Genomic DNA, 57,671 nt, shown 5'->3' on the forward strand with positions numbered 1-57,671 from the left:
GATTTTATTTGTAAATATGTAAATTAATTATAATTTAGCATCTATTTAAATAAACTTTCGGCATTCAATAATTTCTAGAAACAGAACGAATTTAAACTTAATCGCTTTCCTTCAAGTTCTATGTTTTTCTCAGCATATGAAAAAAAGTTGTAAGAAAACAAATGTTTTCTTACAACTTTTTATTATCTTCTTAGCTGTTAATCTTCGCAAGGATCGCATTCCAGGCTTCATCTTTTCCCTTTTTTGTTTCAGAAGAGAAAAGGATTAATTCATCTGATGGGTCGATGTCGAGTGTCTGTTTGACGACTTTCGCATGCTTTTCCCATTTGCCTTTTGGAATTTTATCGGCCTTTGTCGCAATAATGATCACAGGAACTCCATAGTATTTAAGGAATTCATACATGTTCACATCATCTGCGGATGGCTTATGACGCAGATCCACAATTTGGACGACTGCTTTTAACTCTTCACGCATTGTAATATACGTTTCGATCATTCTCCCCCATGCTTCGCGCTCTGTTTTTGATACTTTTGCAAAGCCATAACCTGGGACGTCCACAAAATGGAGCATATCATTAATAATGTAAAAATTAAGCGTCTGGGTCTTTCCTGGTTTAGAAGACGTACGCGCTAAATTTTTCCGATTAATCAATGAGTTAATGAACGAGGACTTTCCAACATTTGATCGTCCAGCAAGTGCGATCTCAGGCAGTCCCCCGCTCGGGTACTGCTCTGGTTTCACCGCACTAATGACGATATCTGATTTTGTTACTTTCATCTTCCCTCTCCTACTAACGCTTTCTCAAGCACCTCATCTAAATGTGAAACCGGAATAAAAGTTAATCCTTCTCTCACACTTTCAGGAATATCATCAATATCCTTCTCATTGTCCTTTGGAAGAATAATCGTTTTCAGTCCTGCACGATGTGCGCCTAATGCTTTTTCTTTTAATCCGCCAATCGGAAGCACTCTTCCTCTTAACGTAATTTCTCCTGTCATGCCAACCTCTTTTGAAACAGGACGTCCTGTGAGTGCTGATACAAGAGCCGTCGCAATGGTAATACCAGCTGATGGCCCGTCCTTTGGAACCGCACCCTCTGGAACATGGATGTGAATATCGTGCTTTTCATTAAATTGAGGGTCAATGTTCAGTTCATCTGCTTTTGAACGAACATAACTGAATGCCGCCTGCGCAGATTCTCTCATGACATCACCGAGCTTACCTGTTAGCAAAAGCTTGCCTTTACCCGGTGAGAGTGAGACCTCGATGGACAAGGTGTCTCCGCCAACTGTGGTATATGCAAGGCCTGTGACAACGCCGACCTGATCTGTCGTTTCCGCCTGACCATAACGGTAAAGTCTTTTTCCGAGGAATTCAGATAAATTCTTTTCCGTCACTGTAATGCGTTTGCGGTCTTCAGCCACAATTGCTCTTGCCGCTTTTCGGCAAATCGCCGCAAGCTGACGCTCTAACCCGCGGACTCCTGCTTCTCTCGTGTAATAGCGAATCATATCGTAAATCGCTGCTTCACGAAGCTGCAAGTTCCCTTTCTTTAATCCGTGCTCCTTTAGCTGCTTCGGCAGAAGGTGATCTTTCACAATTTCTGCTTTTTCAACTTCCGTATACCCTGCAATCGTGATAATCTCCATTCTATCACGAAGTGGACCTGGAATGGTTGCTAAATTGTTGGCAGTTGCGATAAATAAGACTTGAGATAAATCAAATGTCTCTTCAATATAATGATCGCTAAAGTTATGATTTTGCTCTGGATCTAACACTTCAAGCATCGCAGAAGACGGATCTCCCCTAAAGTCAGAAGACATTTTATCAATTTCATCTAAAAGAAAGACCGGATTCATTGTGCCCGCCTTGCTCATCCCGCGAATGATACGGCCAGGCATCGCACCTACATAAGTTCTTCGATGACCACGGATCTCAGATTCATCACGTACACCGCCAAGAGAGATACGGATAAACTTTCGATCGAGTGATTTGGCAATGGATTTAGCAAGTGACGTCTTCCCTACCCCAGGAGGTCCTGCTAAGCAAAGAATCGGTCCCTTTAATGAATTTGTCAGTTTCTGAACAGCAAGATATTCGAGTACCCGCTCTTTTACTTTTTCAAGCCCGTGGTGCTCGTCATCTAAAATTTCGCTTGCAAGCTTTAAATCTAGACGATCTTCTGTATAAGTGCCCCACGGCAGATTGATCAGCCAATCAATATAATTGCGAATGACAGAACTCTCAGCAGAGCTTGAAGGGATTTTTTCATAACGGTTCAGTTCTTTTAAAGCCGTTTCACGAACGGAATCTGGCATGCCGGACTCTTCAATTTTAGCCATAAGCGTACTGACTTCGCCTGTTTTCCCCTCTTTGTCTCCAAGCTCTTTTTGAATAGCTTTCATTTGTTCGCGCAAATAATATTCTTTTTGCGTTCGCTCCATTGAACGTTTGACACGCTGGCCAATTTTCTTTTCAATCTCTAGCACTTCTTTTTCATTGTGAATGAGACTGATGACCCGATTCAATCGTTTTTTGACATCGACTGTTTCCAGCACTTCTTGCTTGTCTTTTAATTTCAAAGGAAGGTGGGAAGCGACGATATCCGCCATTCTTCCAGGTTCTTCAATATCCGTCACCGTTGCATATGTTTCAGCTGAGATTTTTTTTGAAATTTTTATGTACTGATCAAAGTGATCTAACAAAGTGCGCATGAGTGCTTCTGCTTCTGCGTCCTTTAATTCTTCTTCTGTCAACTCTTTAATATCGACTGACGTATAGTCTTCTAGCTCCATGTAGGATTCGATCTGCGCTCGATTTAAGCCTTCGACGAGCACACGGATCGTTCCATTTGGCAGCTTCAGCATTTGTTTAATTTTTGTGTAGGTGCCGACTTTGAAAATTTCCTCTTCACCTGGTTCATCTATTGAAATTTCCCGCTGTGTTGCTAGAAAAATCATATGATCGTTCATCATGGCCTGTTCTAATGCTTGAACAGACTTTTCGCGCCCAACGTCCAAATGCAAGACCATTGTTGGATAAACAAGCAAGCCTCGCAATGGAAGGAGCGGAACATTCTTTTTGATTTCATCTGCCATGTTGATAGACACCTCCGTCACTAGTATGAATCATTATAATATACCTGTTTCAGTCTTGTACAATGTAAAAGACTTGAGAAATGATGATCTTACCGTAGTATACCCTTTCTTTTTATCTTGAAAAAGAAAAAAAGATCTATTTCACTAAAAAATCCCCATATGAGATGGGGATTAAACAGATTTCCTTTTCATTTCTTCTTCTAGTCCATCTTTCTTCTCATCTGGCGGATTGACCAAACACTGATCCAGCACTTCTTGGAAATGCTTCACAGGCACAATCGTAACCCCTTCAATCTCTTTTAAGATCGACTGCTGATTGTCATAAGGGATGATCACTGTTTTGACACCCGCTTGTTTGGCTGCCTTGATTTTTGGTATGACACCGCCGATCGGCTTCACCTGACCTTGTAATCCAATCTCACCGGTCATCGCCGTTAAATGATCAATCGGAATTTGATGAATGGCTGAGAAAATGGCTGTGGCCATCGCAATTCCAGCAGACGGCCCATCAATCGGGGCACCAGCCGGAAAATTAATGTGGATATCATATTCATTTGTTCGTATGCCTAAGTTTCGAAGCACGGTTAAGACATTTTCAACTGAGCCCTTCGCCATACTTTTCCGTCTGATCGATTTCGACTGATTGCCGATGCTTTCTTCTTCCGCAATACCAGTAATATTGATACTGCCTTTTTCAAGCGCTTTACAAATGTTCACTTCAATTTCAAGCAGAGCCCCGCTGTTCGGTCCATACACGGCAAGACCATTTACTACTCCTACCTTTGGCTTTTCCGGTACTTTTTGTTCATATCTTGGTGTCAGCTGGCTTGAATGAATGACCCATTCTACATCGGCGATCGTAATATCTTTTCGGTTTTCAGTGACAGCCATACCTGCGGCGATCTGTACCATGTTGACCGCTTCACGTCCATTTTTCACATAGGATGTTAACAGGTTCAGTCCTTCGTCACTTAATTCCTTCTGTATTTTCTCGACTGCTTTAGCTGCAACAATTTTCAGCTCATGCTGATCCAAATCCTTGAAGAAAATCTCCAAACATCTTGATCGAATAGCCGGCGGAATTTCGTCCGGTGTTCTTGTCGTGGCGCCAATCAGTCGAAAATCAGCGGGCAACCCATTTTGAAAAATATCATGGATGTGATTCGGGATTTGCGTATTTTCTTCACTGTAATAAGCACTATCTAAAAACACTTTTCGATCTTCTAGCACTTTGAGCATTTTGTTCATTTGAATCGGATGCAGTTCTCCAATTTCATCGATAAAGAGAACGCCGCCATGAGCATGTGTGACGGCTCCTTGTTTCGGCTGCGGAATGCCTGCCTGTCCCATGGCCCCTGCTCCTTGATAAATGGGATCATGTACGGAACCAATCAAGGGGTCTGCGATGCCTCGTTCATCAAATCTTGCCGTTGTGGCATCAAGCTCAACAAATACTGCATCTTTTTTAAATGGTGAATCAGCGTGACGCTTCGCCTCTTCCATCACTAGACGGGCAGCAGCTGTTTTTCCAACACCAGGCGGCCCGTAGACGATGACATGTTGCGGGTTCGGTCCACACAGGGCAGCTTTAAGTGCACGTATACCGTCTTCCTGCCCTACAATATCTTGAAACCCCTTTGGCCGGACTCTCTCTGATAAAGGTTCACTCAGTTTAATGGATCGCATCTTTCTGAGTGCTTCCATTTCTTTCTTCGATTCTTTATCGATCGTCACCTTTTGTGTGCGCTGATTTTTCAGTAAGTTCCAAAAGTACAACCCGATGACGATACCAAAGAACAGTTGTATGAATAATACGATTCCTGTCCAGCTCAATCGGTGCTCCCTCCTTCATCTATCGTTATGTATTGGTTTCTGTCTGCTAGTATTTCCTAGAGCTGGACGGAATAAACACAACTTCCACGATAAATAAAAAACTCCTGAATCAAAAGATTCAGGAGTCATTCAAATGGGCTTATGCTGATGTTTTTGTATCTTTATTCACGACTGTACCGTCTTTTAAGACAAGACGTGGCGGCTCACCATCAGCAACCGTTTCACCAGTAATGACACATTTCTCAATATCATCACGAGATGGAAGATCAAACATCACATCAAGCATGATGCCTTCAATGATGGAGCGAAGACCACGAGCTCCTGTTTTACGCTCAATTGCTTTTTTCGCAATTTCGCTAAGAGCATCTTCTTCAAACTCAAGCTCAACATCATCAAGCTCAAGCATTTTTGTATATTGCTTAACGAGCGCATTTTTAGGCTTCGTCAAGATTTCTACAAGTGCTTTTTCATCTAACGGCTCTAGGCTTGCAATAACCGGAAGACGACCGATGAATTCTGGGATTAAACCGAAGCGAAGTAAGTCTTCTGGCAGAACTTTTGATAGAAGGACTTCTTTTTCAAGATCTTCAATTTTATTTTCCGCACCGAATCCAATGACTTTTTGACCTAGGCGGCGTTTGATGATTTGCTCAATGCCGTCAAAGGCTCCACCACAAATGAAGAGGATATTTGTTGTATCAATTTGAATGAATTCTTGATGAGGATGCTTACGTCCACCTTGAGGCGGTACACTAGCGACTGTTCCTTCAAGAATTTTCAAAAGGGCTTGCTGTACACCTTCCCCAGATACATCACGAGTGATAGAAGGGTTTTCTGATTTTCTTGCTACTTTATCGATCTCATCGATGTAGATAATGCCTTTTTCAGCTTTTTCTACATCATAATCTGCTGCTTGAATCAGCTTTAGTAAAATATTCTCTACGTCTTCCCCAACGTAACCTGCTTCTGTTAAAGACGTCGCATCTGCAATCGCAAATGGAACATTTAAAATACGTGCAAGCGTTTGAGCAAGTAATGTTTTACCACTTCCTGTAGGTCCAATCATAGAAATGTTACTTTTCGAAAGCTCAACATCATCAATCTTACTGTTGGAATTAATCCGCTTGTAATGGTTATAAACCGCTACAGCTAAGGATTTCTTCGCATTCTCTTGTCCGATGACATATTCATCAAGAATTTCCCGGATTTCATGAGGTTTCGGAACATCCTTGAATTCAACTTCTTCCTCAGTACCGAGCTCTTCTTCAACTATTTCCGTGCAAAGCTCGATACATTCATCACATATATATACGCCAGGTCCTGCGACCAGTTTACGCACTTGATCTTGCGTTTTTCCGCAAAACGAGCATTTTAATTGACCTTTTTCCTCGTTGAATTTAAACATTCTTTCACCCCTTATTCTTCTTCACTTGCCTGTAGCTAACAGTCAGCTACCCTTCTGGGTCCAGTATGTATGCATTTTACCATACTTTCCTAAAAGACGGTAATGATGTGTTTGTAACACTGCACATTGAGATATGTATGACAGAAAGATGCGACTTACACTATCGTTTCCAAAAGAAGCGATGATAAGTCAAAAATTGTACAAAACAAGGCACGAGTCACTCGCGCCCTGTTTTATTATTATGCACCATATTAACGGTTTTCTACAAGAAAATCAATTGCTTTACGAACTTTTAAATCTTCTTTCATTGCTTCAGTAGAACCGATCGCTTGTTTGATATTTTCAACTGGCATGTTGTATGCTTCAGCCATTTTTGAAAGTTCTTCTTCCACTTCTTCATCAGACACTTGTAGGTCTTCTGCAGCAGCAATTGCTTCAAGAGTAAGATTAGATTTTACGCGTTTAGCAGCATCTTCTTTCATTTGCTCTTTTAGCGCATCTTCATCTTGTCCAGAGAACTGGAAGTAAAGCTCAAGGTTCATCCCTTGCATTTGAAGACGTTGTTCGAATTCTTTCATCATGCGGTCTAGCTCAGTGTCAACCATCGCTTGAGGAACGTCAACTTCCGCATTTTCAGAAGCTTTTGCTACTAACTCTTCACGAAGTTTGCCTTCTGCTTCGTTTTCTTTTGCTTCTTCAAGACGTTTCTTCGTTTTTTCAGTTAATTCAGCAATCGTTTCAACTTCTTCATCAACATCTTTAGCGAACTCATCGTCAAGTGCTGGAAGTTCTTTTGCTTTGATTTCATGAATTTTCACTTTGAATACAGCTGGTTTACCTGCAAGGTCTTCAGCATGATATTCTTCTGGGAATGTCACTTCAACGTCTTTTTCTGCCCCTGCTTCAAGACCAACCAATTGCTCTTCGAAACCAGGGATGAATGAACCAGAACCTACTTCAAGAGAGTAGTTCTCAGCTTTTCCGCCTTCGAATGCTTCTCCATCAACGAATCCTTCGAAATCTAGAACAACTGTATCGCCGTTTTCGATTGCGCCTTCTTCTTTGACAACAAGCTCAGCTTGACGGTTTTGCATAGCTTTTAACTCTTCTTGGACATCTTCATCAGATACAGATGTGTCGTCTTTTTCTACGTTAAGACCTTTGTAGTCACCAAGTTTTACTTCTGGCTTCACTGTTACTTTTGCAGTGAAGATTAAGCTTTCGCCTTTTTCGATTTTCTCAACATCGATTTCAGGGCGGTCAACCGGCTCGATACCAGCTTCGTCGATTGCTTTCGGATATTCAACTGGAAGAAGAATATCTAGTGCATCTTGATAAAGAGATTCTACTCCAAAACGCTGCTCGAAAAGACCACGTGGTACTTTTCCTTTACGGAATCCAGGGATTGATACTTGCTTAACTACTTTCTTAAATGCATCATCAAGTGCTTTGTTAAATGTTTCAGCGTCAACTTCTACTGTTAAGACACCTTCGTTACCTTCTTGTTTTTCCCATTTTACTGACATGTGTGTTTCCCTCCAAAAATCTATTCAGATTGTGCGTTGTTACATTCTAAAGCATCATAAAGACTTCGTCCAATCAAAAACCACGCACTCCGCTAAAGAAGCGGTCTTATGTATACAACATTTGACTTGATTATACATAACGTCTTTCAACCGTTGGAATCTTACAACCGCACGATATATGCACAAATACAACCATTATATTATAACATAACAAGTCCGTCTTTCAACTAAATCGACAAATTACAAATAAGAAATTTCTTCAATATCTTTCAGCATTGTACAAGCTTCTCTCAGCTCTCGTTCGTTAAAATCATACAATAAATGCAATTCTTCGAGGTCAATCTCGATTCCATGCATTTCATAGCCGACTTTATGAAGTGCCGCAGCCCAAAGATTCGGATCCGTATATTTAGGAAGAAATGGATATAGCACAAATAAGTGCCGGCGCCATAACTCTTCAACTCCTTGGTAAAGGGTTGGGTTCTCATTGCCAAGTGTGTCATCGAGCTTTCGAAGGACTTGCTGAAGCAGTGGCATTTGCTCTGGCTTGACAGCCTCAGAAGGAACAAGCGTTAAAGAATCACCGAACTTCGTCACATGAACCGGCTTTGCCACATCATGATCTGACAGAAGTTGCAGGATCAATGATTTGACCAAAGGGTTTCCATCAGGCTTTTGTAGGATCGTATTTAATAGACCCATATGCGGCGTGATGTTTCGGTCTTTCAGCGAATGGATGAACTGCACCTGCTCTTCTGGCCGCTCGAGCATTTCATCTATATTGATTTCTCCGCTGCCTTCCTCGTCTTCGTCTAAAATCTCTTCTGGTGATTCAATCATCTTTCTGCTAAATTCAAGCAGCTTATAAAAATGCTCCGCGCTTTCTGCTGGAAGGTGATTTTCTTCAAGGACTGCCTCAATTGTTTGTTTGACTTCCTCGTACTCTTTCAGCTGAATTAAGATGGTCATATATACTTGAAGCACAGTGAAATAGTGGCCATATCCTTCATGTAGCATCTTTTCACAGACTCGCTTTGCATCCTGCAGCTCACCAAGCTCTAGAAAACAAATCGCCATACCGAGATGAATATCGGATTCTTCATCGTCATCATACGATTTCGCTTCTGAAAATAAGTGAAGCGCCTCTTGATACTGTTTATCTTTTAATGCTGCCATTCCTTTTTCAATCAGTCTTTCTTTCAGACCAGGAAACAAAATGACATTATCTTTCTTCTTGTCATGTTTCATGCTTACGTTCCTTTCGGGCGCATATTTTTTATCAGTTTACCAACGAAGGTTAGTAAACACAAGTAACGAGAGGTTTTCATGCAAAAAAGAAGCCGTCACACCACGGGGACGGCTTCTCGTTGTTTATGCACGCAGCCAGCTGCTACGTTTTTCTTCAAATGCTTGAATCTCATCTTCTAGTAACAATGTTAATGAAATCTCATCATAGCCATTCAGGAGCATTTCTCTCCAGTGTGGATCTACATCGAAAGGAGTAACATTCCCTTCATGGTCTTGAATCTGTTGTTTTTCCAGATCAACTGTCATTTCATATCCTTTGTTTTCATATGATGCAGCAAACGTTTTCCACACATCATAATCAAGACGAATTGGAAGCATCCCGTTTTTAAAACAGTTTTGATGAAAAATATCGGCGAAAGATGGGGCAATGACAATTTTGAATCCATAATCATCAAGTGCCCAAGGCGCATGTTCCCTTGATGATCCGCAGCCAAAGTTTTCGCCTGCGATCAAAATAGAGGCTCCTTCATAAATCGGCTGATTGAGTTCAAAATCTGGATTCGGACTACCATCTGCCAAATATCGCCAGTCAAAAAAGGCAAATCGGCCATATCCTGTTCGTTCGATTCTTTTCAAAAATTGTTTCGGAATGATTTGATCTGTATCTACATTTATACGGTTAAGCACAGCGGCTTTTCCTTTATGAGTGACTAAAGGCTCCATCTATGACACAACTCCTTACACGACTGTTTTCTCTTGATTAAACTTCCTGACATCGACAAATCGGCCATGTATGGCAGCCATTGCAGCCATTGCCGGGCTGACAAGATGCGTTCTTGCACCCTTCCCTTGACGTCCCTCAAAGTTACGGTTTGATGTAGATGCACAGCGTTCACCTTCTGGCACCACATCGTTATTCATGCTGAGGCACATACTACAGCCAGATTCTCTCCATTCAAATCCTGCTTCTAGGAAAATTTTATGAAGACCTTCTTCTTCTGCTTGCAGTTTGACACTTTGTGAGCCGGGAACCACAATCGCTCTGACATGATCAGCTACTTTTTGTCCTTCAATCATAGAAGCGGCTTGGCGTAAATCAGTCATTCTTGAGTTCGTACATGAGCCAATAAACACATGCTCAATCGTAATATCTTCAATACGCTGATGCGGGTGAACCCCCATGTATTCATAAGCACGTTTTGCTTCTTTTTGGTCATCTTCTTGTGCAAAATCTTCAGGTCCTGGAATTGCTGCATCCACAGGGAGCACCATTCCTGGGTTAATTCCCCACGTGACCATTGGTGAAATATGATTTCCATCTAAAACAATGGTTTTATCATAGGTCGCACCCGGATCTGTTCTTAGTTCTTTCCATTCTTTTATCGCTGCTTCGAAATCTTCACCCTGCGGTGCGTATTTGCGTCCGCGGCAATATTCAAAGGTCACTTCATCAGGTGCGATCAATCCTGCTCTTGCGCCTGCTTCAATTGACATATTACAAACGGTCATCCGCTCATCCATTGACATGTTTCTGAATACTTCCCCAGTGTATTCAATGACATAACCTGAACCGAACTTCACGCCATGTGCGCCAATGACTGCTAAAATGACATCTTTGGCTGTTACCCCTTTTTGAAGCGTTCCGTCTACTCTAATTTCTAGTGTCTTCGGACGCTGCTGCCAAAGTGTTTGTGTGGAAAGCACATGCTCAACCTCACTTGTGCCAATCCCAAAGGCAAGTGCACCAAATGCGCCATGAGTAGATGTATGACTATCTCCACACACGATTGTTTTCCCCGGAAGTGTTAAACCAAGCTCTGGTCCAACGACATGAACGATTCCTTGGTCTACACTGTGAAGGTCAGCTAGACGGACCCCGAATTCAGCACAGTTGCGCTCTAGAGCACTGACTTGCTTCTTCGCAATCTCATCTTTGATCACAAATCGATTCACAGTCGGAATGTTATGATCCATCGTCGCAAATGTGTTTTGTGGTCTTCGCACCTTGCGCCCTTTTTGTCTTAATCCTTCAAATGCTTGAGGTGACGTCACCTCATGCACCAAGTGCAGATCAATATATAAAAGGTCTGGTTTTCCCTCGCCATTTTTGACAACATGCTGATCCCATATTTTTTCGATGATTGTTCGAGGCATAACCCTTTTTCCTCCCTCTACCTAATTCAACAAGATTTCTATTTATACAATGGTTTTCGTACGTTGTTTGAGTGCATCTACAACGGCTTGCGTGATATCATCAGTCGTTTCATACGTTCCCTCTTTTGCTGCTAGGTCCTTTGTTCGTTTGCCAGAGGCAAGAACGGCTTCCACAGCTGCTTCAATTGCAGCCGCTTCTTCTTCTAGAGCAAAGGATGTTCTAAGCAAGCTGGCTGCTGACAATATAGTAGCCAGAGGGTTTGCGACATTTTGCCCCGCAATATCGGGTGCTGAACCATGAATCGGCTCATATAAATGAAGGCCGGTGCTTGATAAACTAGCAGATGGCAGCATGCCGAGTGAGCCAGTAATCATAGATGCTTCGTCACTTAAAATGTCACCAAACATATTCTCTGTCACGATGACATCAAATTGAGCGGGCTTATAAATCAGCTGCATCGCGGCATTATCGACGAGCATGTGCTCATATGCGACATCTGGATACTGGGATGCAACTTCTTCTACCGCATCCCGCCATAGTTTACTCGAAGCGAGAACATTCGCTTTATCCACAGACGTTACTTTTTTCCGTCTCGTTAACGCCATGTCGAACGCTTCTTTTAATACACGAACAATCTCTTCCTTTGTATAAAGAAGTGTATCAACCGCAGCTTCTTTTCCTTCATCATCCGTGTAGCGCTCACTTGGTTCGCCAAAGTAGAGGCCTCCAGTTAATTCACGAACGATGACGAAATCTACTCCGTTAATGTGATCTTGTTTTAACGGTGAAGCCTCACTCAAGCTATCAAATACTTTGACAGGGCGGATGTTCGCAAATAAGTCCAGCTGTTTGCGAATGGAGAGCAAGCCTTTTTCTGGGCGAAGTTCTGGCGGGTTTTGATCCCACTTTGGTCCGCCAACGGCTCCTAATAAAATCGCATCTGCGCTTTTGCACACTTCTACTGTTTCTTTAGGGAGCGGATTGTTTTTTTCATCTATCGCTATACCGCCAATGAGAGCTGTTTCGAATTCAAATTCGTGTTGAAATTGAGCCGCTGTCTCTTTCAGGACAGCGACGGCTGATGTGACGACTTCCGGTCCGATTCCATCGCCGGGCAAAAGTGCAATTTTCTTTTTCATGAGTCCCTTCCTCCTTTCTTATGAGATGGCGTGATGTTTCTCAATTTCTATTAGGTTTGATTTAAAGATTAAATGTCTATTCACTGCATTGACGTAAGCTTTAGCCGATGCTTCCAGCACATCTTGCGCTACACCGCGTCCTGCTGTTTCTTTTCCTTCTATTGAAACAGTGACATATACTTCCGCTAGTGCGTCTCTGCCTTTTCCATTGGATTGAATACGATAATCTAGCAAATGAATTCTTTCCTCCATACAGCGCTCAAGCGTGTTGTACACAGCTTCTACACTGCCTGCACCTGTAGCTGCTTCTTGAATGACTTCCTGCGTTTCTTGATTTTTAAGAGAGACTGTTGCTGTCGGCATTTGCTCTGTCCCATAGTGAACTTGAAGACTTTCAAATTCATAGCCAATTTTACGGTCTGCTACTTTTTCTTCTAATATAATAGAGATTAAATCATCATCTGTGATTTCTTTCTTCTTCTCTGTTAAGTTCTTAAACGTTTCGAAGAACTTATTGATTTCTTCTTCAGTCAATTTAAAGCCGAGTGTTTTTAAGCGGTCTTTAAACGCGTGTCTTCCGGAGTGTTTACCAAGGACAAGCACATCTGTTGTGACGCCTACAAGCTCTGGAGAGATAATTTCATAGGTTGTTTTTTCTTTGAGGAATCCATCTTGGTGAATACCTGATTCATGGGCAAATGCATTGTTTCCAACGACTGCTTTATTACGCGGTACAATCATACCTGAGTATTTGCTCACTACATCACTTGTGCGCTTAATTTCATTCAACTGAATGGTTGATTCGACTTGGTAAAAGTCTTTGCGAATATGAAGGGCAACTGCAATTTCTTCTAAAGCAGCATTTCCTGCGCGCTCTCCAATACCGTTGACAGCTGTTTCAATTTGATCTGCTCCATTTTCAATGGCAGCAAGTGAGTTCGCTACAGCCATTCCTAAATCATCATGACAGTGTGCTGACAATATGACTTGATCGATATTTGGAACGTGTTCCTTCATATATTTAAAGATATTTCCGTACTCTTTTGGTGCTAGGTATCCAACAGTGTCAGGCAAGTTAATGACACTTGCGCCTGCGTCGATCACTTTTTCTACAATTTCTGCTAGGAAAGAAAGATCTGTCCGGCATGCATCTTCTGCTGACCACTGAACAACTGGGAAGCGCTCTTTCGCGTATTTCACCATTGAAACAGCTTGTTCAACCACTTCTTCACGTGTTTTCTTTAGCTTATGCTTGAGGTGAATGTCAGAAGTCGCAATAAAGACGTGTATTCTTGGTTGAGCTCCATCTTTTAATGCGTCCCATGCAGCATCAATGTCACCTTTCACACATCGTGCAAGTCCTGCAACTGAACAGTTCTTAATCGTTCTTGCAATTTCTTGTACGCCTAAGAAATCCCCTCGGGATGAAGCGGGAAAACCCGCTTCAATGATATTAACCCCAAGGCGCTCAAGCTGCTTAGCAATGATTAGCTTTTCTTGTGCATTTAAGTTCACTCCTGGTGATTGCTCTCCATCTCGAAGTGTTGTGTCAAAAAAATTAATTTTTCGCACCGACGCTCACCGCTTCCTTTTTCTTTCCTTGTTTAACGAAAGGCATCATTTCACGAAGCTTTCTTCCGACGATTTCAATTTGGTGCTCATTTTCATTTGCATTGATCGCATTGAAACGTGGACGATTCACTTGGTTTTCAACAATCCATTCTTTCGCGAATGTTCCGTTTTGGATGTCAGTCAAGACTGCTTTCATTGATTCTTTTACTTTTGCATCCACAACGCGTGGTCCTGATACGAAGTCACCCCACTGCGCTGTATCAGAGATGGAATATCTCATACCTTCTAATCCTTCTTCATACATAAGGTCAACGATCAATTTCAGTTCATGCAGACACTCGAAGTATGCAAGCTCCGGCTGATAACCAGCTTCTGTTAATGTTTCAAAACCTGCTTTTACTAATGAAGTAAGACCTCCACAAAGAACTGCCTGCTCACCGAATAGATCCGTTTCTGTTTCTTCTTTAAATGTTGTTTCAAGAACGCCCGCTCTTGCTCCGCCGATTGCTTTTGCATAAGCAAGTGCTTTGTCTTTCGCTTGACCTGATACATCTTGATAGATAGCAAATAGTGCAGGTACACCAGCGCCTTGCTCATATGTTCTTCTTACAAGATGTCCTGGACCTTTTGGAGCCACAAGATACACATCTACGTCACTTGGAGGAACAATTTGATGGAAGTGAACGTTGAATCCGTGTGCGAATACAAGTGAATTCCCTGCTTCTAATTGATCTTTGATTTCTTCATCATATACTTTCTTTTGCTGCTCATCTGGAAGTAATACCATGACGACATCTGCTTGTGCTGCTGCTTCTTTTACTGTGAATACTTGATGACCGTCTTCTTGTGCTTTTGTATAAGATCCGCCTTTTCTTACGCCGACAATGACATCTACGCCGCTCTCTTTTAAGTTCAATGCATGTGCATGACCTTGTGATCCGTAACCAATGATAGCTACCTTTTGACCGTTTAATACGTTTTCTTGAATATCACCGTTATAATATACTTTTACCATTTGACTCTCTCCTTTTGTTTAGACAATTGAAATTGTTTTATTTGTTTGCGGCTTTTGCTGATTATCTCTCGCAAAGGCCGTGGTGCCAGTTCTGGCGACTTCTTTAATGCCGTATGGCTTAAGTAATTCAATGAGTGCTTCAATTTTTGAAGACTCACCTGTCACCTGAATGACGACACTTTCTCTGCTCACATCTACAATAGAAGCCCTAAAAGGTTCAATGACCCCCGTGATCTCCATTCTAGATGCTGGTGCAGATACGACTTTTATCAAAGCCAGCTCTCGCTGAACGATTGATTGGTTTGTAATATCCGTTACTTTGAGGACATCGATTTGTTTGTTCAGCTGTTTTGTCAGCTGTTCGATGTCTTTCTCCTGGTCTACATGGACGACGAACGTGATGCGTGATACATCTTGAATCTCAGAATGGCCGACCGTAATGCTTTCAATATTGTAGTGTCTTTTGGTAAAAAGGCCTGTGATTCTGTTCAGTACGCCTGATCGATTTAATACAGTCAACACAATAATTCTTTTCAAGGTTTCACCCCCACCATCTCATGAAGTCCTTTCCCCGGTGCTACCATCGGGAATACTTTCTCATCTCTCGCTACATTGACATCGATGAAAACAGGCTCTCTAGACGTTAATGCTTCTTCTAGCTTTTCTTGCGCCTCTTCGTCTGATGAGATTCTGATCCCTTTAATGCCATAAGCTTCAGATAATTTCACGAAGTCTGGCTGCTCTGAAAATTTAGAATGTGAGTAGCGTTCTTCGTAAAAAATTTCTTGCCATTGTCTTACCATTCCAAGACTGTGATTATTGAGAACAATCACTTTCACTGGAAGGTTCAGCTCACGGATAACGGCAAGTTCTTGCAGGGTCATTTGGAAACCTCCGTCTCCTAAAATCGCCACAACCGTTGCCTCTTGATCAGCTAGCTGCGCGCCAATCGCTGCCGGTAAACCAAATCCCATTGTGCCAAGCCCACCAGATGTCACCCATTTATCGGCATTTTCGAATGGATAGAACTGCGCAGCCCACATTTGGTGCTGTCCGACATCAGTTGCCACAATGGCTTCACCTTTTGTAAATTGATGAATGTATTCGATCAGCTTTTGAGGCTTAAAGCCTTCAGCTTCGTTTTCGACATACCAGAGTGGATATTCTTCCTTCCACTGATTTAGCTGGCTCTTCCACTCGTCTGATTCACCTTTTTTCCCGTCCTGCTTGATCAGTTCTTGAAGCACTAGCTTACTGTCACCAACAACTGGGATATGGGTGTGAATGTTTTTACCAATTTCCGCTGGGTCGATGTCAATATGAGCAACCTTCGCATGCTTTGCAAAATGATTGAGGTTGCCGGTTACCCTGTCATCAAATCTCGCTCCGATTGAAATGAGTAAGTCACATTGATGTAGTGCCATGTTCGCTGCATATGTGCCGTGCATACCCGCCATTCCTAGGAAAAGAGGATGCTTTGCTGGGAATCCACCAAGCCCAAGCAATGTATGAGCGACAGGGATTTGTTGCTGCTCTACATATTGCCTTAATTCTTCCGACGCTTTGCCGTGAAGAACGCCAGCTCCTGCTAGAATAACTGGTTTCTTTGCTCTGCTTACAGCTTCTACTAACTTGCGAATTTGCAAATAATTCGGCTCAATTTTCGGCTGATAACCTGGCAAATCGATTGGCTGATCGTATTCAAATGTCCCTTCAATGCCAGCGACATCTTTTGGAATATCAATCAAGACTGGACCAGGTCTGCCGGTTGTTGCGATGTGAAATGCCTCTTTAATGACACCCGGTAACTCTTCTGGGCGTCTCACTTGATAGCTGTGTTTTGTGATTGGCATTGTGATACCAAGTACATCTGCTTCTTGGAAAGCATCTGATCCAATGACTGAGGTTGCCACCTGTCCAGTGAAGATAACCATAGGTAGTGAATCAATCATCGCATCCGCAATTCCTGTGACTAGGTTGGTTGCCCCCGGTCCTGATGTGGCAATAACAACGCCTGGTTTACCAGATACTCTTGCGTATCCCTCCGCTGCGTGAATCGCTCCTTGCTCATGTCTTGGCAGGACATGAAATAAACCAGAATCGTAAATTTTATCGTAGATCGGTAAAACGGCTCCGCCAGGATAACCAAAAATGACTTCTACTTTTTCTCTTTTGAGTGCTTCAATTAACATGAGTGCACCGTTCATCGTTTGTGGTGCATTTGATTTTTCCGTCTCCATTTGTACATTTGTCCCCATTTGATTTCCTCCTCTTTGTCTTGCTTCAGTCAAGTCCTTTCACCCTTTTCCATTCAAGATAGAGATATGAGACCATATAAAAAAGCCTTCTCACCCCACAATGACACTACTTTTCACTAGGTCAAAGGGGCGAAAAAGCTTTGTTTTTCGCGGTACCACCCTTGTTCACGGCAAATCATGCTGCCGTCTCATGGACATCTTTCATCCATTTTGGTAACGAGTGATGCAATGTCACTCGGTCTGCCCTACTATCATTTCAAGCAGACACTCAGAGGTGAGTTCACTTTAGAAAGTAACACCGGTTTCCAGCTAGCACCGGCTCTCTGTAGATACTGACTCTAAAGCTACTAGTCCTCTTCAACGTTTATCGATATCTATTTAGCTTGCGTGAATGTTTTCATCGGTAAAGACTACTTTTTCTCCTTCTTCAACGACTCGTTTGCGGAATTGTTCAAGAAGTTTTTGTGTGTGGAACCCTGGCTTTCCTTCGCCAATGATACGGCCGTCAACTTTTACAACAGCGATGACTTCGGCAGCGGTTCCTGTCAGGAAGACTTCTTCAGCTGTATACACATCATGTCTTGTGAAAGGTTCTTCTTTCACTTCGTAGCCTAAGTCTTCTGCGATTTCCATGATGGCATTTCTTGTGATGCCTTCAAGAGCGCCGATATAACCTGGCGGTGTATAGAGCTTACCTTTTTTATAAATAAACACATTGTCTGCAGAACCTTCTGCCACGTACCCTTGATCGTTCAGCATCAGCGCTTCACTCACACCGGCCATATGGGCTTCGATTCGGACAAGGATGTTATTCAAATAGTTTAATGATTTCACTTTTGGACTTAGTACGTCAGGACGATTTCGCCTCGTTGGTACTGTCACAATATCAATACCTGTTTCATATAGGTGCTTTGGAAAGATGGCCAGCGGCTCTACAATGATCACTGTGTTGGCTCTCCCACAGTTGTTTGGATCTAAGCCAAGATCACCGGCTCCTCTTGAGACAACAAGGCGGATATAGGCATCTTTTAGGCCGTTCCTTTCAACTGTATGAATCATTTTTTCAGTGAGCTCCTCAAGTGAATATGGAATGTTCAGCATAATGGATCTAGCGGAATCATACAGGCGGTCTAAATGTTCTTTCATTCGAAAGATATTTCCGTTATATACACGTATTCCTTCGAACACACCGTCACCATATAAGAAGCCATGATCATAAACTGAAATTTTCGCATCCTCTTTTTTCACGAGTTCATCGTTTAAAAAGATCCACTGTTCCTTTTGGTCTTCCATCTTCAGTGAGCACCCTCTCTTTCAAACAAAAAGTAGTTGAATTTTCAGACACTTTATATTGAAGTGTCTCACGCTTACTCTGCGTGTCTGTTTGCTTTTGTTGAACCCATCTTACGCCGCTTTCCATACAGTGTCAACAGCATTTTTAAAATTATTAGACAATTTAGACTAATCAAAATAAAATGTATACGCTTACACCTTTGCTAGACAAGGAATGAAAAAACTTAAAATTTTTTGTATTTTTTCTTCAATTTATTTACTCTACATGAACTGTTTTCTTTTGAACAAGCTTTTGTGATATTTTTTCACACGGTTTTTGAAGAATATTGTGAGATTTCATTGCGTTTGTTTTTTCCTTCAGCATGCCTTTCTAAAGCGTTTTCCTATGAATTTATGATAGAATGAGAGCATCTAATAGAAGGAGGGCAATACATGGCTAACATCAGAGGTTATATCGGAACGTATACAAAGGGAGACAGCAAAGGAATCTATTCTTTTACTTTAAATACGGACAAGCAGCAGATTGAACAAGTAGAAGTGGCTGCAGAACTTGAAAATCCTACATATTTAACTGTCTCAGATTCTCAAAAGTTTGTGTATGCTGTTGTGAAAGAAGGAGCACAGGGCGGTCTTGCTGCGTATCAAATTGATGCCGACACCGGCGCACTTCGTTTCATCAACCAAGAGCTTGCCGATGGGGCTTCTCCTTGTCACGTCAGCGTGGACAGCCAAACGAAAACAGCGTTTACAGCAAACTATCATAAAGGAACAGCAGAGATGTACGAAATTGATGCTGAAAACGGCTCAGTGATTCGCACGCTGTCACAGGCGCAGCATGAGGGCACTGGACCAAACGAAGACCGTCAAGAAAAACCGCACACTCACTTTATGGGTTTGACACCTGATGAACAATTTGCAGTAGCTGTTGACCTTGGCACAGACGGAATTTATACGTATAAGAAAGAAAACAGCAAACTTGAGCTTACCCATACATTTGAAACAAAACCAGGAAGCGGCCCTCGTCATATCACATTCCACCCAACGAAACCTGTGGCCTATGTGATGACAGAGCTCAGCTCAGAGGTCATTGTACTTCGTTACTTTGAAGATGGTCATTTCGAAGAGATCCAAACGATCGCAACCATTCCTAATGACTTCACAGAGAATAATCAAGGCAGCGCCATTCATGTGTCTTCTGACGGTCACTTTGTGTATGCAGGAAATCGTGGACATGACAGCATTGCCATTTTCAAAGCAGATCATGACGGCAAACTAAGCCTCGTTGAAATTGCTTCATCTGAAGGAAATTGGCCTAGAGACTTTGTCCTTGATCCAACAGAAGAATTTCTCGTCGGCTCAAACCAAGAATCTAGTAATCTTGTGTTATACAAACGTGACAAAGAAACCGGTCGACTCACTGTCTTACAATCAGACATCACCGTTCCGCATCCGGTTTGCGTGAAATTTTTAGGATAATGAAAAAAACCTCCGTTTAGGAGGCTATAGATTGTTGACAAAGGGCTAAAATGAACTTTATTTTAGCCCTTTGTCTTTTTTCAGCGTAGTTGAAAACCCTTGAAGTCTAGGAAGAACGAGCACCGGAGCGCAGGACTGACAAAGAATGCGAGAGTTTGTCTACACACTGAAGCCACCGTTTAGGAGGCTTTTCTTTAAGCAGACGGCATACCGCCATCTTCAAGCTTTTGATCAATGAAAGACGTATCGCTTTTTTCACCGAACCATTTTCCAAGCCTGTCTTTCGCTTTCCCTTTGACATCGTCATCAATGTACATCGCGACTTGAAGCAGAGCAAATGTGATGGCGCCTAGATCATCTGTGTAGCCGATCCCCACCAATGTATCAGGGATCAGGTCAATCGGAAGGATAAAGTACCCTAGCGCCCCAATGATGAGGGTCTTCGCTTTAACCGGTACTTCGGGTTTTTGCAATGTATAATAAAGTAATAACACAGCATAGACAAGAGAAACTCCAGCTTTTTGTGCCGTCTTTTTTAACTTTTCCCAAAAGGCATGATCATTAAAATGCTTCTTTGAACGCTTTAATAGTTCTTTTTTCTCAGAACGATTCATCGTATCGCCTCCATATTCAGCATAGCCCTTCCACCTTATTTATACAAGAAATCCACTCATTCGACAAACAAAAAGCAGCAGAAAGCTGCTGCAATCTACTGCTCTTTGTAAAACTTTTCGATCGCCTTATCGATGTATACCCATCCTTTATACGACACATGAATCGTGTCCTTAAAGAAATATGGGTCATACTCATGCGAAGTCAAATCTGCGACTTCATACCCATTATCCCGAATTTGACGATTGATTTTTTGATAATAATCTGTACGTCCCTCTTTCGGAAAACCAGTGTAATCATACCATTTTCCGTTGACGGGAATCGTCACGAATAAAGGCTTCGCCCCTGCCTGTTTTAAAATATCCAGCATGATTTGGAAATCTTTATATTCAGGTGATGCTGCATAAGAATTGTCACGACGAGAATCCTTCATCTTTTTCATGATCGGCTTCAGCTTACGATCAAACAGTCTCTGATCAATATAAAACGGGTTGTCCCCTGCTTTTTCGGATCCTAAGACGCTCGCTTCTTTTTCAAGCTCAGTCCATGTTTTCCCTTTCACTGAAGGAGACGGACGATGCTTGCGCTCATGCCCAGACCCGATCGTATAGTACATGTCTTTCTTTTGAAGCATGCCATAATACATTTTTGCAATAGGAGAAATCGCGCCATAAGCGAATTTGTTCCCAGAAAGCTCTGCTTTAAAAAGCTCTGTGATGACCATGTCGTTCTTTACTGCCTTAAACTTCATGATCCTTTTGATGAGCTTTTTTTTCACAGCTGGATCAATTTCTTTATTATAAGCAAGATCAAGCGCCTGAAGCGCTGAATAGTTAGGAGCAAAGTGATTCTCGTCTGATCCCCCTTTGACAAACCACTGCGGGGACACGATAAACACAAGCTTTTTCCCTTTTAATTCATTCATATGCGCTGCAAAGTTCATGGCATGAATTAATGATTGCGATCCACCTTTTCCAACAAGATAAGGTGTAAACCCTTGAGGATTTTCATGAAAGAAATTCGAAGGGTGATATGGATCAAAACGGGATAGTTCAGAAGATCCATAGATCGGCAAATAAGTTGGATCTTTTAGCATTTCATCTTGTAAATAAAGCCCTTGGAACATCCCTGGATCTAATTCTGTGGCTGACTTTTGTAATTTGTCTTTTGGGATCAGATGTGAGAGCCATGCATTTGGTACAAGAAGAACACCAATGAATAGAACAGCCGCTAAAATAAGCGGCCCAAAAAAACGCTTTTTCATTACTTCATCTCTGCCAGCTGCTCAGCAATGTGATTCGGTGTATCCCACACATCACGATCAAACTCTGTAATCGGAACAGTAATTCCAAGTTGACTTTCAATTGCCATAAGTAGTTCTACTGTACCAAATGAATCTAGAAGACCTTCGTCAAAAATTGCAATCTCTGGATTTTCTTTCACAACGTCGTCCTGACAAACCTCTGCAATAATACCGTATACTTGATTTTTAAATTCCATAATTTTCTACTCCCTTAATCATTAATGATGAAATGGTTTTCCTGAAAAAATATAAAATCCGAAACAAATCACATGGAATGTAATAATGATCGACACAACCATTGTGACCTTATTATCCGGCCACCACTTGTGCTTTTTATTCCACTTCTCAAATAAATTGTAACCGGACATCACAACTGCATGGTATAGTCCGTAAATAATGTATTGAAGGGCGAGACCATGCCAAGCACCCATCAATAGAAAGAGGACAAAGTACCCAATATTTGATACAGCCATTCGGTTCTTGATCCACTTCTTCTTTGTCATAAAGAACACAAATCTCATAAACACATAATCTCTGAACCAGAAGGATAGCGACATGTGCCAGCGATTCCAGAAGTCTTTAATATTCCGGCTGATAAACGGTTTATTAAAGTTTTCTGGTGATTTAATACCCATGATATAACTCACACCTACAGCAAATGCTGTATATCCAGCAAAGTCAAAGAACAAATACATACTGTACGCATACATATACGTTAACTGTTGAACAAAGTGACTGCTACTAATGTGATGAATATTCATGAGAATATATGTGTGAATGAGATAACCAATAATGAACTTATATAAGAACCCAATAAAAATTTTATGAATCCCTGCATATAGAAGGTCACTGTACGCTTCTTTTTCAGGCGGTGTATCCATATCCTTTTCAAACCGGCGATAACGATCGATTGGACCTGATGAAATCGTCGGGAAAAAGACGATGAAATAGACCAAACGGTGAATCGGAATTTTCTTTTTAATCAAGCCGTCTCTCGTCTCGATAATTAACTGAACACCTTTAAATGTTAAGTACGAGATCCCCAAAAAGCTCAGCCAGTTCATTGGCGGCGGTTGATGCGGCTGATGAGTTAAAAAGAACGGTAAAATCTTTGATAGTACAAGCGGCAAAATCGATGCCACCACTGCCATATAGAAGACAGACGCACGGTTCGCCTTCAGCCGGTACGCAAGGTATAGGCGGATGATCAAGACTTGCCACACTGTAAACAAGAACAGCAACAAAGCGCCATGTGCATCCTTTGAGAAAATAAGCGCGAGTGCCACAACCGTTGCAAACATGTTGTAGCCCTGCATTCTTTTGCCGCGAAGACCAAGAATCATCGTCGGCAAAAGAAGAATACCAATTAGAATGAAGAAAAAGAATGAACTAAACGGAATCATAGAAGAACCTCTTTCGCGATTCTTTTACGGTCAACCTTCCCGTTTGGCGTCATGTACAGCTGCTCAAGGTAGACAAACTTTCTTGGAATCATGTACGCAGGAAGTGAATCCGCCATTTCTTTCTTAATCGCACTTGTCAGCTGATATTCTTTTTCAAAGGAATGCTCAGTTGGGACAATTGCTGCAATTAAGTACTCCACATGCCCGTTTGGCTGGAATGGCACAATCACACAAGCATTGACATACGTTGTCTCGCTCACATGATATTCAATTTCTTCAAGCTCCATCCGGTATCCATGTAGCTTAATTTGATAGTCCAGACGACCGTGGCACGTAATCAAACCATCCTGCGCCACACCTGCGTCACCGGTGCGGTAAGCAGGGCGTCCTTCGTATTCAAAGAACACTTTATCCGTTAAGGCTTGTTCACCTAAGTAGCCTCTCGTGACGCTTGGCCCCACGATGACAATTTCCCCTTTTTCCCCATCAGGGAGTGTCTTGCCTTCTTCATCTAAAATGACGATATCTGTATCCGGTTTGGCATAACCCACTGGTAAAGAATCGTGCTGATCAAGAATGGCCTGGGTGACTTCAATCGATGTGATCGCAACAGTTGCTTCAGTCGGACCATACGTATTAAAGACCTGCGCCTTAGGAAAACGCTCAAGAAGCGCGCTTGCTACAGAGACAGGAAGTGCCTCTCCGCAGAACAAGAAAACTTTCAACTCTGGTAAAAGCTCCCCTGTAAAGGAAGGATCCATTAAGCACATTTGCACAAAGGAAGGTGTTGATGTCCACACTTCAACGTCAGATTGACCAAGCGCTGCAAACATATCCTTTGGCTTATTCACAAGATCTTTCACTAAACAGTAAAGCGTGCCGCCTGATTGAAGCGCTGGATAGAGATCCATGACTGATAAGTCAAAAGAAAACGGCGCTTGATTTAAGAACGTGCACCCCTCGCCGATTGGGAAGTCGCTGCACATCCATCCTGTAAAGCTTTCTAAATTGCTGGCTGTTACCTGAACGCCTTTCGGTTTTCCGGTACTGCCAGACGTATAAATAATGTAGAAAACATCATCTTGTTGAACCCACTGCGTGGATGGCGGTGCTTCTTTTTCAAGCGATAACAGCGATGCCGCACTCTTTACTTCAATGTGTTCTTCTACCTCTAATACATTCTGCTCATTTGCACAAATCAATAGACTCGCTTTTGAGCTTTCAATAATTGAGACGATACGTTCAGCAGGTATTGAAATGTCGACCGGAATATAGGGTCTGCCTGATTTCACAGTGCCTAAGAAAGAAATCAGCATCTCTGGCTCCATATGACCGTATACAATGACAGGTGCACTGTCAGTTGCGACTGCACCGATCGCACCAGCCATTTGGTCTGATAGACGCCAAAGCTCATCATATGTGATCGAAGCATGTTGAGAAACAAATGCTGGCTGTGTCGGTTTCGTTTGTTGGTATTCATGAATCGTGTGTAATAGTTTCATAGTTTAATCTCCAATTAAAAATCGTTGTAAATGAATGATCCCGTATTTGCTGTATGGAATCCGTAAATAAAGAACAATAATAGCAAAATAAGTAAGTAAAAGCTTGTATATCCTATCCATTTTACAGACTTATTTTCTGATAGCTTTTTGAATAGCATATTGATAACCTCTTTTCTTTTGACACTTATAAAGACGCATGGATCATCAAAAGAGTTTCATATCAAAACATAAAAATTTTAAGAATTGATGAAAAAAAGATGTCCAAAGTATGAACGTGTCTTCGGGCAAAGCTGTCTTATTGTAACAAAGATTTAATGTAATTGAAATGAAATGGAAGCTTAAATTTGCCTTAAAATTGCCGAAAACTGTCGAACAAACGTAAAAGCCACCTAGTTTGACTAGATGGCTTTGATATCAATTACTTCGAATTTGTGTGAATTTTATTTATCTAGAGAATATCTTTTAATAGCTTCTTCTGGAGACGTTTCTTTATCGAACACAAGATAACGACTATAAACTTCTTTTAAATGTACTGTTTCTTCTAAATTATCTACTAATTCAAAGGTATCTAAAATTGCAACTACTTTATTAGTAGTCATTCCCCCCTCTGAATTTTCATAAGTTTCTTCTGGAAAGTTTTCGTATATGATACTTTCAATTTCATCTGGCTTTTTTGTTTTTATTAAAAAAATCCTCTCTTCAAATATTTTTTCAGGGCTTAATCGTGGCGAAGTTGTTGATTCAAATAAAACTTTTACAGAATAAATATCGTACATAAATTATCACCTTTCATTTCATTTCTTCTTAAACCTGTTGTCTGTTAACAGTTTTTTAGCTTTTTTAGCATTCTTTTTTCCTTTTTTTGCGTCTTTGTTGATTTGTTCTATCGTTTTATTTAAGTATTCACTTGGAAACTCTTTTCTGATTGACCCTTTTCTATTCTTAGAGATGAATTGGTCTGCTGTCATTTTATGATGTTTGACAACTTGAGCCTCCCAAGAGTTTGAAGAAAATATCATACCACCTACAATGACAGCACCAGTTGCTAATACTGCAGCTTGTCCTAACCCTGGAATAAAGAAGAAAGGAAGTGGGATGGCGAATTTAGTTTCTGCAAGTTGATCAGGATTTAATTCTCCTTCAGATGATACAGAATCATTTGTGTTAATTACAACAGTTTCATTTTCTGTTGCCTTTGCTGGTGCTTGTAAAACAAAGGTAAATACGGATAGAGCTAATAGTGTGGAAATTATTTTTTTCATCATGTTAAATACTCCTTATAGTTCATTAGAAATTTAGTTGAATAAAAATATTATATTATATCAATTAGATTTTCAATGATTTTAAGGTAAATTTAAGAAAATTTGTTTTATATTAACGTCTATGTGAATATTCCCTACATTATATCTTGATAAGAACCCCTGGTTTAATGGATTTCTCATCAATCCACTATAAGAAAATCCGTCACAAGACAAGCAGGTTCCCCGTTTTCATCTATCCCCCAAAAGCTTGGATACATCCCGTCACCGAAGCCTGTTGTAAACATGGCAATGTCCACTTTGTTATGAAAACGGGTGACAAGCCAGTCCCATGTATGCTTGTAGTTTTGCTCAAGAGGCTCTGCAAATTCCTCATAAAGATAAAAATAATTATCCTCTTTATATTGCTTAGCCTCATAAGCTTAAAGATATTGTGCTGTCTCCGCATCCATGAAACAACCCATCCCCTTATTTACACCGTAGCCAAAGAACTCGTCTTCTTTTAATTGTTTGAGTTCCTGCCCTGCTCGTGTGGCAATCTCCCATTCTATTGCTTGCTCGTTTGTAAACTTGATCATTGCATAGGCTACGCGTTCGTCTCCGCTTTCTAACCGCTTAACCATCAGTAGAATAGGATGTTTCCCTAGAGCCACCTTCCTCGTAAACGATTGGTTCCCTTCTGAAACAAAAGGATCACAGGCAACGATATGACCGCTTGTGATCTCAATATGGCCAAACTGTTTTACAAATAATTGATCACCTTCTGAGCTGCTTTTGTTCTCTCCATTTTCAAAAATTAAGTTTGTTGGATCGATGTTGTACAAGGGATCATTCCTCTCATTGTTTTTATGAGACGTTTGGGATTATGTATTTTTCTCTGTTTTGTCTTTTGTTCCTGTTTTATTTTCTCCCTTTTAATCCGTCAATAAAAAATCTGAAACAAGACAAACTTCATCTCTATTCTCATCTATATACTTGTCTTTTTTCACCTTCATTCAAAAGAAAATCACTCAATTTGATTTTGTAAATGCTCGAATTTCTTCATACTCGGTTCATCATCTCCTTCTTCTGTGTGATATCTTTCCACTCGTTTAAAATCATCTTTTTGTTACGACCTAGCCTATCTAATGAATGTATGTTTAACGTACCTCCTTTTCGCAAATGCAATTTCAAAGCTTGGTATTGAGTTATATTGAAGTCTTTCCCGCTTTGCTTATCGATATGAATATCACGCTCATCAATTCCAAGAGCATACATACTATCCAGTTGTCGTGCTTCATTTTGGTCTTTGCTACTTACTCTAACGTATACAAATCTTTGTTGTCCATAATTGATTTTACCTTGTTATTTGATACTGTAATCGTAACATCTTTGTATCTGGACCCTTATTCTGCCGTTTCACAGAATACGTCGCAAAGTTGTACCTTTTGAAACAGATAGCTTATCAAAAACAATGTGATAGAGGCAACGGTATCTTTTCTTTGATATCACTTATAAGGTTACACCCTCTGCTATCGATATTATTATCGAACTTGAATAAGGTTTTACTGCAATTCTTATTGCTTTATCATGCTAAATCATATTGGTTATGTGAGTCGTGTCGGAAATTTACCGATTATCAGTTTGTGAATTAGAGTGGTTCTGTATCAAACCAATACCACAACTTGGCATGTATGCAATCATAAAAGACATCCAATTATTTTGGATGCCTTCTTACAACTATTTCACTTGTTCTTGTAGCATTTCTTTTAGCAATTCAAGAGCACTTTCTTCACTTGGATCATTTGTTCCAATTTCGCCACGAAAAGCTTTAGATAAAATAGAATTTTTTAATTGGTCTAATTTCTCCTCAAGCAAAAGCAAATTTCCTGTTGTTTCTTCCATATCTAATAATTTTTTTACCATATTAATTATAACCTGTCTTTCTCTGTATGGAGCAATTGGTAATCTAATATTTTTAATATCCTCTAAACTTAAGACTGGTCTTCCAATTCCATATGCTCTGTTTTCTAGTTCACCTCCACCTCCACAGGTCGATAATAAGCTTAAGTGAACATATTGAGCCATGCTTTTATCTATTAACTTAGTAAGTGCAACTGATTGACTTACATAAGCTTCTGGAATTATTTCTTCAACGATAGCACATTTCCCGACATTTGCTCCTGTAATAGTTGTTAGTAAATCAAAAGGTTCTACTAGGCTTCGTTTACCTTCTACCTTCTCTGGAAGTAGTACATACGCAACATTTGCTAAATTTAATTTATTTTTATTAATATCTTGGGTTCTAATAAAATATGAACCGTTATCAGCATAGTATTTAGACCAATCTCTAGAACCACTCGTTACATAGTAAGATAGTTCACCTAATCTAGCCCATTTCCATCCTCTAGGTAAATTAAAAGGTTCATCATCCTCATTAACAGACTTAACATTCAAAGTATTGGATTTAATCGGACTTGATTCTTTATCGGCCCTTAACCTATCTAAATGTTCTTGCACCTCAAAAATATCAATATCAGCATTTTCTTCTCTCCACTTCCTAGTCAATTCCCCACGAAATGCCTTATCCAAAATAGCCGCTCGACGAAGTTCAAACGTTTCCTTCGCTTCCTCAATCAACTGCTTTGCTTCATCAATTTTACTTATAAGCCGCTCTACTTTGTCAGCAATCCGTTTTTGCTCGTTTATAGGAGGTAATGGCAATGCAATTTCTTTGCATTTACTACCTGAGAGTTCCTTAAATGTTGTGCCACTTGCCATAGATTCTAAATAGGTTGTGGAGAATTTTAAATACCAATATAAATATTCTGGATAATAGGCGTTACTTGGTAGAAAACTTTTAAACCCTTGATTTGTACAAATATCATTAGAAGCTATTGTAACGTATCCTATTGGTGCTCTTGATGAAAGTAACACGGTGTTACTAGGCAATATTTTAGCAGAACTGTTAGCTAGACCAACTTCAGTTATATTCCGCTTTCCTCTACTAATATACATATCTTGATATCCCGAAAGATCAGCGGGTGTTAACCATGGTATATCACCATCTTCAAAATATTCTTTTACTGTAGATTTAGGTGTTCCACCCCCTATTACATCTGTGATAGAACCAGTTTGTGTCCATATCCAATTTTCAGGAATTCCAAACCGTTGCTTCTCTTCTGGTACTATTGCTTCTTCCAATAACTCCTCAATGGTCTTCTTTTTCTTACTCACTGTTTGACCACCTCATTCTCTTCAACAGCACGCAACTCCTCAACCACTTCATTTAATAACCCCATAGCCTGCTGAAGTTTCGCAATTGCTTCTTCTGCTGATTCAATTGGATCTGGTAAGTTGTCATAGGAAGATAATGATTCATCTGCAATCAATCCGATATCTAAAATGTCACCTTTTTTTGCAATTTCTTCTCGAGTAAACACATTCCAACGCTCATCTTCCACTTTTGAGCGGTCTTCTGCTACATATGCTTTCATGAAGTGTTCAAAGTGTGCCATTGTTAGCTGATTCCGTTTTCCGAATGACTTCATATTGGTGCGGAGATCGTATACCCAAACATCCTTTGTGTTATCTTGGTCTGTTGTTCCTCTTGTGAAAAATAAGACGTTTGTTTTCACACCTTGGGCATAGAAAATCCCCGTTGGTAAGCGTAAGATTGTATGCAGATTGCATTTATTCATTAAATCACGTCGAACCTGTGCACCAACCCCGCTTTCAAACAAGACATTATCAGGTAATACAACTGCTGCGCGTGCATGACCATCGTCTTTTAAAGCGTTATAAATTAACTGTAGAAAATTAAGCTGTTTATTGGAAGTTTCAAACGTCAGGTCATCACGGGAGACGCTCTCCCCACCTTTTTTCGTCCCAAATGGTGGATTGGTTAAAATGACATCAAAGTTTTTCATCCACTTTCCATTACTAGATAATGAATCCCCTTGTTCCAGCCGCCCTTCGATATCATGAAGTAATGCATTCATTAGAGCAAGACGATGAGTCCCTGTGACGAGTTCCATTCCAGTAAACGCTTCTTTCTTTTGGAAAACGCCCAGTTGTGGATCTAAATCATAATAGTTATCTGTCTTATTTTTCAAATACTGGTCTGCCGCAATCATAAAACCAAATGTACCAGCTGCAGGGTCATTGCATCTTTCTCCAGGTTTAGGGTCAATCAGCTGCACCATTACATCAATTAATACACGCGGTGTAAAGTATTGGCCAGCACCTGATTTTGTTTCGCTTGCGTTTTTTTCTAACAAGCCTTCATATAAATTACCTAAACCTTCTTCTTTTGCGTTGTACCAATCAAGGCCATCAATGGTTTTCATAATTTTCTCTAGGTTCTTGGGTTCTGTAATACTAGTAGCAGCATCACTGTAAATTAGACGCAGCCGCTCATTTTCACTGCTTCCTAATTCAAGTAACAATCGCTGATAAAATGTTTTGAGTTCTACCCCTTCTTTTTCTAGCAAATCATCCCATCTATATCCTTCGGGTATTACATTTTCTGTTTGCTGTTCTTTCATCATTTTTAAAAATAAAATATAGGTTAACTCCGTGACATATTGTTGATATGTAATACCGTCATCACGAAGCACATTGCATAAATTCCATAACTTTTGAACGATTTCTTGGTTATTCATCCTTTTTCCTCCTGAAAAGCTTCTAATCTATTAAATCAAATTTGATGATTTTTAGTTGAAAGCGAACCTTTTCATTATAACCCAAAAAAGTGCCTCAATGAAGAGGCACAGTCGTTAGCTGATATAAAGGTTCTCATTGATCGTATTCACAATTTGATCAATATGATCACCGAACTCACGTTTCAGTAATTTGTAGCCACCAGACGTTCTAAAAGGTTCTTCCGAGAATGCCTCTTCTGCGGTAGGCGCAAGAACAGGCACTTGAAGTAATTGCTTTTCTATTCTCTCTAACCATTTCTTTTGTCTTGGCGTCCAATCATGCAGTGAATACACTTTGTGCATTGCCTGTTTAATACGTGATTCATGGTCAACGAGCGCTTCACCTAATGCAGCTTGGCGAATAAAACTAATAATATCTGCTGCAATGTCTTCATTTTTTGTCTGTTTCCAGGCTGTTTGTAAATGTGATTGTTTAAAACCTTTTGTTTCTAAAATCGTCATTAGTTCTCGTAAATCTTGTCTTGTTAGATCTTTTGGTCGTGTACAAATCAGATGCAAAGCGGGAATTTCATTGATATTTTCTTGGATAAATCGAACAAAACCATCCAGATAATCTTCTGGTCGCTTGTTTCCTTCACCATACCCACGAATGACGTGTGTTACTTCATCTTCCTTATCAGATATATAGCGTTTTTCACGAGTCACTTGGTACGTTTCCATGTATTCAAATAGGATATTATGCTGTGTGGCTTCTTGCGGTGAGTATGTTTGAATTTCTTTCACCCATTCATCCACATGTTTTCCATTTGATAATTCTTCAAACTTTCCCATGCCTTCTTCGTCAAATATTTGTTTGCGACGTTGGATTTTTGCTACTAATTGATCACGATAAAACGAAGCTTCCTCATCAGTCGTTGCATTTACAAGAGAATCATACAAATCACCAATACGAAAGTTTTGTTTCTTCACAACTGGTTTCATTTCTGTATAATGTTGCAACTTGTCATATATTCCAACGGCATCGTAGATGTTAAAGTGTGTTTTCCCAATCTCTGGGCAGAGACGAGTCGCACGGCCAAGCATTTGATCATAGAGGATACGAGATTGTATTCTTCTTAAAAACACCAAATTTGTGATCGGCGGCACGTCAATACCTGTTGTGAGCAAATCAACTGTAACAACGACATTAGGTAGTCGCTCATTTTTAAAACGTTTAATGGCATCTAATGGCTTGTAGATATATCCAGTAATTTTCATAATGGCATCATCTTCAATGTCATCACCACGTTCTTTAAATGCTTCTTTTAATAAGCGAACAACAAGATCTGCGTGTTGATCAGTAGCTGCAAAGATGAGCGTTTTTTCTTTACCTGCAGGGTCAATATAATCAACTAATTTATTTAAAACTGCACGGTTAAACGGTTCTGTAATGACTTTTTTATTAAACTGCTCCACTTCAAAGTGCACAGTATCTTCTAACTTTTCTAGTTGAATCTCCCCTTTAACAACATCATACACTTCTACTTCCTCATCTTTTTCAAAGGTGATGCCCACTTGTGAAAGTTCTGTTTTAAACAAATAAGGGGGCTCATGGTCCACTAGATATCCGTCCAACACTGCTTCGCTATATGAATATTTAAAAATTGGCATACCGAAAATGTCTGTTGTATGTAGAGCAGGTGTTGCGGTAAGCCCTAAACATGCCGCATCAAAATAATCGATAACGCGCCGATATTGACTAATATAATCATTCTGATCACGGAACTCTAATTCTTCCTCTGTCATTTCTCTATCACTTGTATAGCCTCGATGCGCCTCATCTACAATGATGAAATCATATTGCCCGACGCTTGGAAGCTTTTCGCTATCGTTATAAAAAAGTCTGCGAACCATTCCCTGCACGGTTGCAATCTGCACCTTCGTTTCAACTTCCGGTGTGAGATCGCCTAATGACTTCACATCATATATATCAGCAAATGAGTAACCTTCAATTTTCGTATCTTTCAGTGAATCCTCTGTTTGTTTACCGAGTGAATTACGATCGACAAGAAAAAGAATGCGGCGACACTTTTTAGACTTAATTAAGCGATACATAAGCGCAATAGCGGTACGAGTTTTTCCAGTTCCTGTAGCCATTGCAATAAGCATTCTTCTGTTTCCTTCTTTTAACGACTTTTCTGCAGCCAGAACCGCATTCTGCTGATAGTGACGCAATCCAAACTTCGTTATATCCTCTTCTTCTAGACGCTTATCCGCATCCTTATCATCTTGGCTAAGAAGAAGCTGTAAATCTTCGGGTGAATGCCATCCTTCAAGCGGACGTGCATGTTCAAATGGTTTGCGTGAATCCCAGAACCAAATGCCCGATTCCTCTTGAAGCTGTCTTAAATAAGGGCGGCCATTCGTTGCATATAAGAATGGGATTTGATAATCACCCGTTGTTGGTGTAATCTGTTCATCTTCTATTTGCACGACATTTTTCGCGTACACTTTTGTTTGACTATCTAATGCCCCAGGAATCGTTTTCTTTTCTGCTTTTGCTTCAATGAAACCAACAAGCTTGAGTCCAATAAACAATGCATAATCAACCCAGCCGCCATCGACCTTCCACTCAGCAATGGCCATATGTTTGTTTTTCTCTGGTAGCGTCCTGTTTTTTTTATAGTTTAGTAAATTCGTGTCTACTTCCCATCCAGCAGCACGTAACTTCTGATCAATGATGATACGTGTTTCATCTTCAGTCAGCTGCTGCCTACGCATGAAGTTTTTGGACGCTTTTCTACGTTTCATTTTCTCATCTGCTTGCTCTAATTCAGCTTGATAACGAATTGCCTCTAATTCTTCTTCAAGCTGTCTCACTTTCACTTCATACTCTTGTTGGAGCTGTCGTGTATCTATTCCTGTTTGTTTATTTGGCTCTATGTACTCTGGAGCTTGAAAATTCCAATCACCGTATACCTCCATAAACCAAGTCGACAAACGAAAAGCCAAATGCAATAAAGATTTCGCTTCTTCTGTTTTTTGATAACCCGCTTCGTGCATAGCCACATTCCCTTTACGACGAAGCGTTTCAACGATATCTATTAACTCTGGTTCAAGTATTCCTTCGCGACGTAATATATTGATGCGCTCTACTTGTTTCGTGCCATATGCTTCCTTAATATTTTCAGCGGCTAGAATAAATTTTGTCAATGTTTCGGCAAATAAACGTAGTTTCATTACTGTTGTATGTGGGTCATGATATACATTTTTCTCAGCTGTTTCTCCTAAATTGGAAAGTACTGCCCACTTTCCTTGAAAAAATGAAAAATTGCTATTCATCATTATCACCGTTTCCCAAAAGGTTTTATATGTTTATTATACTATATTTATACAAAAATTAGGTAGTCTTAATCCACAACTGACAAAGTTAAGTGGCATGGATGTTTAATCAACAAACTCCATGTCACTCTTTTTGTGCTTTTAAACTTTTATCGGCAAACAGAATATTATTTCGAATAATCAGCAAAATTTGTCGAAAGAAAAATGCTCTCTTAATTAGAAATCGTTCAACACTTTATCCTCTTCACTATATCTCGCTACTGATACTCTATAATCAAAGAACAATAAAAAACCCATGATTTCATGAGTTTCTCATCAATCCATTATTAGAAAATCCGTCACAAGGCAAGCAGGTTCACCGTTTACACCCAGCCCCCAAAAGCTTGGGTACATCCCGTCACCGAAGCCTGTTGTAAACATAGCCTCTTAAAATAGCTTATTATTTCTGTGCTCTTGGGTTAATAACGTTTTATTGTTAGTTGCAAATATTTTTTGTTTATTTTCTCTTCTTAGACTTTTTTGCTTTTTTATTTACTGAAGCATTCAAGTTTTTCTCTAAAAGATAGCTATAAAAAAGTTTTTCTAATAATTTATAGTTTTTGTTCGAACTTAAAATTTTTTGGGCATAATGTATACCAGTATACAAAAAAGCTCCGACAACCATTACTTGAATCCCAAGAATCAACCATAAACCTAGAACTTGATTGAACTCTTCATCTTTTAGAGATGGTTCTTCAACAGCAGTATTTATAATAAGAGTAAACCAACTCGCGATCATCGAAACTAGAATAGAAGGAATAGAAATTTTCAAAAATGTTGTTATAGAAGCTTCTCTTCTATCTTTATTTATTTCTTTTAGTTGAGGCAATATATATTTTTCAATTTGAGTTGTTGAAAAATTATGTTTATTCAGCTTTTCGTTAAAAGCTGAATAAATAACATTTTTTTTTAACTCATCAAAAGTCTTAAAGCCTGACAATTCAGAAAAATAATTCAAACCTTTTATTATACAGTATATAGCTATAAATAATAGTAGCAAGAAAACAATCACAACTGCAATCAAGAATACTTTTCCATGTGAAAATTTATTTAAGAGGAAAATAAATAATATAAATACAATTAAACATGAGACTATTTTTAATATACATTCCACAAAAATTTTGGTCTTTTTTTGCGCCTTCATTTCCGATTCTTCTTTCACTTCATTTAAAAAAGGAGAATCTATTAATAAGTATTTCATTGTATTCACTTTTCTCACTTCTTGTTTAAGTTCAAATAAAATATCATCTATATCAATCAAAATTTCATCACCTCTATTTCTATTACGAAAAAAACAAATAAAAGTTTCATCTAATTTAATATAAGAATGACTATCCTAGGGATAAAACAAATCTTTAAGAACTCTCTAAATCAATATTTTAATTATATTCATAGGAAAGATCAGAACAATATTTAATAAATACTAACAAAAAAGCCAGAAACATTGTTTTATCAATGTTTCTGGCTTTTTAACGGTTTTAAATAAATACGTCCCAGGAGAGATTCGAACTCCCGACCGACGGCTTAGAAGGCCGTTGCTCTATCCTGCTGAGCTACTGGGACATGTTGTTATGTAGTGTGCTTTGGCGTATTACCTCAGCGACAAGATTTATTATATTACTATTGTTCTTTAAAGTCAACGGTTTTTCGAAAGTTTTTTCATAAGGGGCAAATGCTGCACCCTTATGAAATACCTTCCAATGTGACAGTGTTCTCGAGGTCTTGTATGACGTGACCTTCGTCCGTGAAAAACTGTACGTTTGCTTCGCTTCCATCTAGTGTCAGTATAGCATAGCTGCGCTCTTTGCGCACTCTTGGCAGGTGCACGCTGCCTGGGTTAATGAGGAGTTTTCCTCTTAGCAGTTCACTGCCTGGGATGTGCGAGTGGCCAAAGCAGATAATGTCTGCGCCTAGCTCTTCTGCACGGTAGTAGACTTGAAGCAAGGATTGTTTGATGCCATGCAGATGTCCGTGAGTGAGAAATAGTTTTCCGCCTCCATCCAGTGGGAGCAGGAGCTCTTCTTCAAAATCGCCCATAAAGTCACAATTTCCTTTGACGACTTTGTATCCTTCGAGTGCTGGGTGGTTCGTTTCGAGTTCTGAATCTCCGCAGTGAATCATCATGTCCACTTCAGCCGCATGCCGTTTGGCAATGGTTTGAAGTTCGTCTGTGAGTCCATGACTGTCACTAATGATGAGTATCTTCATGGCTTCATTCCCCCTTATTCATTTGCGTCTAGCAGTGATGAAAGCTTTTGAAGCGCGACCGCTCGATGGCTGATCTTGTTTTTTTCCTCTGGTGATAACTCGGCCATCGTCTGGTCTTTGTCTTTGACGATGAAAATTGGGTCGTATCCGAAGCCGTTTTCGCCGATCGGTTCTTCTGCGATGAAGCCTTCTACTGATCCTTCTACCGTTTTTGTTTCTTTCCCCGGTATACTGACAGCCAGGGCACATCTAAATCTAGCAGTGCGGTCTTCTTTTTCGATGCCTTGCAGCTCATTCAGCACCTTTTCCACGTTCTCGGCATCGTCTTTATGCTCGCCCGCGTATCTCGCTGAATAGACGCCAGGTTTTCCGCCAAGGTAATCAATCGACAGACCCGAGTCGTCTGCAATCACCATTTCACCTGCTTTGGCTTGAATGGCCTCGGCTTTGATGATCGCATTTTCTTCAAAGGTATGTCCTGTTTCCTCAATCTCTTCCGTAAATCCGATGTCCGCTAGTGTTTTGACCGTGAATCCTTTTGGCTCAAGAATGGCTTTGAATTCTTTCGCTTTGCCCGTATTGTGCGTTGCGATGATGGCAGTTTTCATCCTGATCAAACCCTTCTCTTTATTCGATAACTTCTCCTGTCACTGCTTTTTGCTTTTCAATTAATTCTTTGATGCCTTTTTCGGCTAAATCAAGCAGTCCGTTTAGTTGTTCTCTTGAGAATGTCGCTTCTTCGCCAGTGCCTTGAAGTTCAACAAAGCGTCCAGCACCTGTCATGATGACATTCATATCCACTTCAGCTGAAGAATCTTCTTCATAATTTAAATCTAACAGAAGTCCCTGTTTAGAATCAATTCCGACGGATATTGCGGCTAAATAATCAGTGATCGGATTTTCTTTCAAAACGCCTGCTGATTGAAGCTTTTGAATCGCTAGTGTCATGGCCACAAATGCACCTGTAATAGATGCTGTGCGTGTTCCGCCGTCTGCTTGAATGACATCACAATCAATCCAAATGGTGCGCTCACCAAGCTTTTCTAAGTCAACGACTGCGCGCAGAGCTCGTCCAATTAAACGCTGGATCTCCATTGTACGTCCTGTGACTTTTCCTTTAGATGATTCTCTTATCGTTCTTTGAGCCGTTGCTCTAGGAAGCATGCTATATTCTGCTGTAATCCAGCCTTTTCCTTCTCCTCTTAAAAAAGGAGGTACGCGGTCCTCGATAGATGCGTTACAAATCACCTTCGTATTTCCCGCTGAGATTAAGACAGAGCCTTCTGGATGCGTGATGTAGCCTGCCTGTATTTCAATTTTTCTTAATTCGTCGTATTGTCTTTCATCTAATCTCATGTTTTACCTCCGTTACAATATACATTCCGCGCGGGTGTCAGCGGGGTTCTCCTATTAACTTTGACAACCTCGATCCGTTCTAATCGCTTGGAATAAAAAAGAGGCAGCGAATGTGCATGCCTCTTTTTCTCCATTATATCAATGTGTGACGTTAAAAACTACCTGTATTCACTTGTTCTGGTCTTGAAACTGGCTTTGTGAGTTCTGTTCCTTTTTCGTTCACAAGCTCTGCCTTTCCGTTTACCTTCACAGACACGCTTTTCACATCTGGCAGCTCTGTTAATGTCAGCACAATGCTATCAAGAACTTTTTGTGAAATGACTTTTTTCTTTTCATCTGCACTGCCAAAAATGGATTCATTGAAATCTAGTGTCACATGACCGTCTTTTACTTTCGGGACATCATTGAGCTTCACATCTTGATCAAAGTCTGTCAGCAATTGGCTTGTTTTGCTTGGCCCAGAGACGAGCTCATCAATGGCTGCTGTAATTGGATCATCATCGTCTTTTGGTGCTCTTTTGGTCACCGGGACATAGTACGTCTGTTTGTCAGATTCAGCTAAATAGTAGACGGTCACAGGCTTTGTCGATGTCATATCAGCCGCAGCCTCGTGCTGAATATTAATGCCGTCCTCTCTACTTAAATCATCTGAAATCGGCGTCCCATTCACAGGCATCTCTTTTAATTCATGGCCATTCATCTTTAATTTGACTTTGGCTACTGAGTCAAACTGCGTTAATGTCCAAGTGACTGATTGCAAAATGCGCTGTTCGTCTTCTTTTTTATAGTTTTTGAATTCATTTGAGAAATCCACAACCGCAGTGCCATCTTTAATATCGACAGATACGCTCGTGTCCGCCGGCAGCACGGCTCTGAATCCATTTGGCATCAGGTTAGAAATCGGTCCCCCGTCTACGAGGTATTCAAGTGTTTGTTTCGCACTTCCTTCGTTTTTCGGTAGCGGAATGGATTGAGACACAACATATCCATTTTTATCAATTAAATATAATTCTCTCATGACGGTATCTGCTTGCTTCTCTTCTTTTCCTTCTTTCGCTGTTTGTTTCTCTTCTTTATTTTCTTTCACAAATGTGACATTTTGTGGTGGATCAATCTCTGTTTTCGCTTGGTCTGTTTGAAACAATCCGCATCCTGATAAAAGCATGGCTGACGCAATACACGTAACAGCTGCTGTAGTTCCTTTTTTCAGCATACTTCACCCTCCTCTAGTGGTTTGTACTAGTATGTATACGAGCTCCCTCAGAGGATTAGACCCTTTTCATAAAAAAATAACCCACTTCCATGAGAAGTAGGTTATTGCTGATATACGTGTTCAAGCGAAACCGTTTCGACCTTTCCTGGCAGGTAGCCGAACCAGTCTTGAGCGATGTTTTGAAAGTTTTGCTGCTGCCCTGTTGTATAAAAAGTATGAACAGGCTCTTCCTTCGAATCATTTAACAGCCCTTTATATGAAAGAATTGTGCTCGCTTCTCTCGCTGTCTCATCTCCTGAAGAAATGATGTTGACGCCACTGCCCATAAAGCGCTGAATCGGTTCTTTTAAAATCGGGTAGTGTGTGCAGCCAAGAATAAGCGTATCAATGCCTGTTTCTTTCATCGGTTCAAGAGAAGCTTTTACGACTTCATCTGCTGTATGATCTAAAAACGTACCGCTTTCCACAAACGGCACAAGCATTGGACATGCCAGGCTTTGAACAGTTAGTCCTGCTTTTAAAGAAAGCAGTGCTTCTTTATAGGCCTCACTTTTGATCGTATTGGCAGTGCCGATGACACCAATATGCTGATTGTTTGTGACCTTGATCGCTGTGCGGGCTCCGGGCTGGATCACGCCAATAACCGGGATATCAAGTGTTGCTTTAATTTCATCAAGTGCTATCGCCGTCGCAGTGTTACACGCAATGACTAGCATTTTAATATGGTGATGTCTTAACAGGTAGTGCGCCATTTCCCATGTATATTGAAGAACCTCTTCTTCTGCTCGAGGGCCGTATGGACATCGTTTTGTGTCGCCTACATAAATAATTTTTTCTTTTGGCAGTTGTCTCATGATTTCCTTCGCAACGGTTAAACCGCCTACGCCGGAATCAATCACGCCGATGGGTTGATCCAACAAAATCGCCTCATTTTCTTTTCATTTGCTGCTGTAGTTTCGTTAAAGATTGGTTGAAAACGATGGCTTCTTCTTCTGAGAAAGCCCCTAGAAGTTCACTGACGTATTCTTGGCGTTTGACAATCACTTCTTGAATGATCCGCTCACCTTCAGGCAATAAATGAATGCGAACCACGCGGCGGTCAGACGGATCTTTCACCCGTTCAACAAGTTCACTTTTTTCCATTCGATCAATTAAATCGGTTGTCGTGCTGCAAGCCAAATACATCTTTTGTGATAGCTCACCTATTGTCATATCTCCGAATTCATAAAGCCACTGAAGCCCTACAAATTGGGGAGGTGTAATCGTATATTGATTCAGAATTTCTCTACCTTTTTGCTTAATGATTGCAGCAATATGGCGCAATGATTTTTCAATTTCTGCAACATGGCCTGACTCATTCGTTTCCATTTCATTGATACCTCACTATAGCATCTCACTTTGATTAAAACGTACATTCCTATTTTCCTCGTTTTTCAAAGAAATTGCAAGAAGAGACTCATGGAAACGATATAGAAATAACCGGCTCCTCCCTGGTGCGGAAGGAAAACCGGCTGACGTTAGAGCTCTAGCTCACCCATACGCAGAAGCTCGACTACGGCCTGTGAACGACCTTTAACTCCTAGCTTTTGCATGGCATTTGCTAAGCGTACCTTTTGCAAATCGATATCCGTGCTGTCATTTGAATCTATAATAGATGTTTATTTTCCCATTTGGATCAATAACGATACGATCAATCAGCTTTTCAAACACATGCTTTAAGTCTTTTTCTCTATCCTCAAGTTCTTGAATGACTGCTTTCATTTCGATGATTGAATTCTTCTCATTTTGTACATGTTGTAATGAAAATAAACTCTGTTCAAGATTTGTTATTTTGGCCTGAATATCGTTCCGTTTACTTTGAAATTCGGCTTTTGTAATCATTTGATCTTCTAAGTACAGTTCTAACAATCTTTTGTTTTGTGTCTCTAAAGATTTCAATTCTGCCTTTATGGCTTTAATTTGTTTTTCCTTTTGTTCAAGAGCATTTTTCTTGAAGTCGTGTGAAATGCCCTCTGAAAATGTAATGAGATTTTCAACCACAAAATCTCGAAGTTCTTCATATTTGATCGGAACGTGATTCACACATCCATCTTTCCCGGACCTTCTGAAGTTACTACATTTTAGGTATTTCCAATAAGTTCGCTCTCCATTTTTCTTGTCTCTATGAGTTTGGATGATCACCATTTTAGATCCACATTTCCCACAAATAATTAACTTTCTCAACTCATTCCAAGGTGTGAATTTTCTCTTTTTATTGACTGTTTGTTTATTGTTAGCTTTTTCCCAATCTTCTCTAGAAACAATTGGTGGACAAAAATCTTCATAAACAGTCCATTTTTCAGGTGGATTTCTAATGAATTTCTTTCGTCCATCTACCTTTATAGTCGTATGTCTATTAGCAATGTGAACTCCACAATAAATAGGGTTTTTCAAAATAGTCTGTACCGTTGTGAGCTGCCAGTTACTTCTTTTTCTAGGCGGAGGTATTTCACCAGCTTTACACTTCTCCTGCAAAGCGTATGTAACTCTTTTCTGGCCTAATCCCTCGTTGTTATATAAATGGAAGATTAACCTTATGACCTCTGCTTCATTTTCATTAATAACGAGGTATTTCCCCTCTTTCATATAACCATACGGTATTCTTCCAGAATGCTCTCCTCGTCTGGCCTTTGCTGCAAGTACCCCACTTATGTTTACGGACATAGATTTAGGTAACTGCTCTGCGAAAAGGGCCGACATTTCAAATTTCATCGAAGCTTTGCTTTCGTACAGGCTATCATAATCTTCTTCAAGCGTCACTACACGAACACCGTTAGATACTAAAATCTCTCTAATGTAGAGGGCATCTTTCAAATCCCTGGCAAGACGTGTAATGGATTTGAAAATAACCATTTTTATTTCTTTCTTTTCAGCCAATGAAAAAATGTATTTCATTGCTGCCCTATCTTCAAGGACTGTTCCGCTGATACCATCATCTAACAAAACAGAACGGTCATCCCATTCATAATTGTGTTGCTCAATCCAATATCGACAAACGTCAATTTGGTTTTCCTTAGAACTTATTTGCTCGTCTCGGTCTGTCGAAACCCTTGTATAGACCTTGTAAGGGTAATCGTCATATTTGATGATTTCTTCAACTGATTCTTTGTGGAAATGCATATAACACACCCCAATTGTGAATTGTTCTTACTAAATTATAACATTTCAACCACCAATTCCATAATATTCTCAATTCGGAAAAAACATTATTACCTCTCTTCCCAACTGAATAATATGGTAGACTTATTTGGAAAATATTTGTTTTGGAGGGTTTAAATTGAAACACATTTCACTTTTTTTCATAATTATAATAAGTATCACTACATTAAGTGCATGTAGCAGTAACAATACAAATTCAAAAGAAAAAGATTCTGAGGCCATTGAGATTGAAGAAAATAATGAATCTGAAGATGTTGATAATACAAAGAAAAACTTTAATTTCACAATTGATGAATTCGTGAGTGCATATAACGAAGTAGATTTATCTTTTGAAAATGAAAAGATTAACTTTGATGAAATTGGAGATTATAAACTCTCTGATATAGCAGGGGATCAAGTTTACACAAAAGATTTATTGATGCAAATTGACGACTTTGGCGGCACTTTTAACCTGCAAGCATGGCATGATTCAGATAAAAACTTCTTTCGCCTGAACATATTTACAACCGGATCAGGAAATATATCATCTGAACAAGGAATGAGAAATACATTAACTGTGCTTCATATACTAGGTATTGACTTTAAACACTTAAATGATTTTTTAAATAATGATAAAGAGTCACTTAGTATAATTGACGGCGATTACTCTGTTCAATTAACTAAAACTCCTGACATTTCATTAATATTAAATATTGAACCTAAATAAATTCTTAGGTGTGGTATGTTTTTAAATTATTATATCCCCTTCAAATCCCCTTGAAGGGGATTTTATTTACACTTATAATCGAACATACATTCTTTTTGTAGGAGGGTGCGCCGTGACCGATCTTGAAAGGAAGCTTTACCGAATCATTTACAACATGAGCAGATTCAGCAAGAATCCCTCCATCGAGGATCTGAAAAGGAAAACGGGCAAGGATGAGCCAACGATCCGTAAGGCTGTTAAAAACTTAGTTTCTCGTAAGGAATTGTCTTGGAATAAGGAGAAAAAGGAATGGCAGTTTAAATAATAATGAAAAGAAATAAATGAGGGATGCCTCGTATAAGTAATTTAGGGAATGTTATTCATTGAAATTCAAATCACTGGATTTTTTTTGAAATAAAAGATGTTTTTATTGACTATAAAGTAAAAATTGATATGATTTATTTATGGTATCATATGTGGTGCCCCCTTCATAGTATAAGGAGAGGAACGGATGTCAAGAATAGAGAAGATGTTTTCAAAAATTACACGTAGCCCAGCCAATACAAACTGGCACGAACTAAAAACATTAGCTGAGTACTATGGGTGTGAAGTTGAGGATGGTGCAAACCACAAGAAAATTTATCACCCATCCTTAAAAAGGCCTCAAACAGTTCCTGTTCATAACAACCGAGTTAAGACTATCTATGTGAAAAAGCTAATAAAGCTTATTAAAGACATTCTGGAGGAGGAATAAGAATGTTGAAAGAATTAGATTACTACATGTCCTTGAAGTATAAAATTGAACTTAGTGAAATATCAGAAGAAGATGGAGGTGGGTGGCTAGCTACCCATCCTGAATTAGAAGGCTGCATGTCTGATGGAGAAACTCGAGAAGAAGCTATTCAAAATTTAGACGATGCTAGAAGAGAGTGGATCGACTTCTGTTTAAGAAAAGGTCTTTCAATTCCTGAACCTAAACTTGAAGATGATCAAGAATATAGCGGCAAATTCACATTACGAGTATCAAAAAGTACTCATAAAAAACTAGTTGAAAAATCTGAAGAAGAAAATATAAGCTTGAATAATTTGGTGAACCAATATATTACTGAAGGATTATCTGGAGGGATGATGCAAACTCTTTTCCAAAAATCAATTAAACAAATACAACAAGAAAAAATAAATGTAAGCATTAAATTTGCAAATAAAAGTATTAAAAATATAAAAGATTCATCAAATGATAATTGGAACAGTCTTCCTGATGGATTATCTAATTTAAAACAAACAGGAACATATAATAGATTTTTACGTACACACCATTCAAATAGGTTAAACTTCTTTAACTTAGAAGAAGAGGATGATTATAAATATGAGCAATAAAAATATAAATGTGGAAATGCAATTTATAGAAACTAAACTTATTAAATTAAATTTTGATTATAATGATTCACAAACAGAAGCTGCAGAGATTATAAGAGAAAATAATATAAAAGATTACGCATATGATAAAGAAAATGAATTGTTATTTATAGAAATAGAAGATAAAATATCTGGTCCTTTTAATTTGAATATAGTAGTAAAAGGTGTATATAATGTTTCATTCGATAGTGATGATGAGGAATTACAAGAAAGAAGTATTGCAAAGTTGTTTGAAAGTACAAAGGAATTAGCAAAATTATGCTATCCTTTACTTGCTGAAACCACTTTACTAACTGGCCAAATATCTGGAAAATCTATAGGAATGCCAATTATAATTAGACCAAAATTACAAGAAGATGATGATAAAGAATGACCCCTCAAATATGAGGGGTTTTTACTTTTAACTGAACATATTTCGTGGCAGCTGTGATATACAATCCTGATTTAAGCTTATACATTTTCGATCCATTAACCGTCACAATCTTATCAATCGTAAATGCTTCACCCGGCTTTACTTTTTTGTGCTTTGCTGTCCACTTCGGCTTATCATAGACCCATAGCCATCCGTCGGCATTCGGCTTCACTACGGCCATTTTAACGCCCTTTGGTGTCGTTTCTTTTTTAGGGCTTGTTTTAGATGAAGATGAAACCTTTTTTAAACCGACGGCTGCCGCGATACCTTCTGCATGTCCCTCGGCCAACAAATCAAGGAAAGATTCTTGTTTGAGCAGCGCAGCATCTTCTTTACGATCAATGAATAGATTCTCTGTCAGAATCGCTGGCATTTTTGTTTCTCTTAACACCGCAAGATTTTTAGACTTTTTCCCGCGGTCTGATGTTTTTGCTTTGATCTTGTTATAAATGAAATCATGCACGGTTTTTTGCTGTTTGCCAGTGCTGGATGATGCAGATAACTTGTCGTAACGAAACGACTCAAAGCCTGTGCCACCAGCTGCATTGATATGGATTGAAACAAAATAATCAGCGCCCCAATTATTTGCAAGCCTAGCCCTTTGAGACAGATTAATATAAACATCAGTTGATCGTGTGAGCTTAACTGATGCCCCATAAACCTTTTCAAGAATCGTTTTAGTTTTCTTTGCAATCTTTAATACAAGATCCTTCTCTCTCAAACCATTTTCTGCTGCGCCTGGATCGTGTCCGCCGTGTCCTGGATCAAGCATAATTTTCTTTGTCATGTTCATCTACTCCTTAATTTGTTTTTATATAGAAAAAAGCCGCCGATTACTCAGCAGCTTTCTTTTCCTCTTCTTCTTTTTGGCTGTCAGATTCGATCACATGAAGACGGTCTGTGATGGAAGCAGGGATTTTCACGCCGATCTGTGCAAGATTTTCCACGATGGAAAGCCCTTCGTTTGCGATATAAAAAAGCACTGTACCAAAGGTTAGAACTCCGTTTAATCCCATGATCTGATCAATGATGTTAGCAACAATCACTACAACAAAACTAAGCATTTTCCGCACGTAACCGAACCATGCTGTACGGCTGCGTAGCTTACCGATCTTCCATGCTTTAATGATTCCTGTCAACACGTCGATGACACTTAGCAGCAAGAGCAAGTCCAAAAATTTCACTCCGCCAAATAAATAAGTCTTCGCTAAATCTAAAGTTTCAAAGTTAATAAACACTATTGTTTCCTCCATTTCGTTAATCACCTCCTTTAAGAAGGCAAAATAAAAAGCACCTGTTAAGATGCTGTTGTTCCTAAATCCACTGAGACAGCAGGCTTATCGAACCTCAATCCTGTGATCTCCTCATATTGTTCCGGCGTAACATACCCCTGTTGAATGCCGTCTTCTAAATCTTTAATAGTACAGTCATCAAAGGACATTGCTTGTTTAACCATTGCAGTTGAAGTCCATTTATAAAATAAGGCTAAAACCCAAAAATTAAGATTCATCTGTAAACCCTCCCTTTAATTTAAGGATTTCTAATTGCATTTCTGCAAGTTTTTGCCCCAACGTTATATTCATTCTATCCGACTGTTGACGTGCTATTTTTTCTAGCGCCAATTGCTCTCCTAGAACCAGTAACTGTTTTTCAATATTTGATAACGGCTTTTCATTACTCTCGGATAGATACTCATTCCACGCGGCTTCCAATACTTCGTCCGAAGGCATAGGATCGTCTAAAGACCATTTGTCTATAAACTGCCCTTCTCCGTCATCCCGTACTGAATAATCTCTATCTAACTCTGCATAAGGGTACAGATATTTGATCGCTAGTGCCTTATTCATCCCTTTGCCTCCTATCTCAACCGAGACATGGTAACGTATGATGTATTTATTGATACTGTTTTGTTGGTCCCTCTTGGCGTTATATAAAAAGTTACCTTATCGCCAGCTTTAAATTTTTGTAATAAATAAAGCACGCACGTACTTGATGATGTTGCTGGATTCCAGTTTCCAAAACGTTGAAATTCTGTTCCATTCACATAGCACGATAAAATATTATCCGATCCAACTGTAATGTTTGTGCTAGTTATATAAAGCCTGATCAAATAAAGACCACTATTTTTCAGTGTGATTTCAGCACGAGTCCGATTATACTCTGATAAATCATCTGCTCGTGTTGCCCCAAAAACAAGCTTTGTCGCTACATTTTCAGCAGCGGAAACGGATGAATTATCTTGATCATAGGTATCAACATAAGTGCTGTTTGCCATATCTTCTACTGTTAGTATTCTTTTCCATCCCCGAAACGTCCCGTCTGTATGAATTGTTCCGACCCAATGTGTATTATCAGCGCTCCGGCTGACATGAAAGTTTTTCCTAATACCTGTTGTAAATACATCAACGTTAAACCAAGATGTATCATTTGTAGTTGGTAGATTGGTGAAATACTGGCCTGCTCCATAATAGAAACCGGGTGGTAACTCTAACAAATTAGTGCCTCCGATTTTATTTGGCACTGCTTGTCTATATCCTGAATCTGTCGTCAATTTATACATCTGGGCTTTTTTAGATAATTCGTCAGTGTACTTCTGCGCATCAGATAATGCTTGGTTCGCCTTTTCTTTAGCTGCAGTAATTGCAGTTTTCAGAGCTGTGTCAGCTTTATCTTGAGCACCTTTTTTTGTTTCCAAAGAATCAAGATCGTCAAGTTTTTCTTTCATCCTGTCTAGCTGAATCTGCAGGTCTTTTGTAGTCTCGTCAATGTTTCCCTGCATTACATCGGTGCGCTTTTTTATTTCCGCTTCAAGCTCCCCTGATTTTTGTTCTATTTTTGCTTTCAACGAGTCAAAATGGTCGATGTAATATTCTGCTGCTGGAACAATATTTTCATCTATTAAGTTCTTTTTTATTGAAAATGTAAACTCATGTACAGAAAGGGATTGCCCATTGCTGTAGAAAAGATTTAAGGAAGCTTGAACATTTCCATATAGCTTAATCTCTTCATCGTTTAAAATGTATTCTGCTACCCCTTCCACTTTGTCCAGCAGTGAAATATTTCTAATATGTTTAGAACCATTAGAAAACAAAAGAACTAGCTTACCCTCTACTGCAGATAAAGGTAACGGCATACCATCTTTACGCAATTTAAAAACAAGTCTCGCTGTGCCCACATCTTGAGTTGAAAAAATGATTTTAGAATCATAGACGCTTTGATCGTAAGCATCTATGACAAAGGATAGCGAACCATTTTTGTATATTTTATTGGCCATGCCCTCCCTCCTTTTCTAGCTGCAGAACCTTATCATTCAGCGTTTTAATAAGGTTTCTCATTTCTTCTATTTCATTTTGACTAACGGGTGCAGTTTTTAAAAACTCAACTCTTTGACCTTCTTCGTCTACTAAATACACGTTGTCAAAGTTGACTCCCTCAAGCTGGATTACTCGGTTTCCTTCAAAGTCATAAGCAGTGACATCCTCCCCCGACACAAAAGCCGAAGCCACTTCTAATCTATCTTTATCCATGACCAAATACATTACGCCACGTCCTTTGCATCCGTTTTTGGATTTTTAGAATTGTCTACGATGCCGCTGATCGTCCAGTCACCCTTGCAGTCGTTTCCATACCTTACTACGCCTTTTACAGTGTTCGTAATGTATATGCCTGCCCTAGCTCGTTTGGTTAATTTAGAGAGAGATCGACACCTATTTCCAGCCAGTAAAATGTCTTTTGATTTATTGGCTATTCTGATAGCCTCGTAAGCCCCGTGTTTGCTATGACCGGCACCTGTAATCAAATTATCTTTGATAACGGATATGAGGACGCCTGACTGTTCAATGCCGTACCTGCCCGGACGTCGGATGTTGTTTCCTGCAATTAGTAAGAGAGTAGATTCACCAAATGCAGAAATACCGTCTCGACCGATAAAACTGATCTGATTTGCACCTGTGATATTAACACCAACACAATCATTCATCCAAACTCCATCACCTGACGTATTAGATATTTGATTGGCTGACACGATACCGTTTCTAACAGCATCTAATCGGATGCCCGCCTGGTTTTTCCCACCAACACCATCAATAATGTTGTTTTGCACATTAACATTACGCACATACCCAGTATCATTGATTCCACGGATATAAATGGCCTCGTTCTCTCGCGTGTTCAGAATTGTATTTCCTGAGACGTGAACATGCCGGAATATCTGCGATCTGGACATTTGCTCAAATTTGTTGTTCAACGTATGGTGTTTATTTGCTGGATCAATGGCGCTTACCGTTATTCCAAATCTACAGTTTCGCAAGGTGTTATCTTTAATGTCAGTGACATTCCAGTTGTAACCCCTAACGGCCCAACCGTCCATATCCTCAAACAAGCAATCCTTCACCCTGATGTTTTCGTGCCAGTAGCCGATTGTGCTTGAGTGTGATCCCACACCGCGCGGCCACGCTTGCGTACCTGGTGTGTTAGATTTGCCAAAGTTACAGCCTTGAATTAGTCCGTCTTTGCAAGTCGTGAAGTCATAAGCGCCAAAAGCGCCGAATACTTCTTTTCTTTGTGCAAGGTCTACCTGAATTGCCTCGGAGAAATATCTTGAGCCGTCATGGTCTACGAATCCATAAAAATCTGAATCTAACACTTTAAAGTTTTGACAAGCGTTAAATTCTATCGCATGATAACCGCTGACATCCTTAAAAGCAGAATTTCTAATAAAGATGTTCTTACCATGACCGAAGGAAAAACAGTTGTTTTTAGTTTTAAATTCTGTACCTCGGCAATCCCAAGTCCCTCCGTCAATGTATATATTTCCATTTCCTTCATAGCCCAGGTACTCAACTGTTCCGTCACCATTAGTCATCATCGTCTTGCCGTGATAATTTAGTAAATAGGCACCCTTAGCATCAAACCAGGTATTACCCCAATTGACTAACGTCGCTCCTAGACGGTAAGCACCCGGCGGCACGACCACTCTGACGCTTTTACCTTTTTTAGCGCGGTCTAACGCTGCTTGAATCGCAAATGCAGATTCATATTTGCCAGTTGGATCAGCGCCTAAATCTAGAACGTTAATGTCAGGTTGCCTATCTAAGCGACTTATGATCAAACCAAAATCATAGTCTAACCTATCTTTTGCTGTTTTATGAATGCTTGCGTCAAGCGCAACGCGGGTGTCTACTACCTCTTTTACATCATCACCATCATGATTAAGAACAAGGTTTGTCAATCTAGCCCACATGTTGTCAATCCTGTTGGCAACCGTAAATAGACCATGCATAATCTGACTAGATAAATGAGCTTTTTTACTATCCTTGTGAGACTGTAATTCACTGGCGTTCTTATTAAGCTCATTCTCAACTGTTTGCATGTCGCCGCGCAATTGGGATTCATAGACTGAGTTTCGGGTTGTGTCATAATCTTTTTTAAGCCGGACCAATTTATTCACTCCTTTCAAATCCAAAAGAAAAAACGCTTCTAATTGAGCGTTCTCATCAATTGATCTATATATCTTTTTTGTTGCTTAATCTGCCGTGCCTGGCTTACTTGATAATCTTGAATGTCTTTTCGGAAGTTTGCGAAAGTCATTTTAGGGCTGTCATACGGGTTGAGGGGATTATAAGTAACAGACACTAACCTTACATCGTCCTCAAACGTGATGCCGTTTGCCGTATCAGCAATGACGTGGATCGTGTCACCTTTCCAAAAATCCTCTTCTATACCCTGCAATGCTGGCTCATAGATATACTGATACTCAGCCTCAACTACCACGTCAGGATATGGGTTTACGTGCTTTTTCAAAGCAGATACCATGTTGCTTGCTTTTTTTACTGTGTCGTCTCTTATTGGCTCACCCCAGCGCGGCTTACCCTCAATCAAAAATTTATCTTCGTCAGGATGGATGTATAGGATAGGCTCGAATTCGTATTCAGGCTCTTTCTCCTTTTCATCCTCGCTCGTTTTTGTATCAGTTGATTTAGTATCACTTTTCTCGGCTTTCTTTTCTGCACCGTAACCCCACGCTCTCGTGGAAGTGTTTTGGTCATTGATCTTTAATTTAAAGCCCGGCATATTGTATCGGCTGTCAAAAGTGTAATCTACTACTCTTCCCATTTTTTTATATACATAGATGACATAGTTGTTTACATCAAGCTCTATTTCGTAGTCATCTACAATCTGATCCATTAATTCGATCCTATTCTTTTCACCGAAGTCGTCTTGATCAACGGTATCAAATGCTGATTCTTTTTCTTTCAGTACATATTGAAAAGGTGTGTCAGCAAGTGCAATGTCTAGGGCTTCTTTGATGTTCAGTTTTTTCGACGTTTTCTCTTCGACCCTGTCATTTACAAGAAGAACAGTATACACATGATTGGCCGTTACCTTTTTCTGTAGCACGTTTTTTCTGCTCTGATCAAGCTCAATGTCTGTAATGTAATACTTTTGATGGTTGTATACTTTCTCGTCTAAATACAGTATGTTCCCCGGAACAAGTAAATCAAATTCAGTTCCGTTATCCTCAGTTCGCATCAACGTAAAGGTAAAACTCTTCTTACCTGTTGTATCGTCTTGAAGCTCCAACACAGCGCCAACGATTTCCACAAGCTCTTTGCCGTCTTTGGTTGAGACGTGCAGCTGCCTAAAATCAATATCAGAAGGTAGTCCGTCATTTAACTCTACGTCCTTACCCTGATACTCTTTGCTTGGATAAGAAGGTTTAGTTGGTGTTTCTGGTTCTGGTTCATCCGGCACATCATCAAAGGTGTCATATTGTGTAAGTTTGTAAGTAAAGATGATGCTGTTTAATTTTGTTGCATAATTTATGTCGGTAGCATATCCGGCTTTTGAAACTGCTGCAGTAGCCTTTTTATAATCTTTTTCGCCTACTACATCTTTATATCGACTCAAACGGGTGTACAGGCTCCCAAGATCAGCTAAGCTCTCTGCGTATGATGGATACTTTCTAAATTTAGCTTGTATCCTGGTGACGTTCCCTTTTTTGTCTTGTTCGCTTGTCCACATGAGAACGTATTTCCCGTTATATGTGCCTTTGATTCCAAACAAATTATTTGCTTGTTGAGAAAGACCACTGGAACCGAAACCACTTTCTAAGCACCCTTGGGCAATGACAAGGCTCGCAAGGACATTATATTTCTTGTAAACCTTCTGCGCCCCTGGTGCTAGTTTTTTTATAAAATCCGCTGCAGCCATGACATCCCCCTTTTACGGAAAATAAAATCTTGTATCGAATACAATTTCAAAATCATTGGTATTCTGAATCTCAAACTCATTCATGCCTTTATCTAATGAAGGCAGCCTTCCCGACGTTTTCAATCTTTTATTGCCGACAACGGTATATTGTTTCAGGTTCCTGACCTGCTGAGACATTTTTAAATCAGCCTCTATTTTCAACCTTTCGTTATTCGTGTGATTGATGATAGTCACGTTTTTTCCCTTTGCGTTTAGCAGCACATTATAATCATGCTGCAGTGGGTTAATAGGCAAGCCAGGATTGAATACACTGAACCGTTTTTTGTTTTTAAATCGGTACTGCAGATCGTCGCGCCTTTGGATACCCATTCCTGAAAACCATCTTTCATTAGAAAAGTTCTGCGCGCTTAAAGACGTGCCCTTTGACTCTGCCAATCCTGTGATATTAGTGAAATCTACTTGGAAAGACACCTGATTTTTTTGTTTGTCTTTAGGGATCTGAAAGCCCCCATCGCATGTAACCGCAAAACGCCTCCCAGGAAGAAGATCACATGAAATGTAATACCAGGAGGGCTGAACAACGAGATCATAAAACTCATGTCTGTACTGATAAAAGTTTGCTGCGATTTTAGCATCTAGCAATACCTCAACCTTGATAGACCTTTCTTTGTACACTATGTCCCGTGGATGCTGCGTCGGTACAAGTCCGTTAAACCTAGTTAACTGTACAAGCTCCCTGTCAGTGCTCGGCGCATCAGGCGCAAAGCTAAGTAACTTAAAATAGGGCAGCAACCCCGATAAAGGTTGCTCCCCCATTCCGTCTCTGAAATCAAAATACAGATCCATTATCTTTTCAGCCCTCCTTTATACGCGTTCTGCTCGTATTTTTGAGCGCTCTTTTTATCTAGTATGGATGTGTCTCCTTGATTAAAAACGATGTCTGCTAAATGCTCACCACCAATAATGACAGGCGAAGGATGGATTTTAATTGTTTGCCCTGCAGCACTTACGCTTTCATTATTAGTTTGTAGGTTATTTGATAGAAGGCTAATAAGAGTGTCTAACTTTTGGTTTAATACAGGCGTATCAATTTCGTTTTTCACAGTCAGTTCGACACGCATTGTGTTTATCTCATCTGCTGCTCCCTGGATGTTAAAAGCCATTCTATTAATTTCAGACTTAAATGACGACATAGCACCTTGCGCCATAGCTGCTGTGCTCTTTTTCACGTCCTGCGCTTTTTCTCCAAGCCCAATGATGAAGCCGTCCCCAAAGTTCACTCCTTCTGCGATGGTCTTTTTCGCAGGTGATTTTGATTGTATGGAATCTTTCAGCGAACGTATTGCAACTTTCCCGATGGCCCAAGCAGCTTTCCAAATTGTCCCGCCGGTGCCACCCATACTACGAATACCGTTAGCAAATCCTTTAGAAAAATCAGCCCCTGTGCTAGTTGTTTTCACGCTTGATAAGCCTTGTTTTCCCGATTGTGCTACGGTGCTACCTGAATTACTAGCGTTTCCCGCTTGGCTACGGATTCCTGATGCAAACTGAACCCCTGCTTTTTGTCCGCCTCCGCCATCGGTGGTTTTGGCAAGCTGGGCTGTTGCTGACGCACTAACGGAAGATGCTGCAGACGTATTGGCGCCTTTTGTGCTTGTTATTCCTGAACTGTGACTTCGCCCTTTTGTTACACCTGCTTGCGTGGCTTTAGTGGTATTTTTGTTTAGGTTTGATAACGCTGTTTGATTTACACTGCTTGCCGCCGCACTTGTGCTGCCTTTTGTTGAGCTTATGCCCGCGCTAAATGATTGACCCTTTTGAGAGCCGAATGTTTTAGCTTCTGCATTGCCTTCACTTAGCTTTTGTTTTAGTGCTTGCTGTAGGACTGATCCGCTGTTAGATACGTTAACTTTTGACGAATTAATACCGTCACTAAACGATTGACCTTTTTCTTTTCCTGCAATTCTAGGGATGCCGTTTTCCTCACGTAATTTCAGATCCAGTGACTGTTTTAGAATAGAACCACTCGCCAATGTATTTGGTGTAGCATCTATTAGACCATCAGCAAATTCATTCCCTATTTTCTTTCCTGAATTACGGGCAGATGTTTCGCGGTTCATCTTCTTTTCTACTTTGGCAATTGTTTTGTCTGCCTCGGAGGCAGCTTTATCACTTGCTAGTCCTAATCCTTCGTTAAACTCAATGAGGGATTTCCTTGTTTGCTCTAGCGCTTCTTCTTTGCTGTCTCCTAGCTTTTGCAAAAATGCGACCTGTTTTTCAGCCCAGCGCGCTTGATATGCAGTCTCGCTTTCTTCTATTTCTACGAAGATTCCCATTGAGTTACTTGAATACTCTTTTTGTCTTTCCAACGCTTTACCTGTTTCTAAATCTAACAGTTGACCATCTTTAGACATTTGATCAAAAAGAGCTTCTGAGCTTTTCTTATATGTGTTTAGGTTTTCAGCAAGAGACTTTTGATAGTCTGCATTAATTTTGGCTTTTAGAGCCTTATGCTGTTCAGCGTTTATTGCTTCTTTAGCAAGGGCCTCATCCATCACTTGAGCCATATAATCTCTATTTTTTTTTGCTGCCTTCTGACCTTCCTTATACAATTCAGTGATCTGATCGTTATAGCCTTTAGCATTTTTAAAAGATAACTTATTTTGGCTCTCGGAAACTCTCTGCTGGATAGCCAAAGCGTCCTTTTGATTTGCAGCAAATTTACTTGTAGACTGTTGGAAGAATGTTATAATCTCGTTAAATGTTCTGCGTTGTACTTCGTTCATATTAGACGTGATTAGGCCCGTCTCTTCCTTTAACTTCTCAAACTGCTTCATTTTCTTACGAACTGTTTGTACATCTTGATCAATTTTTCCGACAAGCTGATCAGACCATTCCTCGCCCTTTTCTTTCATTTTCCCTTCTTGATCTTCAAAAAGACCATTAAGTACAGCCAATGCGTCTGTCTTAAATCCTTCTAATTCTTTAACTAAAGAAGATGACATTTTCTGATAAGTTTTAAGTAACCTATTTGCCATCTTATCTGCTTCTTCACCTGAAACCTGAGTTAATTGAAATAGCTGTGAAGTGGCTTTTTCACGTAGATTGACATATGATTCGGCCGCTTTTTGTGTCGCTTTAGAAACACCCTCACCATATAGAAGAGCCGATTCTTTTACTTCTTCTTGGCGTTTCTTTTGGTTTTTCAGCTGTTCATTATAAGCATATGTCGCTACGGCAATACCGCCTAGTAAAGCCGTTCCACCAACTATAGCAAGCCCCACTGGACCCGTAAATGCTAAGAGTGCACCGATACCCATTGTGAGCGTTGCGACTGCTGTTGTGGCACCCAGGACACCCGTAGCAAACAGCGCCGTTTTAGCAACCGTTTGGGCTGTGGCAGAATCCATTTTGTTAAACATGGAAACGATATCTGCACCTTTATCAGCTAGGTTCCCAAGTGCAGGAAGTAGACTTTCAGTGAGTTTAATCTTCGCGCCTTCCACAGCTGATTGAAAAGCAATGATACCGCCTCGCGCATTATCAAGCATTGTATCAGCCATTTTTTTAGCCGCACCGTCCGATTCTTTTAGCGCCTTCGTGTTATCTTTTAATGCCTTACTGCCCTTTTGTAAAAGAATAGCCCAATGTTTATATGATTCAGCTCCGACAATGGTTTTTAAGGTTGCGGCTTGCTGTTCCTTCGTCATGCCCTTCATGCCCTTTTCCATTTCGGCCACAACTTCCGGCATACTCTTCATATCTCCCGCCGCATCAAAGAACGCAAAGCCTAATCTATCAATTTCTTTTTGAGCTTTTTTAGCTGGTGTCGCTAACCTAATTAGAGACGTACCAAAGGCTTGTCCTGCAATAGAACCTTGTAAACCTGCGTCACCAAACGCCATGACTGCGGCCGCTGATTCTTCAAGACCCCAACCCAATGAATTAGCATTAGGCGCAAGGAACTTCATGGCCTCCCCCATTTGCTCCACATTCGTGTTTGCGTTAGCTGCACCGTATGCAATTACGTCTGATGCGTGCCCAGCTTCCGATGCTTTCATGGCAAAAGCTTGCATCATATTAGATGAAATGTCGGCGGCGGCGGCTAAATCTAGTTGACCTGCTGCTGCTAAATTCAGCATACCTGGCATCGCTGCGTAAATGTCGTTTGCTTTAAATCCGGCCATTGCCAGGAAGCTTTGTGCGTCTGCTGCTTGGCTGGCGGTGAAAACAGTTGTTGCCCCCAACTCTTTAGCCTGGTTTTTCAGCTTTTCGACTTCCGCAGCTGTTCCCCCTGAAATAGCTTTTACTTTGCTCATTTGTGTTTCAAATGACATACCAACTTCTACAGCATCTTTTAGTGGGAGGACCAAGCCAGCAAAAGCAACACCTGTAGTCATCGCTACTGAAGCACCCTTGCTTCTCATTGTGTTGCCAACTGTATTCATTCTTTGGCCCATCTTATACATAGAAGATGAAGTACGTTTTATTTCAGCTTCCATTTTCTTGATTTTATTCGTTGTCTCAGTCAACGCATTTTGCGTCTTATTCATTTCGGCTGTTGCATAGTTCAAACGACGGGCAAGGTTTTGTGTCTCTTGTGCGTCCTTTCCCTTCTTGATAGCTGAATCTGCATAAGCTCTTTCAAGTGCTTTAACCTTCATTTTATGCTGATCTAATTGTTGTGAAAGGGTTTTGACTTTCGTCTGTGATGTTTTCAACTCATTGCCCCACACACCAACGGCAGTCCGATTCTTTTCAAATTCAGACTTTATGTTCTTCATTTGAACGGCAATTGCTTTCATTTCCCCGTTAAATTGGGACGAATTAGAATACAGCTTTACTTTAATGTCTTTGCTCAATCCCTCACCACCTTTTTACAGTCCAGGTATCTGATCAATATATAAAGGTTTATCCGATGCTGTAGCGTTCTTACTTGGCTTTTCCTTGCTCGCTTCTTTCCTACGTGCAAGGCGTTTTAGGTGATAGACAATGTCCATTTCGTCTATCTGATTTTGAGTAAAGCCAATGTCCTCTAATGCGTTATACATATCAAGGACAGCATCGGACAAACTTACTCCCCCGGCTCTGCTTCCTTTGCGGCTTCGGGATTTAATATATTGCTTGCCTCAGCAATATTCCCAATGACATATTGTGCGGTCGCAAAGATGGTTTTGGTCAAAAGACGTGCGTCAATACCTGTATCGAATTCCTCTGCAGTAAACTTGTTTCCGAACACGTTACAAATGAACTCGGTTTGAGCACTCGTATGAAATCTTTCAGGATCGTTTGATTCAAAGTCTTCCACGATTTCTACAGCCGTTCTAAACAAGGCACCTGTGATAAAGTTAGGTGTCGAGAACTTCTTTTTCTTGCCGTTTAAATGTAGATCTATTGTCAGTGCTTCCATGTTATTGCCTCCCGATTACAAAATAAAAAAGAGCGTTATTAAACGCCCTTCCCAATGTCTACAGAACTTGTGGAATCCTCTGTATCTTTTCCCGTGGCAAAGGATGTCCCGTCATATACAACTTGTTTAAACCATTCATCCGGGTCAAATCCTTCATCGAATTCAGCTTGAGCCTTCCAACGATTTTTTCCTTTTTTGTTTTGCAGTGTCATAAAGCCCGCCTTGAATTTTGCTGTTTCAGGGTCTGCTTTACCCTCTGTGGTTTTATTTTCATTGGCCAGCAATTCAGGTAATCCCTTTAAGAACCAATAAAACCTATGCCCGCCCGTAGATGTTTTCGCTCTAAACCCGAAAGCCAAGAAAATAGCCTTATCATCAGAACTGGCAAAAGAAATTCCATTCTCGACCTTGTGACCGAAAATCTTGTTTTGCACCTCAATAGGCAAATCTGCTAGTTCTG

52 protein-coding genes, 1 tRNA gene, 3 pseudogenes and 1 other annotated feature (1 of these 57 running past the window's edge) are annotated in these 57,671 nt (G+C 40.1%); of the genes and pseudogenes, 6 read left to right on the plus strand and 50 right to left on the minus strand.

The features are described from left to right. Positions 1–190: 190 nt before the first annotated feature. The 14 genes from yihA to ilvE all read right to left on the minus strand — a co-directional run bounded on the left by yihA (position 191) and on the right by ilvE (position 18,543). Entirely contained in the window at positions 191–778 is a 588-nt protein-coding gene (gene yihA / locus NSQ17_RS12895; protein ID WP_007501562.1) for a ribosome biogenesis GTP-binding protein YihA/YsxC, read from the minus strand. Then, positions 775–3,099, minus strand: coding sequence for an endopeptidase La (gene lon, locus NSQ17_RS12900; RefSeq protein WP_096881697.1), 2,325 nt, complete (start codon positions 3,097–3,099; stop codon positions 775–777). Before lon ends, yihA begins: the two co-directional genes overlap by 4 nt. 171 nt (positions 3,100–3,270) lie before the next feature. Then, positions 3,271–4,932 (minus strand): ATP-dependent protease LonB, encoded by a 1,662-nt coding sequence (lonB, locus tag NSQ17_RS12905; protein ID WP_007501566.1) that lies wholly within the window; start codon positions 4,930–4,932, stop codon positions 3,271–3,273. A 139-nt stretch (positions 4,933–5,071) separates the two neighbouring features. Beyond that, positions 5,072–6,337 (minus strand): ATP-dependent protease ATP-binding subunit ClpX, encoded by a 1,266-nt coding sequence (clpX, locus tag NSQ17_RS12910; protein WP_017358145.1) that lies wholly within the window; start codon positions 6,335–6,337, stop codon positions 5,072–5,074. Between the two features lie 251 nt (positions 6,338–6,588). Further along, positions 6,589–7,863, minus strand: coding sequence for a trigger factor (gene tig / locus NSQ17_RS12915; RefSeq protein ID WP_017358146.1), 1,275 nt, complete (start codon positions 7,861–7,863; stop codon positions 6,589–6,591). Positions 7,864–8,103: 240 nt separating this feature from the next. Continuing rightward, complete coding sequence (gene ddcA, locus NSQ17_RS12920; protein WP_008342841.1) at positions 8,104–9,111, minus strand: DNA damage checkpoint antagonist DdcA; 1,008 nt, start codon at positions 9,109–9,111, stop codon at positions 8,104–8,106. Between the two features lie 123 nt (positions 9,112–9,234). Then, positions 9,235–9,834: a 3-isopropylmalate dehydratase small subunit gene (gene leuD, locus NSQ17_RS12925; RefSeq protein ID WP_008342843.1), complete on the minus strand. Its 600-nt coding sequence runs from the start codon at positions 9,832–9,834 to the stop codon at positions 9,235–9,237. Positions 9,835–9,849: 15 nt separating this feature from the next. Further along, a complete protein-coding gene (gene leuC, locus NSQ17_RS12930; protein WP_041090960.1) occupies positions 9,850–11,265 on the minus strand; it encodes a 3-isopropylmalate dehydratase large subunit in 1,416 nt (471 codons plus the stop codon). Positions 11,266–11,307: 42 nt separating this feature from the next. Then, positions 11,308–12,405, minus strand: coding sequence for a 3-isopropylmalate dehydrogenase (gene leuB / locus NSQ17_RS12935; RefSeq protein WP_342467473.1), 1,098 nt, complete (start codon positions 12,403–12,405; stop codon positions 11,308–11,310). Positions 12,406–12,423: 18 nt separating this feature from the next. After that, positions 12,424–13,977 carry a 2-isopropylmalate synthase gene (locus NSQ17_RS12940; RefSeq protein WP_008342850.1) on the minus strand — a complete coding sequence of 518 codons (1,554 nt, stop codon included), beginning with the start codon at positions 13,975–13,977 and terminating at the stop codon, positions 12,424–12,426. After that, entirely contained in the window at positions 13,964–14,992 is a 1,029-nt protein-coding gene (gene ilvC, locus NSQ17_RS12945) for a ketol-acid reductoisomerase (protein WP_007501581.1), read from the minus strand. Before ilvC ends, NSQ17_RS12940 begins: the two co-directional genes overlap by 14 nt. Before the next feature lie 18 nt (positions 14,993–15,010). Continuing rightward, positions 15,011–15,529, minus strand: coding sequence for an acetolactate synthase small subunit (gene ilvN, locus NSQ17_RS12950; protein ID WP_007501584.1), 519 nt, complete (start codon positions 15,527–15,529; stop codon positions 15,011–15,013). Continuing rightward, the gene (ilvB, locus tag NSQ17_RS12955) at positions 15,526–17,250 is read right to left on the minus strand and encodes an acetolactate synthase large subunit (RefSeq protein WP_047946274.1); all 1,725 of its coding nucleotides are present in this window, start codon (positions 17,248–17,250) and stop codon (positions 15,526–15,528) included. The genes ilvN and ilvB overlap by 4 nt, the downstream gene beginning before the upstream one ends. Before the next feature lie 122 nt (positions 17,251–17,372). Further along, positions 17,373–17,620 (minus strand) — a binding site (T-box leader). A gap of 8 nt (positions 17,621–17,628) precedes the next feature. Further along, complete coding sequence (gene ilvE, locus NSQ17_RS12960; protein WP_047946273.1) at positions 17,629–18,543, minus strand: branched-chain-amino-acid transaminase; 915 nt, start codon at positions 18,541–18,543, stop codon at positions 17,629–17,631. A gap of 432 nt (positions 18,544–18,975) precedes the next feature. Between ilvE and NSQ17_RS12965 the strand changes: the two genes are divergently transcribed. Continuing rightward, positions 18,976–20,019 (plus strand): lactonase family protein, encoded by a 1,044-nt coding sequence (locus tag NSQ17_RS12965; protein ID WP_341017084.1) that lies wholly within the window; start codon positions 18,976–18,978, stop codon positions 20,017–20,019. Between the two features lie 194 nt (positions 20,020–20,213). Here NSQ17_RS12965 and NSQ17_RS12970 read toward each other — a convergent pair whose 3' ends face one another. The 23 genes and pseudogenes from NSQ17_RS12970 to NSQ17_RS13080 all read right to left on the minus strand — a co-directional run bounded on the left by NSQ17_RS12970 (position 20,214) and on the right by NSQ17_RS13080 (position 42,037). Further along, entirely contained in the window at positions 20,214–20,633 is a 420-nt protein-coding gene (locus NSQ17_RS12970; protein ID WP_008342863.1) for a YkvA family protein, read from the minus strand. A gap of 95 nt (positions 20,634–20,728) precedes the next feature. Continuing rightward, complete coding sequence (gene dltD, locus NSQ17_RS12975) at positions 20,729–21,895, minus strand: D-alanyl-lipoteichoic acid biosynthesis protein DltD (protein ID WP_048002087.1); 1,167 nt, start codon at positions 21,893–21,895, stop codon at positions 20,729–20,731. Next, positions 21,895–22,131, minus strand: a complete 237-nt coding sequence (gene dltC, locus NSQ17_RS12980; protein WP_003216498.1) for a D-alanine--poly(phosphoribitol) ligase subunit 2 — start codon at positions 22,129–22,131, stop codon at positions 21,895–21,897. Before dltC ends, dltD begins: the two co-directional genes overlap by 1 nt. Before the next feature lie 21 nt (positions 22,132–22,152). Beyond that, positions 22,153–23,337: a D-alanyl-lipoteichoic acid biosynthesis protein DltB gene (dltB, locus tag NSQ17_RS12985; RefSeq protein ID WP_035391213.1), complete on the minus strand. Its 1,185-nt coding sequence runs from the start codon at positions 23,335–23,337 to the stop codon at positions 22,153–22,155. Continuing rightward, positions 23,334–24,839: a D-alanine--poly(phosphoribitol) ligase subunit DltA gene (gene dltA, locus NSQ17_RS12990; RefSeq protein ID WP_342467474.1), complete on the minus strand. Its 1,506-nt coding sequence runs from the start codon at positions 24,837–24,839 to the stop codon at positions 23,334–23,336. The genes dltB and dltA overlap by 4 nt, the downstream gene beginning before the upstream one ends. A 14-nt stretch (positions 24,840–24,853) precedes the next feature. Further along, positions 24,854–25,003 carry a teichoic acid D-Ala incorporation-associated protein DltX gene (locus tag NSQ17_RS12995; protein ID WP_024427820.1) on the minus strand — a complete coding sequence of 50 codons (150 nt, stop codon included), beginning with the start codon at positions 25,001–25,003 and terminating at the stop codon, positions 24,854–24,856. Between the two features lie 276 nt (positions 25,004–25,279). Continuing rightward, complete coding sequence (locus tag NSQ17_RS13000; protein WP_079920222.1) at positions 25,280–25,615, minus strand: DUF4288 domain-containing protein; 336 nt, start codon at positions 25,613–25,615, stop codon at positions 25,280–25,282. An 18-nt stretch (positions 25,616–25,633) separates the two neighbouring features. Then, on the minus strand, positions 25,634–26,104 hold the full coding sequence (locus NSQ17_RS13005) for a hypothetical protein (RefSeq protein WP_216894800.1): 471 nt from the start codon (positions 26,102–26,104) through the stop codon (positions 25,634–25,636). Positions 26,105–26,280: 176 nt separating this feature from the next. Next, positions 26,281–26,922 (minus strand): annotated as a pseudogene (locus NSQ17_RS13010) (DUF4241 domain-containing protein). A 244-nt stretch (positions 26,923–27,166) separates the two neighbouring features. Continuing rightward, a pseudogene (locus NSQ17_RS13015) lies at positions 27,167–27,433 on the minus strand (recombinase family protein); the annotation flags it as partial. A gap of 384 nt (positions 27,434–27,817) precedes the next feature. Next, the gene (locus tag NSQ17_RS13020) at positions 27,818–29,314 is read right to left on the minus strand and encodes a restriction endonuclease subunit S (protein WP_342467475.1); all 1,497 of its coding nucleotides are present in this window, start codon (positions 29,312–29,314) and stop codon (positions 27,818–27,820) included. Next, complete coding sequence (locus NSQ17_RS13025; RefSeq protein ID WP_144667245.1) at positions 29,311–30,741, minus strand: N-6 DNA methylase; 1,431 nt, start codon at positions 30,739–30,741, stop codon at positions 29,311–29,313. Before NSQ17_RS13025 ends, NSQ17_RS13020 begins: the two co-directional genes overlap by 4 nt. A 114-nt stretch (positions 30,742–30,855) precedes the next feature. Then, positions 30,856–34,062: a type I restriction-modification system endonuclease gene (gene hsdR, locus NSQ17_RS13030; RefSeq protein WP_216894806.1), complete on the minus strand. Its 3,207-nt coding sequence runs from the start codon at positions 34,060–34,062 to the stop codon at positions 30,856–30,858. Positions 34,063–34,558: 496 nt separating this feature from the next. After that, positions 34,559–35,362 carry a hypothetical protein gene (locus NSQ17_RS13035; RefSeq protein WP_216894810.1) on the minus strand — a complete coding sequence of 268 codons (804 nt, stop codon included), beginning with the start codon at positions 35,360–35,362 and terminating at the stop codon, positions 34,559–34,561. A 228-nt stretch (positions 35,363–35,590) separates the two neighbouring features. Beyond that, positions 35,591–35,664 (minus strand) — tRNA-Arg (locus NSQ17_RS13040). A gap of 120 nt (positions 35,665–35,784) precedes the next feature. Next, a complete protein-coding gene (locus tag NSQ17_RS13045) occupies positions 35,785–36,309 on the minus strand; it encodes a metallophosphoesterase (RefSeq protein WP_008345914.1) in 525 nt (174 codons plus the stop codon). A 14-nt stretch (positions 36,310–36,323) separates the two neighbouring features. Further along, the gene (locus NSQ17_RS13050; protein ID WP_342467476.1) at positions 36,324–36,926 is read right to left on the minus strand and encodes an XTP/dITP diphosphatase; all 603 of its coding nucleotides are present in this window, start codon (positions 36,924–36,926) and stop codon (positions 36,324–36,326) included. Between the two features lie 10 nt (positions 36,927–36,936). Next, positions 36,937–37,665 carry a ribonuclease PH gene (gene rph / locus NSQ17_RS13055; RefSeq protein ID WP_024718627.1) on the minus strand — a complete coding sequence of 243 codons (729 nt, stop codon included), beginning with the start codon at positions 37,663–37,665 and terminating at the stop codon, positions 36,937–36,939. A 151-nt stretch (positions 37,666–37,816) separates the two neighbouring features. Further along, the gene (locus NSQ17_RS13060; RefSeq protein WP_035701809.1) at positions 37,817–38,878 is read right to left on the minus strand and encodes a GerMN domain-containing protein; all 1,062 of its coding nucleotides are present in this window, start codon (positions 38,876–38,878) and stop codon (positions 37,817–37,819) included. A 101-nt stretch (positions 38,879–38,979) separates the two neighbouring features. After that, positions 38,980–39,798 (minus strand): glutamate racemase, encoded by an 819-nt coding sequence (gene racE / locus NSQ17_RS13065; RefSeq protein ID WP_089374140.1) that lies wholly within the window; start codon positions 39,796–39,798, stop codon positions 38,980–38,982. Between the two features lie 7 nt (positions 39,799–39,805). Further along, entirely contained in the window at positions 39,806–40,246 is a 441-nt protein-coding gene (locus NSQ17_RS13070) for a MarR family transcriptional regulator (RefSeq protein WP_007501606.1), read from the minus strand. Between the two features lie 149 nt (positions 40,247–40,395). Beyond that, a pseudogene (locus NSQ17_RS13075) lies at positions 40,396–40,482 on the minus strand (hypothetical protein); the annotation flags it as partial. Positions 40,483–40,513: 31 nt separating this feature from the next. Then, positions 40,514–42,037 carry a recombinase family protein gene (locus tag NSQ17_RS13080; protein ID WP_342467477.1) on the minus strand — a complete coding sequence of 508 codons (1,524 nt, stop codon included), beginning with the start codon at positions 42,035–42,037 and terminating at the stop codon, positions 40,514–40,516. Positions 42,038–42,194: 157 nt separating this feature from the next. Between NSQ17_RS13080 and NSQ17_RS13085 the strand changes: the two genes are divergently transcribed. The 5 genes from NSQ17_RS13085 (at position 42,195) to NSQ17_RS13105 (ending at position 44,550) form a co-directional block, all read left to right on the plus strand. Further along, positions 42,195–42,782: a hypothetical protein gene (locus NSQ17_RS13085; RefSeq protein WP_342467478.1), complete on the plus strand. Its 588-nt coding sequence runs from the start codon at positions 42,195–42,197 to the stop codon at positions 42,780–42,782. A gap of 112 nt (positions 42,783–42,894) precedes the next feature. Continuing rightward, on the plus strand, positions 42,895–43,086 hold the full coding sequence (locus tag NSQ17_RS13090) for a helix-turn-helix domain-containing protein (RefSeq protein WP_342467479.1): 192 nt from the start codon (positions 42,895–42,897) through the stop codon (positions 43,084–43,086). A 186-nt stretch (positions 43,087–43,272) separates the two neighbouring features. After that, the gene (locus NSQ17_RS13095) at positions 43,273–43,515 is read left to right on the plus strand and encodes a hypothetical protein (protein WP_342467480.1); all 243 of its coding nucleotides are present in this window, start codon (positions 43,273–43,275) and stop codon (positions 43,513–43,515) included. 2 nt (positions 43,516–43,517) lie between these two features. Beyond that, on the plus strand, positions 43,518–44,138 hold the full coding sequence (locus NSQ17_RS13100; RefSeq protein ID WP_342467481.1) for a type II toxin-antitoxin system HicB family antitoxin: 621 nt from the start codon (positions 43,518–43,520) through the stop codon (positions 44,136–44,138). Beyond that, the gene (locus NSQ17_RS13105; RefSeq protein ID WP_342467482.1) at positions 44,128–44,550 is read left to right on the plus strand and encodes a hypothetical protein; all 423 of its coding nucleotides are present in this window, start codon (positions 44,128–44,130) and stop codon (positions 44,548–44,550) included. Before NSQ17_RS13100 ends, NSQ17_RS13105 begins: the two co-directional genes overlap by 11 nt. 4 nt (positions 44,551–44,554) lie before the next feature. On the opposite strand, the gene NSQ17_RS13110 is transcribed toward NSQ17_RS13105, so the two are convergent. The 13 genes in view from NSQ17_RS13110 to NSQ17_RS13170 are tightly spaced (at most 46 nt apart) and all read right to left on the minus strand, a layout consistent with a single transcriptional unit that may run on beyond the window. Beyond that, positions 44,555–45,376 carry an N-acetylmuramoyl-L-alanine amidase gene (locus NSQ17_RS13110; RefSeq protein WP_342467483.1) on the minus strand — a complete coding sequence of 274 codons (822 nt, stop codon included), beginning with the start codon at positions 45,374–45,376 and terminating at the stop codon, positions 44,555–44,557. A gap of 46 nt (positions 45,377–45,422) precedes the next feature. Then, on the minus strand, positions 45,423–45,842 hold the full coding sequence (locus NSQ17_RS13115) for a phage holin family protein (protein WP_267542826.1): 420 nt from the start codon (positions 45,840–45,842) through the stop codon (positions 45,423–45,425). 44 nt (positions 45,843–45,886) lie between these two features. Continuing rightward, entirely contained in the window at positions 45,887–46,099 is a 213-nt protein-coding gene (locus tag NSQ17_RS13120; protein ID WP_268431148.1) for an XkdX family protein, read from the minus strand. Continuing rightward, positions 46,089–46,436: an XkdW family protein gene (locus tag NSQ17_RS13125; RefSeq protein ID WP_342467485.1), complete on the minus strand. Its 348-nt coding sequence runs from the start codon at positions 46,434–46,436 to the stop codon at positions 46,089–46,091. Before NSQ17_RS13125 ends, NSQ17_RS13120 begins: the two co-directional genes overlap by 11 nt. Positions 46,437–46,447: 11 nt before the next feature. Then, on the minus strand, positions 46,448–47,863 hold the full coding sequence (locus tag NSQ17_RS13130; RefSeq protein ID WP_342467486.1) for a BppU family phage baseplate upper protein: 1,416 nt from the start codon (positions 47,861–47,863) through the stop codon (positions 46,448–46,450). Continuing rightward, on the minus strand, positions 47,853–48,128 hold the full coding sequence (locus tag NSQ17_RS13135; RefSeq protein ID WP_342467487.1) for a hypothetical protein: 276 nt from the start codon (positions 48,126–48,128) through the stop codon (positions 47,853–47,855). Before NSQ17_RS13135 ends, NSQ17_RS13130 begins: the two co-directional genes overlap by 11 nt. Next, complete coding sequence (locus NSQ17_RS13140) at positions 48,128–50,029, minus strand: glycosyl hydrolase family 28-related protein (protein ID WP_342467488.1); 1,902 nt, start codon at positions 50,027–50,029, stop codon at positions 48,128–48,130. The genes NSQ17_RS13135 and NSQ17_RS13140 overlap by 1 nt, the downstream gene beginning before the upstream one ends. Positions 50,030–50,067: 38 nt before the next feature. Then, the gene (locus tag NSQ17_RS13145; protein WP_342467489.1) at positions 50,068–51,801 is read right to left on the minus strand and encodes a phage tail protein; all 1,734 of its coding nucleotides are present in this window, start codon (positions 51,799–51,801) and stop codon (positions 50,068–50,070) included. Between the two features lie 12 nt (positions 51,802–51,813). Beyond that, a complete protein-coding gene (locus NSQ17_RS13150; protein WP_342467490.1) occupies positions 51,814–52,647 on the minus strand; it encodes a phage tail domain-containing protein in 834 nt (277 codons plus the stop codon). Next, a complete protein-coding gene (locus tag NSQ17_RS13155; RefSeq protein WP_342467491.1) occupies positions 52,647–56,663 on the minus strand; it encodes a phage tail tape measure protein in 4,017 nt (1,338 codons plus the stop codon). The genes NSQ17_RS13150 and NSQ17_RS13155 overlap by 1 nt, the downstream gene beginning before the upstream one ends. Before the next feature lie 15 nt (positions 56,664–56,678). Next, positions 56,679–56,873: a hypothetical protein gene (locus tag NSQ17_RS13160; RefSeq protein ID WP_034665790.1), complete on the minus strand. Its 195-nt coding sequence runs from the start codon at positions 56,871–56,873 to the stop codon at positions 56,679–56,681. Positions 56,874–56,875: 2 nt separating this feature from the next. After that, complete coding sequence (locus NSQ17_RS13165) at positions 56,876–57,211, minus strand: hypothetical protein (protein ID WP_342467492.1); 336 nt, start codon at positions 57,209–57,211, stop codon at positions 56,876–56,878. A gap of 38 nt (positions 57,212–57,249) precedes the next feature. Beyond that, positions 57,250–57,671: the 3' portion of a major tail protein gene (locus tag NSQ17_RS13170; protein ID WP_286068725.1), read on the minus strand. It continues 205 nt past the right edge of the window; the window shows 422 of its 627 coding nt (coding positions 206–627); its start codon lies beyond the right edge, outside the window; the stop codon is at positions 57,250–57,252.

Source organism: Bacillus sp. FSL W8-0629 (assembly GCF_038593225.1).
Taxonomy (GTDB): domain Bacteria; phylum Bacillota; class Bacilli; order Bacillales; family Bacillaceae; genus Bacillus; species Bacillus altitudinis.

Coding starts and splice junctions, on each gene's coding strand:
- NSQ17_RS13100 (WP_342467481.1), top strand. CDS start 43,518: ATGTTGAAAGAATTAGATTACTACATGTCCTTGAAGTATAAAATTGAA.
- NSQ17_RS13080 (WP_342467477.1), bottom strand. CDS start 42,037: ATGCATTTCCACAAAGAATCAGTTGAAGAAATCATCAAATATGACGAT.
- ddcA (WP_008342841.1), bottom strand. CDS start 9,111: ATGAAACATGACAAGAAGAAAGATAATGTCATTTTGTTTCCTGGTCTG.
- NSQ17_RS13095 (WP_342467480.1), top strand. CDS start 43,273: ATGTCAAGAATAGAGAAGATGTTTTCAAAAATTACACGTAGCCCAGCC.
- rph (WP_024718627.1), bottom strand. CDS start 37,665: ATGAGATTAGATGAAAGACAATACGACGAATTAAGAAAAATTGAAATA.
- NSQ17_RS13060 (WP_035701809.1), bottom strand. CDS start 38,878: ATGCTGAAAAAAGGAACTACAGCAGCTGTTACGTGTATTGCGTCAGCC.
- yihA (WP_007501562.1), bottom strand. CDS start 778: ATGAAAGTAACAAAATCAGATATCGTCATTAGTGCGGTGAAACCAGAG.
- ilvE (WP_047946273.1), bottom strand. CDS start 18,543: ATGGAAGACCAAAAGGAACAGTGGATCTTTTTAAACGATGAACTCGTG.
- leuD (WP_008342843.1), bottom strand. CDS start 9,834: ATGGAGCCTTTAGTCACTCATAAAGGAAAAGCCGCTGTGCTTAACCGT.
- NSQ17_RS13000 (WP_079920222.1), bottom strand. CDS start 25,615: ATGTACGATATTTATTCTGTAAAAGTTTTATTTGAATCAACAACTTCG.
- NSQ17_RS13110 (WP_342467483.1), bottom strand. CDS start 45,376: ATGACAAAGAAAATTATGCTTGATCCAGGACACGGCGGACACGATCCA.
- NSQ17_RS13045 (WP_008345914.1), bottom strand. CDS start 36,309: ATGAAGATACTCATCATTAGTGACAGTCATGGACTCACAGACGAACTT.
- NSQ17_RS13130 (WP_342467486.1), bottom strand. CDS start 47,863: ATGGCCAATAAAATATACAAAAATGGTTCGCTATCCTTTGTCATAGAT.
- NSQ17_RS13025 (WP_144667245.1), bottom strand. CDS start 30,741: ATGAATAACCAAGAAATCGTTCAAAAGTTATGGAATTTATGCAATGTG.
- ilvC (WP_007501581.1), bottom strand. CDS start 14,992: ATGGTAAAAGTATATTATAACGGTGATATTCAAGAAAACGTATTAAAC.
- dltD (WP_048002087.1), bottom strand. CDS start 21,895: ATGAAAAAGCGTTTTTTTGGGCCGCTTATTTTAGCGGCTGTTCTATTC.
- NSQ17_RS12965 (WP_341017084.1), top strand. CDS start 18,976: ATGGCTAACATCAGAGGTTATATCGGAACGTATACAAAGGGAGACAGC.
- NSQ17_RS13120 (WP_268431148.1), bottom strand. CDS start 46,099: ATGAATCTTAATTTTTGGGTTTTAGCCTTATTTTATAAATGGACTTCA.
- NSQ17_RS13150 (WP_342467490.1), bottom strand. CDS start 52,647: ATGGATCTGTATTTTGATTTCAGAGACGGAATGGGGGAGCAACCTTTA.
- leuC (WP_041090960.1), bottom strand. CDS start 11,265: ATGCCTCGAACAATCATCGAAAAAATATGGGATCAGCATGTTGTCAAA.
- NSQ17_RS13165 (WP_342467492.1), bottom strand. CDS start 57,211: ATGGAAGCACTGACAATAGATCTACATTTAAACGGCAAGAAAAAGAAG.
- NSQ17_RS13005 (WP_216894800.1), bottom strand. CDS start 26,104: ATGATGAAAAAAATAATTTCCACACTATTAGCTCTATCCGTATTTACC.
- NSQ17_RS13070 (WP_007501606.1), bottom strand. CDS start 40,246: ATGGAAACGAATGAGTCAGGCCATGTTGCAGAAATTGAAAAATCATTG.
- NSQ17_RS13115 (WP_267542826.1), bottom strand. CDS start 45,842: ATGGAGGAAACAATAGTGTTTATTAACTTTGAAACTTTAGATTTAGCG.
- dltB (WP_035391213.1), bottom strand. CDS start 23,337: ATGATTCCGTTTAGTTCATTCTTTTTCTTCATTCTAATTGGTATTCTT.
- dltA (WP_342467474.1), bottom strand. CDS start 24,839: ATGAAACTATTACACACGATTCATGAATACCAACAAACGAAACCGACA.
- clpX (WP_017358145.1), bottom strand. CDS start 6,337: ATGTTTAAATTCAACGAGGAAAAAGGTCAATTAAAATGCTCGTTTTGC.
- NSQ17_RS13105 (WP_342467482.1), top strand. CDS start 44,128: ATGAGCAATAAAAATATAAATGTGGAAATGCAATTTATAGAAACTAAA.
- lon (WP_096881697.1), bottom strand. CDS start 3,099: ATGGCAGATGAAATCAAAAAGAATGTTCCGCTCCTTCCATTGCGAGGC.
- dltC (WP_003216498.1), bottom strand. CDS start 22,131: ATGGAATTTAAAAATCAAGTATACGGTATTATTGCAGAGGTTTGTCAG.
- NSQ17_RS13135 (WP_342467487.1), bottom strand. CDS start 48,128: ATGTATTTGGTCATGGATAAAGATAGATTAGAAGTGGCTTCGGCTTTT.
- hsdR (WP_216894806.1), bottom strand. CDS start 34,062: ATGAATAGCAATTTTTCATTTTTTCAAGGAAAGTGGGCAGTACTTTCC.
- ilvB (WP_047946274.1), bottom strand. CDS start 17,250: ATGGGGACAAATGTACAAATGGAGACGGAAAAATCAAATGCACCACAA.
- tig (WP_017358146.1), bottom strand. CDS start 7,863: ATGTCAGTAAAATGGGAAAAACAAGAAGGTAACGAAGGTGTCTTAACA.
- leuB (WP_342467473.1), bottom strand. CDS start 12,405: ATGAAAAAGAAAATTGCACTTTTGCCCGGCGATGGAATCGGACCGGAA.
- NSQ17_RS13125 (WP_342467485.1), bottom strand. CDS start 46,436: ATGAATAAGGCACTAGCGATCAAATATCTGTACCCTTATGCAGAGTTA.
- NSQ17_RS12970 (WP_008342863.1), bottom strand. CDS start 20,633: ATGAATCGTTCTGAGAAAAAAGAACTATTAAAGCGTTCAAAGAAGCAT.
- NSQ17_RS13145 (WP_342467489.1), bottom strand. CDS start 51,801: ATGGCTGCAGCGGATTTTATAAAAAAACTAGCACCAGGGGCGCAGAAG.